This is a genomic window from Burkholderia sp. 10_S31 (assembly GCF_056930375.1).
Genome location: NZ_JBXOWK010000003.1, coordinates 3275660 through 3330808 on the forward strand (window position 1 = coordinate 3275660; position 55149 = coordinate 3330808).

At 68.4% G+C, this 55149-nt stretch carries 54 protein-coding genes and 1 pseudogene (2 of these 55 only partly in view); 22 read left to right on the plus strand and 33 right to left on the minus strand.

Annotation, left to right across the window (positions count from 1 at the left end; all coding sequences use genetic code 11):
• The 11 genes and pseudogenes from flgK to flgB all read right to left on the minus strand — a co-directional run.
• A pseudogene (gene flgK / locus AC1Z3W_RS35425) lies at positions 1 to 592 on the minus strand (flagellar hook-associated protein FlgK) (its annotated part extends 776 nt beyond the left edge of the window); the annotation flags it as partial.
• A gap of 191 nt (positions 593 to 783) precedes the next feature.
• A complete protein-coding gene (locus tag AC1Z3W_RS35430; RefSeq protein WP_057924538.1) occupies positions 784 to 1539 on the minus strand; it encodes a flagellar brake protein in 756 nt (251 codons plus the stop codon).
• 217 nt (positions 1540 to 1756) lie between these two features.
• Positions 1757 to 2740 (minus strand): flagellar assembly peptidoglycan hydrolase FlgJ, encoded by a 984-nt coding sequence (gene flgJ / locus AC1Z3W_RS35435; protein WP_057924539.1) that lies wholly within the window; start codon positions 2738 to 2740, stop codon positions 1757 to 1759.
• Between the two features lie 313 nt (positions 2741 to 3053).
• Complete coding sequence (locus tag AC1Z3W_RS35440; protein ID WP_124833794.1) at positions 3054 to 4244, minus strand: flagellar basal body P-ring protein FlgI; 1191 nt, start codon at positions 4242 to 4244, stop codon at positions 3054 to 3056.
• A 5-nt stretch (positions 4245 to 4249) separates the two neighbouring features.
• Entirely contained in the window at positions 4250 to 4939 is a 690-nt protein-coding gene (gene flgH / locus AC1Z3W_RS35445) for a flagellar basal body L-ring protein FlgH (RefSeq protein ID WP_057924540.1), read from the minus strand.
• 21 nt (positions 4940 to 4960) lie between these two features.
• A complete protein-coding gene (gene flgG / locus AC1Z3W_RS35450) occupies positions 4961 to 5749 on the minus strand; it encodes a flagellar basal-body rod protein FlgG (RefSeq protein ID WP_014895799.1) in 789 nt (262 codons plus the stop codon).
• A gap of 35 nt (positions 5750 to 5784) precedes the next feature.
• Complete coding sequence (gene flgF / locus AC1Z3W_RS35455; protein WP_057924541.1) at positions 5785 to 6543, minus strand: flagellar basal-body rod protein FlgF; 759 nt, start codon at positions 6541 to 6543, stop codon at positions 5785 to 5787.
• Positions 6544 to 6563: 20 nt separating this feature from the next.
• Positions 6564 to 7805, minus strand: a complete 1242-nt coding sequence (flgE, locus tag AC1Z3W_RS35460; protein WP_124833793.1) for a flagellar hook protein FlgE — start codon at positions 7803 to 7805, stop codon at positions 6564 to 6566.
• A gap of 28 nt (positions 7806 to 7833) precedes the next feature.
• Positions 7834 to 8577 (minus strand): flagellar hook assembly protein FlgD, encoded by a 744-nt coding sequence (locus AC1Z3W_RS35465; RefSeq protein WP_057924543.1) that lies wholly within the window; start codon positions 8575 to 8577, stop codon positions 7834 to 7836.
• A gap of 76 nt (positions 8578 to 8653) precedes the next feature.
• Entirely contained in the window at positions 8654 to 9079 is a 426-nt protein-coding gene (flgC, locus tag AC1Z3W_RS35470) for a flagellar basal body rod protein FlgC (protein ID WP_057924544.1), read from the minus strand.
• 36 nt (positions 9080 to 9115) lie between these two features.
• Positions 9116 to 9604 carry a flagellar basal body rod protein FlgB gene (gene flgB, locus AC1Z3W_RS35475; RefSeq protein ID WP_124833792.1) on the minus strand — a complete coding sequence of 163 codons (489 nt, stop codon included), beginning with the start codon at positions 9602 to 9604 and terminating at the stop codon, positions 9116 to 9118.
• Positions 9605 to 9809: 205 nt separating this feature from the next.
• Here flgB and flgA point away from each other — a divergent pair, with 205 nt between their 5' ends.
• From flgA to AC1Z3W_RS35490, 3 genes are all read left to right on the plus strand, one after another.
• Positions 9810 to 11153 carry a flagellar basal body P-ring formation chaperone FlgA gene (flgA, locus tag AC1Z3W_RS35480; protein WP_483509445.1) on the plus strand — a complete coding sequence of 448 codons (1344 nt, stop codon included), beginning with the start codon at positions 9810 to 9812 and terminating at the stop codon, positions 11151 to 11153.
• Positions 11154 to 11271: 118 nt separating this feature from the next.
• A complete protein-coding gene (gene flgM, locus AC1Z3W_RS35485) occupies positions 11272 to 11604 on the plus strand; it encodes a flagellar biosynthesis anti-sigma factor FlgM (protein ID WP_057924547.1) in 333 nt (110 codons plus the stop codon).
• 85 nt (positions 11605 to 11689) lie between these two features.
• Positions 11690 to 12130 (plus strand): flagella synthesis protein FlgN, encoded by a 441-nt coding sequence (locus tag AC1Z3W_RS35490; RefSeq protein WP_057924818.1) that lies wholly within the window; start codon positions 11690 to 11692, stop codon positions 12128 to 12130.
• Positions 12131 to 12216: 86 nt separating this feature from the next.
• On the opposite strand, the gene AC1Z3W_RS35495 is transcribed toward AC1Z3W_RS35490, so the two are convergent.
• On the minus strand, positions 12217 to 14067 hold the full coding sequence (locus AC1Z3W_RS35495) for a M24 family metallopeptidase (RefSeq protein WP_483509446.1): 1851 nt from the start codon (positions 14065 to 14067) through the stop codon (positions 12217 to 12219).
• Positions 14068 to 14511: 444 nt separating this feature from the next.
• Between AC1Z3W_RS35495 and AC1Z3W_RS35500 the strand changes: the two genes are divergently transcribed.
• A complete protein-coding gene (locus AC1Z3W_RS35500; RefSeq protein ID WP_057924549.1) occupies positions 14512 to 15327 on the plus strand; it encodes a helix-turn-helix domain-containing protein in 816 nt (271 codons plus the stop codon).
• Positions 15328 to 15372: 45 nt separating this feature from the next.
• Here AC1Z3W_RS35500 and AC1Z3W_RS35505 read toward each other — a convergent pair whose 3' ends face one another.
• From AC1Z3W_RS35505 to AC1Z3W_RS35520, 4 genes are all read right to left on the minus strand, one after another.
• Entirely contained in the window at positions 15373 to 16614 is a 1242-nt protein-coding gene (locus AC1Z3W_RS35505; protein WP_483509447.1) for a multifunctional CCA addition/repair protein, read from the minus strand.
• A complete protein-coding gene (locus AC1Z3W_RS35510; RefSeq protein ID WP_057924551.1) occupies positions 16611 to 17258 on the minus strand; it encodes a glutathione S-transferase family protein in 648 nt (215 codons plus the stop codon). The genes AC1Z3W_RS35505 and AC1Z3W_RS35510 overlap by 4 nt, the downstream gene beginning before the upstream one ends.
• A gap of 55 nt (positions 17259 to 17313) precedes the next feature.
• On the minus strand, positions 17314 to 18276 hold the full coding sequence (locus AC1Z3W_RS35515; protein WP_057924552.1) for a complex I NDUFA9 subunit family protein: 963 nt from the start codon (positions 18274 to 18276) through the stop codon (positions 17314 to 17316).
• A 370-nt stretch (positions 18277 to 18646) separates the two neighbouring features.
• Positions 18647 to 20599 carry a lytic transglycosylase domain-containing protein gene (locus AC1Z3W_RS35520; RefSeq protein ID WP_057924553.1) on the minus strand — a complete coding sequence of 651 codons (1953 nt, stop codon included), beginning with the start codon at positions 20597 to 20599 and terminating at the stop codon, positions 18647 to 18649.
• 8 nt (positions 20600 to 20607) lie between these two features.
• Between AC1Z3W_RS35520 and AC1Z3W_RS35525 the strand changes: the two genes are divergently transcribed.
• The gene (locus AC1Z3W_RS35525) at positions 20608 to 21219 is read left to right on the plus strand and encodes a 5-formyltetrahydrofolate cyclo-ligase (RefSeq protein ID WP_057924554.1); all 612 of its coding nucleotides are present in this window, start codon (positions 20608 to 20610) and stop codon (positions 21217 to 21219) included.
• Positions 21220 to 21287: 68 nt separating this feature from the next.
• Here the strand turns inward: AC1Z3W_RS35525 and AC1Z3W_RS35530 are convergent, their stop codons facing one another.
• Positions 21288 to 21800, minus strand: coding sequence for a winged helix DNA-binding protein (locus AC1Z3W_RS35530; protein ID WP_057924555.1), 513 nt, complete (start codon positions 21798 to 21800; stop codon positions 21288 to 21290).
• A 148-nt stretch (positions 21801 to 21948) separates the two neighbouring features.
• Here AC1Z3W_RS35530 and pxpB point away from each other — a divergent pair, with 148 nt between their 5' ends.
• The 3 genes from pxpB to pxpA are packed head-to-tail and all read left to right on the plus strand — an operon-like array spanning position 21949 to position 24489.
• Positions 21949 to 22605, plus strand: a complete 657-nt coding sequence (gene pxpB / locus AC1Z3W_RS35535) for a 5-oxoprolinase subunit PxpB (RefSeq protein ID WP_057924556.1) — start codon at positions 21949 to 21951, stop codon at positions 22603 to 22605.
• Positions 22602 to 23669, plus strand: a complete 1068-nt coding sequence (locus AC1Z3W_RS35540) for a 5-oxoprolinase subunit C family protein (protein WP_057924557.1) — start codon at positions 22602 to 22604, stop codon at positions 23667 to 23669. The genes pxpB and AC1Z3W_RS35540 overlap by 4 nt, the downstream gene beginning before the upstream one ends.
• Before the next feature lie 55 nt (positions 23670 to 23724).
• The gene (gene pxpA, locus AC1Z3W_RS35545; protein WP_057924558.1) at positions 23725 to 24489 is read left to right on the plus strand and encodes a 5-oxoprolinase subunit PxpA; all 765 of its coding nucleotides are present in this window, start codon (positions 23725 to 23727) and stop codon (positions 24487 to 24489) included.
• A gap of 557 nt (positions 24490 to 25046) precedes the next feature.
• Here the strand turns inward: pxpA and AC1Z3W_RS35550 are convergent.
• From AC1Z3W_RS35550 to AC1Z3W_RS35595, 10 genes are all read right to left on the minus strand, one after another.
• Complete coding sequence (locus AC1Z3W_RS35550) at positions 25047 to 26192, minus strand: TraB/GumN family protein (RefSeq protein ID WP_057924559.1); 1146 nt, start codon at positions 26190 to 26192, stop codon at positions 25047 to 25049.
• A complete protein-coding gene (locus AC1Z3W_RS35555; RefSeq protein WP_057924560.1) occupies positions 26185 to 27201 on the minus strand; it encodes a peptide ABC transporter ATP-binding protein in 1017 nt (338 codons plus the stop codon). The genes AC1Z3W_RS35550 and AC1Z3W_RS35555 overlap by 8 nt, the downstream gene beginning before the upstream one ends.
• Positions 27198 to 28196, minus strand: coding sequence for an ABC transporter ATP-binding protein (locus tag AC1Z3W_RS35560; protein WP_057924819.1), 999 nt, complete (start codon positions 28194 to 28196; stop codon positions 27198 to 27200). Before AC1Z3W_RS35560 ends, AC1Z3W_RS35555 begins: the two co-directional genes overlap by 4 nt.
• Positions 28197 to 28206: 10 nt before the next feature.
• Positions 28207 to 29124 carry an ABC transporter permease subunit gene (locus AC1Z3W_RS35565; protein WP_483509448.1) on the minus strand — a complete coding sequence of 306 codons (918 nt, stop codon included), beginning with the start codon at positions 29122 to 29124 and terminating at the stop codon, positions 28207 to 28209.
• 4 nt (positions 29125 to 29128) lie between these two features.
• Complete coding sequence (locus tag AC1Z3W_RS35570; RefSeq protein ID WP_057924562.1) at positions 29129 to 30139, minus strand: ABC transporter permease subunit; 1011 nt, start codon at positions 30137 to 30139, stop codon at positions 29129 to 29131.
• A gap of 111 nt (positions 30140 to 30250) precedes the next feature.
• Entirely contained in the window at positions 30251 to 31879 is a 1629-nt protein-coding gene (locus tag AC1Z3W_RS35575) for an ABC transporter substrate-binding protein (RefSeq protein WP_057924563.1), read from the minus strand.
• 328 nt (positions 31880 to 32207) lie between these two features.
• Entirely contained in the window at positions 32208 to 33515 is a 1308-nt protein-coding gene (locus tag AC1Z3W_RS35580) for an MFS transporter (RefSeq protein ID WP_057924564.1), read from the minus strand.
• A 191-nt stretch (positions 33516 to 33706) separates the two neighbouring features.
• Complete coding sequence (locus tag AC1Z3W_RS35585) at positions 33707 to 34018, minus strand: high-potential iron-sulfur protein (RefSeq protein ID WP_124833782.1); 312 nt, start codon at positions 34016 to 34018, stop codon at positions 33707 to 33709.
• A gap of 159 nt (positions 34019 to 34177) precedes the next feature.
• The gene (locus AC1Z3W_RS35590) at positions 34178 to 35287 is read right to left on the minus strand and encodes an NAD(P)/FAD-dependent oxidoreductase (RefSeq protein ID WP_057924565.1); all 1110 of its coding nucleotides are present in this window, start codon (positions 35285 to 35287) and stop codon (positions 34178 to 34180) included.
• A 152-nt stretch (positions 35288 to 35439) separates the two neighbouring features.
• A complete protein-coding gene (locus tag AC1Z3W_RS35595; protein ID WP_057924566.1) occupies positions 35440 to 36420 on the minus strand; it encodes an AAA family ATPase in 981 nt (326 codons plus the stop codon).
• A gap of 230 nt (positions 36421 to 36650) precedes the next feature.
• Between AC1Z3W_RS35595 and AC1Z3W_RS35600 the strand changes: the two genes are divergently transcribed.
• The 9 genes from AC1Z3W_RS35600 to AC1Z3W_RS35640 all read left to right on the plus strand — a co-directional run bounded on the left by AC1Z3W_RS35600 (position 36651) and on the right by AC1Z3W_RS35640 (position 45316).
• A complete protein-coding gene (locus tag AC1Z3W_RS35600) occupies positions 36651 to 37370 on the plus strand; it encodes a nitroreductase (protein ID WP_124833780.1) in 720 nt (239 codons plus the stop codon).
• Between the two features lie 146 nt (positions 37371 to 37516).
• The gene (locus tag AC1Z3W_RS35605) at positions 37517 to 38005 is read left to right on the plus strand and encodes a hypothetical protein (protein ID WP_124833779.1); all 489 of its coding nucleotides are present in this window, start codon (positions 37517 to 37519) and stop codon (positions 38003 to 38005) included.
• A gap of 5 nt (positions 38006 to 38010) precedes the next feature.
• Positions 38011 to 38826, plus strand: a complete 816-nt coding sequence (locus AC1Z3W_RS35610; protein WP_057924568.1) for an endonuclease/exonuclease/phosphatase family protein — start codon at positions 38011 to 38013, stop codon at positions 38824 to 38826.
• Between the two features lie 74 nt (positions 38827 to 38900).
• Complete coding sequence (locus AC1Z3W_RS35615) at positions 38901 to 39548, plus strand: LysE family translocator (protein WP_124833778.1); 648 nt, start codon at positions 38901 to 38903, stop codon at positions 39546 to 39548.
• A gap of 226 nt (positions 39549 to 39774) precedes the next feature.
• A complete protein-coding gene (locus tag AC1Z3W_RS35620) occupies positions 39775 to 40545 on the plus strand; it encodes a ferredoxin--NADP reductase (protein WP_059535031.1) in 771 nt (256 codons plus the stop codon).
• A 413-nt stretch (positions 40546 to 40958) separates the two neighbouring features.
• Complete coding sequence (rqpS, locus tag AC1Z3W_RS35625) at positions 40959 to 41774, plus strand: quorum system sensor histidine kinase RqpS (protein ID WP_124833777.1); 816 nt, start codon at positions 40959 to 40961, stop codon at positions 41772 to 41774.
• Between the two features lie 7 nt (positions 41775 to 41781).
• The gene (gene rqpR, locus AC1Z3W_RS35630) at positions 41782 to 42438 is read left to right on the plus strand and encodes a response regulator transcription factor RqpR (protein WP_057924572.1); all 657 of its coding nucleotides are present in this window, start codon (positions 41782 to 41784) and stop codon (positions 42436 to 42438) included.
• A 216-nt stretch (positions 42439 to 42654) separates the two neighbouring features.
• Positions 42655 to 44055 carry a branched-chain amino acid transporter BcaP gene (gene bcaP, locus AC1Z3W_RS35635; RefSeq protein WP_057924573.1) on the plus strand — a complete coding sequence of 467 codons (1401 nt, stop codon included), beginning with the start codon at positions 42655 to 42657 and terminating at the stop codon, positions 44053 to 44055.
• Between the two features lie 235 nt (positions 44056 to 44290).
• Complete coding sequence (locus AC1Z3W_RS35640; RefSeq protein ID WP_057924574.1) at positions 44291 to 45316, plus strand: XdhC family protein; 1026 nt, start codon at positions 44291 to 44293, stop codon at positions 45314 to 45316.
• Between the two features lie 78 nt (positions 45317 to 45394).
• On the opposite strand, the gene AC1Z3W_RS35645 is transcribed toward AC1Z3W_RS35640, so the two are convergent.
• The 6 genes from AC1Z3W_RS35645 to fliE all read right to left on the minus strand — a co-directional run bounded on the left by AC1Z3W_RS35645 (position 45395) and on the right by fliE (position 49535).
• Positions 45395 to 46129, minus strand: coding sequence for a PepSY-associated TM helix domain-containing protein (locus AC1Z3W_RS35645; RefSeq protein ID WP_057924575.1), 735 nt, complete (start codon positions 46127 to 46129; stop codon positions 45395 to 45397).
• Between the two features lie 267 nt (positions 46130 to 46396).
• Positions 46397 to 46723 carry an EscU/YscU/HrcU family type III secretion system export apparatus switch protein gene (locus tag AC1Z3W_RS35650; protein WP_057924576.1) on the minus strand — a complete coding sequence of 109 codons (327 nt, stop codon included), beginning with the start codon at positions 46721 to 46723 and terminating at the stop codon, positions 46397 to 46399.
• Entirely contained in the window at positions 46720 to 48045 is a 1326-nt protein-coding gene (gene fliK, locus AC1Z3W_RS35655) for a flagellar hook-length control protein FliK (protein WP_483509449.1), read from the minus strand. Before fliK ends, AC1Z3W_RS35650 begins: the two co-directional genes overlap by 4 nt.
• A gap of 75 nt (positions 48046 to 48120) precedes the next feature.
• The gene (locus AC1Z3W_RS35660; protein WP_483509450.1) at positions 48121 to 48453 is read right to left on the minus strand and encodes a flagellar protein FliT; all 333 of its coding nucleotides are present in this window, start codon (positions 48451 to 48453) and stop codon (positions 48121 to 48123) included.
• Positions 48450 to 48884, minus strand: coding sequence for a flagellar export chaperone FliS (gene fliS / locus AC1Z3W_RS35665; protein ID WP_124833775.1), 435 nt, complete (start codon positions 48882 to 48884; stop codon positions 48450 to 48452). The genes AC1Z3W_RS35660 and fliS overlap by 4 nt, the downstream gene beginning before the upstream one ends.
• 306 nt (positions 48885 to 49190) lie before the next feature.
• Entirely contained in the window at positions 49191 to 49535 is a 345-nt protein-coding gene (gene fliE, locus AC1Z3W_RS35670) for a flagellar hook-basal body complex protein FliE (protein WP_057924580.1), read from the minus strand.
• 249 nt (positions 49536 to 49784) lie between these two features.
• On the opposite strand from fliE, the gene fliF reads away from it, so the two are divergent.
• The 5 genes in view from fliF to fliJ are tightly spaced (at most 5 nt apart) and all read left to right on the plus strand, a layout consistent with a single transcriptional unit that may run on beyond the window.
• Positions 49785 to 51548 carry a flagellar basal-body MS-ring/collar protein FliF gene (fliF, locus tag AC1Z3W_RS35675; RefSeq protein WP_483509451.1) on the plus strand — a complete coding sequence of 588 codons (1764 nt, stop codon included), beginning with the start codon at positions 49785 to 49787 and terminating at the stop codon, positions 51546 to 51548.
• Positions 51538 to 52533, plus strand: a complete 996-nt coding sequence (gene fliG / locus AC1Z3W_RS35680; protein ID WP_057924582.1) for a flagellar motor switch protein FliG — start codon at positions 51538 to 51540, stop codon at positions 52531 to 52533. Before fliF ends, fliG begins: the two co-directional genes overlap by 11 nt.
• Positions 52526 to 53209, plus strand: a complete 684-nt coding sequence (gene fliH, locus AC1Z3W_RS35685) for a flagellar assembly protein FliH (RefSeq protein ID WP_057924583.1) — start codon at positions 52526 to 52528, stop codon at positions 53207 to 53209. Before fliG ends, fliH begins: the two co-directional genes overlap by 8 nt.
• Positions 53203 to 54744 carry a flagellar protein export ATPase FliI gene (gene fliI, locus AC1Z3W_RS35690; RefSeq protein WP_057924584.1) on the plus strand — a complete coding sequence of 514 codons (1542 nt, stop codon included), beginning with the start codon at positions 53203 to 53205 and terminating at the stop codon, positions 54742 to 54744. Before fliH ends, fliI begins: the two co-directional genes overlap by 7 nt.
• 5 nt (positions 54745 to 54749) lie before the next feature.
• Positions 54750 to 55149, plus strand: partial view of a flagellar export protein FliJ gene (fliJ, locus tag AC1Z3W_RS35695; protein WP_483509452.1) — the 5' portion only. Its footprint extends 59 nt past the window's final position; the window shows 400 of its 459 coding nt (coding positions 1–400); its start codon is at positions 54750 to 54752; the stop codon falls past the right edge of the window.

Consider the following 55149-nt stretch of genomic DNA (forward strand, 5'->3'; position numbering starts at 1 on the left):
TCATCTGGTTGGGCGGCTGTCCCTGGCTGCTCGCCGCGGAGATCTGCTGGTTCAGCTGCGCGATCTGCACGGTGTACGCGTTGATCTGCGACACGGTGCTGGTGAGCTGCGTGTTGACGCTCTGGCGCAGCGAGTCGTACTGCTGGCCGGCTGCGGTGATCTGGTTCGCGAGCGTCTGCGCGTTGCTCATCGCGGTCTGCCGCACCGACGGGTCGGACGCATTGTTCGCGACGTTCTGCAGCCCGGTGAAATAGCTGGTGACCGCGGTCGAGATGCCGGCCGTCGGGCTGCCGACGTAGTTGTTCAGCTGCGCGACGAGCGAGTACCAGGTCGACAGCGCGCCGCCCTGCGACTGCGCGCTGTTCAACTGGTCGCTCAGGTACTGGCTGTATTGCCGCTGCACCGTGACGGTGTTCACGCCCTGCGGCATGTAGCCGCTCGACGTGTACTGGCCGCTCGCCTCGGCATAAACGGGGCGCTCGACCGAATAGCCGGGCGTCGCTGCGTTGCTGATGTTCTGACCGGTCGTCGTGAGGCCCCAGAGCGCGGCATTGAGGCCGCTGACGCCGAGGTTCATGAGTGTGTTGGACATGCGCGATCCTGATGAGCCGGCCGCGCTGCGGCCGCCGGGTTGCGTGACTCCCGGTATAACGGCCGCGGATCGGAAAAATTGAGGAAAAAATGCACGCGCGACGCGCACGTGCGCGCGCCGTTCGAGGGCCCCGGCGGCCACTGCCGGCGCCGGTGCGAAGGCGGCCCCGAGCGGAGCCGCGAGCGGGTGCGTCAGGCCCGCGCGAGCGAGCGGCGCTTCATCTCGAGCTGGGTGATCAGGCGCTGCAGCGTGTTCTCCGCGCTGCCCGGCAGCGACATGAAGCGAAAGCCGAGCTGGTAGCGCCGCGAGCCGTTCGGCATCTGCGTCGAACGCTGCGACACGAGGCGCAGGTCGAGCGACAGCTTGCCGTGGCCGTTCAGCTCGAGCTCGACGTCCGGCAGCAGCGTGCCGACCTCGAGCGCCTCGGCGCGCTCGTCGGCCGTGCGCAGCCCGACGCCGCCGAGCGACAGGTTATGCACCTCGAACACGAAGCTCTCGCCCTCCGGCAGCTTGCCGCGGCACAGGAACGGATCGACGATCGGCGCATCGACGCGGAAATACTCGCGGCGCTGGATGCACATCAGCACGTCGGGGAAATCGGCGACGAACGCGGGCAGCCCCTCGTAGCGCGTCTCGCGCGGCGTGCTCGTGGTGAATTCGACGCGCACGCCGTCCGGCGCGGCCGAGAACGTGCAGTGCGACGCGGCGAGGATGCCGGCATTCTGCTCGGACAGCGCGCCCCAGTCGAACGTGAACGTGCGCGCGCCGACGTCGACCTCGAGCAGGCGCGTGACGAGCTGGCCGCCCGGGTACTGGACGGTCAGGAAGTCGCCGCGGTTCACGAGGTTGCGCAACTGCACGCCGATTTCCAGCGGATTGCGGCGGGCATAGTCGGGCCCGGAATGGCCCGCATCCAGGCCCTGATCGGTCGACGTTTCGATATTCATGGCTAGCCGGTTTTCTTTTCATGGGCGCCCGGGGCAACCGGGACGCAGTAAAACCGGGCCAGAACACGGGCCCGGTTGCAGGTCTCACACACTTAGCGGCAGTGCTCACCGAAAGTTTAGATCGAATTGCCGCTTTTTTTCGCGCAAACGTTGAAACCGCGCGCGGCGGGTGCCGGGCGCGGTCCGAAAGACGGCAGGCGGGCGACGGGCGGGCCTGTCAGCCGATCTGCCGCATGATCGAGATCAGTTTCTTCGCGTAATTCGGGTCGGTCGCATAACCGGCCTTCTGCAGCCCGTGTGCGAAACCCTCGACGTTGCGGCTCGCGCTGAGCACGCCCGCGTAGCGCGGGTTGTTCTTCAGCAGGTTCGCATAGTCGGTCATCGCGTGCTCGTACGAATCGTACGCGCGGAACTTCGCGACGACGCGGCGCGGCGTGCCGTTCACGTATTCGGTCGTCAGCGCCGACACCGTGCGGCCCGTCCAGCCCTTGTTGGCCTTGATGCCGAACACGTTGTAGCTCGTCGAGCCGTCGCTCGCGCGGATCTCGCGCTTGCCCCAGCCCGATTCGAGCGCGGCCTGGCCGACGATGAAACGCGCCGGGATGCCGGTGGTCGCGCTCGCCGCCTGTGCCGCACCGGCGAGCCGGTCGACGAACGCGTCGGCATCCTGCACGCCGCTCGCGCCCTTCAGCGGCGGCGTGAGCGCGCTGCCGGCCGAGTAGCCGCGTGCGCCGGCAAGCCCGCCGTTGTTCGCCGAGTTCGCATACGCCTTCGCCATCGCGTTCATCGCGGCGAGGCTGCCTTCGTTGCCCGCCGCGCCGAAGCCGGCCGCACCAAGCCCGGCCGCCCCGGCGTCGGCCGCCGTATCGCTGCCGGCGCCCTGCCCCGCGTTGCGCAGCAGCTGCTTCATCAGCGCGTCGGCGACGCCGATCCCGCGCTTGGACATCTGCTGCGCGAGCTGCTGGTCGAGCATCGACGTGTACATCTTCGACGTGTGCGAATCGAGCAGGCCGCCGTCGGGCGTGGCGTCGCGCATGCTCTTGAGCATCATCTGCGTGAACATCGCGTCGAACTGGCCAGCCACCGCCTTCGCGCCGGCCTGCGGCGACTGCTTCGCCTGCGCGCGCAGCGCGTCGAAGCCCTGCACGTCGAGCGCGAAGCGTTGCGTGAGGTCGTTCGCGTTCGGGAGATTAGCTGCCATAAGGGTCTGCCTACTCATGAAACGTGCATGCGTTGCCCCGAGACGGGCCGCTCGCAAGGATCGCGACGCCGCGAATACTGGACGTATTCGCAAGGAGCGTGACGCCGCGAGCGGCCCGTCTCGGGGCAACGCCAAATTTAAATTGCATTCCACGGGAATGCCCGAAATCGGCCGCATGGCGGCGTCCTTCATCTCTTGTTTGGCTCGGCCAAACGGCGCTCCTCACTCCTTGCCCTGCGCCCCGCAAGGAAGTCCCCTTGGGGGACGGCCGATTTCGGGCATTCGCATGTACGTTTCATGAGTAGGCAGACCCTTAGATGACCTCCAGGTCGGCGCGCAGCGCGCCGGCCGCCTTCATCGCCTGCAGGATCGACATCAGGTCCGCCGGCGTCGCGCCGAGCGTGTTCAGCGCCTTCACGACGTCGGCGAGGTTCGCGCCGGCCGTGACCATCTTGAGCGCCCCGTTGTCCTGCTTCAACTGGATCTGCGACTGCTGCGCGACCACCGTCTGCCCGTTCGAGAACGGCCCCGGCTGCGACACCACCGGCTGCGTGTTGACGACCACCGACAGGTTGCCGTGCGCAACCGCGCAGCTTTGCAGCGTGACCATCTGGTTCATCACGATCGAGCCGGTGCGCGCGTTCAGGATCACCTTCGCGGCGGCCTTGTCCGGGCTCACGTCGAGGTTCTGCAGGCGCGCCATGAACGCGACCTGCTGCGCGGAATCCGCCGGCGCGGCGAGCTGGATCGTGCGGCCGTCGAGCGCTGTCGCGGTGCCCGGGCCGAAGCTGGAATTGACCGCGGACACGATCCGCTGCGCGGTGCCGTAGTCCATGTCGTTCAGCTGCAGCTGCAGCACGCCGTTCATCTGCGCGATCGCGTTCGGCACCGAGCGCTCGACGATCGCGCCGCCGACGATCCGGCCGGCCGCGAGCTGGTTCACCTGCACGCGGCTGCCGTTCGCGCTCGCGCCTGCGCCGCCGACCGCCATGTTGCCCTGCGCGAGCGCATACACCTGCCCGTCCGCGCCCTTCAGCGGCGTGAGCAGCAGCGTGCCGCCGCGCAGGCTCTTCGCGTTGCCGAGCGACGACACGGTCACGTCGAGCGCCTCGCCCGGCCGCGCGAACGGCGGCAGCGTGGCGGTCACCATCACGGCCGCGACGTTCTTCAGCTGCATGTTGTTCAGCGACGACGGGCCGCCGTTGGCCGATCCGTTGTTGATCGAGATGCCGAGGTTCGCGAGCATGTTCGCGAGCGTCTGCGTCGTAAACGGCGTCTGCATCGTCTGGTCGCCCGTGCCGTCGAGGCCGACGACGAGGCCATAGCCGATCAGCGGGTTGTCGCGCACGCCCTGGATCTGCGCGAGGTCCTTCAGGCGCTCCGCGTGCGCGGGTGCCGTGCCGAACGCGCACGCCGCCAGCACGCATGCGGCGGCGAGCTGCGCGACGGCATGCGCGCCGAACGCGATGCGGCGGGACAGGCGGTGGAAAAGAGGCTGCTGCATCGTCATCACCACGGTGCGATGTTGAGGAAGAAGCGCTGCAACCAGCCCATCGTCTCGGCTTCGTTGATGTAGCCCTTCGACGAGTATTCGATCTTCGCGTCGGCGACCTGCGTCGAGTACACGGAGTTCGCGCCCGAGATCGTGTTCGGGTTCACGACACCCGAGAAACGCACGAATTCGTTGCCCTGGTTGATCAGCATCTGCTTCTCGCCGCTGACGACGAGATTGCCGTTCGGCAGCACGTTGGTGACGGTCACCGTGATCGTGCCGTTGAACGTGTTCGCCGCGCTCGCGCCGCCCGTCGCCGCGAACTTGTTGTTGCCGGCCGCCGACAGGTTCGCCTTCGCGAACAGCCCGCCGAGGAAGCCGGCCGTCGGCACGTTGAAGTCGGTGGTGCCCTGCCGGTTGGTGTTCGCACCCGACGACTTGGTCGCGTTGATGTTCTCCGCGATCATGATCGTCAGGATGTCGCCGATGTTGCGCGGCCGCTGGTCCTCGAACAGTGGACGGCCCGCGTAGCCCGGGTTGTAGATCGAGCCGGGCGCCTGCATCGACATCGGCATCGGCGGCTGCGCCGTCATCGGCTGCTGGATGATCGGGTCGCGCGGAATCTGCGCGCAACCGGCGAGCGCGGCCACCGCGACCGCGCACGCGGCGCGGACGGGGGCTGACGGGAGGAGGCGAACCTGCTTCATGGCGACGACTGGACTTTCCGGTTAGCTCTTCATCTGCGTGACGGTCTGCAGCATCTGATCGGACGTCGTCACGGCCTTGCTGTTGATCTCGTACGCACGCTGCGTCTGAATCATGTTGACGAGCTCCTGCACGACGTTCACGTTCGACGCCTCGACATAGCCCTGGTTGAGCACGCCCGCGCCGTTCAGGCCCGGCTGCGATACATTCGGCGCGCCCGACGACGTGGTCTCGGCGAACAGGTTCTCGCCCTTCGCCTCGAGGCCGGCCGGGTTGATGAAGGTCGCGATCTGCAGCGAGCCGATCTGCACCGCGTTGCTCGAGCCCGGCTGCGTGACCGACACGACGCCGTCCTTGCCGATCGTCAGCGACTGCGCGTTCTGCGGCACCGTGATCGCCGGCAGGATCTGGTAGCCGCTCGACGTGACGAGCTGGCCCTGCGCGTTGGTCTGGAACGAGCCGTCGCGCGTGTACGCGTTCGTGCCGTCCGGCATCAGCACCTGGAAGAAGCCCGCGCCGTTGATCGCGACGTCCTTCGAGTTGCCGGTCTGCGTGAGGCCGCCCTGCGTGTACAGGCGCTCGGTCGCGACCTGCTGCACGCCGGTGCCGAGCTGCAGGCCCGACGGCAGTTCGGTCTGCTGTGTCGAGTTCGCGCCCGGCTGGCGGATGGTCTGGTACAGCAGATCCTCGAACACCGCGCGCGACGCCTTGAAGCCGTTTGTGCTGGTGTTCGCGAGGTTGTTCGAGATCACGTCCATCTGCGCCTGCTGCGCATTCATGCCGGTGGCGGCAATGTAGAGCGATCGGTTCATGTTGAATCTTCTCCTGGTAGCGAGGGCCGTGCCGCTCAGCTGAAGTTGAGCAGCTGGTTCGCCGACTGCTCGTTCTGGTCGGCCGTCTGGATCAGCTTCGACTGCAGCTGGAACGCCCGGGCGTTGTCGATCATCGCGACCATCGCGGTCACCGGATTCACGTTGCTGCCTTCGAGCGAATTCGGCGTGACGACCACGTTCGGGTCGGCATCGGCCGGATTGCCGTCGGCGGTGCGGAACAGCCCGTCGTTGCCACGCGCGAGCGTGGCCGGGTCGGGGTTCACGAGCTTCATCTGGTCGACGATCGCGACGGCGGTGGGCGGGTCGCCCGGCATCAGCGCGGACACCGTGCCGTCCTTGCCGATCGTCACTTCCGCGTTGGGCGGCACCGAGATCGGGCCGCCGTTGCCGATCACCGGCAGGTTGCTCGCGTTGACGAGCTGGCCGTTTTCATCGACGTGCAGGTTGCCGGCGCGCGTGTACGCCTCGCCGCCGTCGGCCGTCTGCACCGACAGCCAGCCGGCGCCCTGTACGGCGACGTCGAGCGGGTTGCCGGTGCGCGTGATCGGACCCGGCGCGTAATCCGCGCCGGGCGTCGACGCGAGCACGTAGGTGCGCGTCGTCGTCGGGTCGATCGTGCTGCCGTCGCCGAAATTCATCGGCACCGCGCGGTAGGTCGCGAGCTGCGCGCGAAAGCCCGTCGTCGATGCGTTCGCGAGGTTGTTCGCGACGATCGCCTGCTGGTCGAGCGACTGCGACGCGCCCGTCATCGCCGTGTAGATCAGTCGGTCCATGGCTGCCGGTTATCCGCGCATTACAGGTTGATGAGCGTCTGGTCGACGGTCTGCTGCGTCTTGATCGTCTGCGCATTCGCCTGGTAGTTGCGCTGCGCGGTGATCAGGTTGACGAGCTGCGACGTCAGGTCGACGTTCGAGTTCTCGAGCGCGCTGCCCTGCAGCGTGCCGTGGTTCGTGCTGCCCGGCGCGGAGATCTGCGGCACGCCCGACGCGGCCGTCTCGGTGTACTGGTTGCCGCCGATGTTGACGAGGCCGTTCGGGTTGTTGAAGTTCGCGAGCGCGATCTGCCCGAGCACCGCCGTCTGCCCGTTCGAGTAGCTGCCGGTCAGCTTGCCGTCCGAGCCGATCGAGAAGGTCGTCAGCGTGCCGCTCGCGTAGCCGTCCTGCGCGAGGTTGTTCACGCCGTCCTTGCCACCGTACTGCGTGGTGCCGGTCAGGTTGAGCGTGAGCTGCTGCGGCGTCGCCGAGCCGTCGGTGGTCGGCACGGTGAACTGGAACTGGCCGACCGACGTGGTCGGCGCGGGCGGCGTGCCCGTCGTCGTGCTCTGGATCGCGCCCGACGAATCGAACGTGACCGTGCCGAGGTCGGTCGCGGTGCTGCCCTGCACGCCCGCGTAGGCTTCCCACGTGCCGGTCGCCGACTTCACGAAGTACATGTTGACCGCCTGCGAGCCGCCGAGCGAGTCATACACCTGGACCGACGTCGAATAGTTGTACGTCGTGGTGTCGGTCGGGTCGAACGGCGTCTTGGTGGGCACCGTGTCCTGCGAGTTCAGGTTGAACTGGCCGGTGATCCTGGTCGTCGGGGTCGGTGCGATGTTGGTCGTCGGCGCCTGCAGCGACACGGTCTGCGAGGTGTTCAGCACGCCGCTCTTGTCGGCCGCGTAGCCCATCAGGTTCATGCCCTGCGCATTGACGATGTAGCCGTTCTTGTCGCGCTGGAACGTGCCGTCGCGCGTGTAGCTCATCACGCCGTTGTTCGACATCTGGAAGAAGCCGTTGCCGTTGATCGCGACATCCAGCGACGAGTTCGTCGTATTGATCGTGCCCTGGCCGAACTGCTGCTGCACCGATGCGAGCGTCGTACCGATCCCGATCTGCGTGTTGACCGACGTCGCGATCGAGTTCGCATACATGTCGGAGAACTGCGCGGTGCTCGACTTGAAGCCGACCGTGTTCGCGTTCGCGATGTTGTTGCCGATCACGTCGAGCGCGGTCGATGAGCCGGCGAGGCCGCTCAGACCCTGTTGATAACCCATTTCGGTCTCCGTTTTCGAGAAAGCTGGATCAGTTGGTGGTGGTCGTGCCGCCGGACGACGACGCGGCGTTCGGGAAAATCGACGCGACCTGGGTGAGCCCCACCGTCGTGCCGTTCGACAGCACGAGCCCCGCCGTGCCGTCGGCCTGCTTGATCACGCTCTGCACCTGCGCGGCCGCGAGCACGGTCGGCGCGTACGTCTTGCCGTCGCTGCCCGTGTACTGCGCGCTCACGGTGTACTTGCCGTCCGGCAGCGCGTTGCCGGACGCGTCCGTCGGCGTCCAGTTGAACGGCACCGTGCCGGCCGACTGCTGGCCCGCATTGATCGTGTTGACGACGGCGCCCGAGCTGTTCTTCACGGTGATCGTCAGGTTCGACACGTCGCTCGAGAGCGACACGCCGAACGGCGACGCCGCGCCGCCCTTCACCGCGACGGCGTTGCCCGGCGCGAGCACGTTCGTGCCGATCAGGAGCGCGGCCTGCGTCTGCTGGCCGGCCGCGAGCTGCGTCGACAGCGACGTGAGCGACGTGTTCAGCTGCGCGATGCCGCTCACCGTGTTGATCTGCGCGAGCTGCGACGTCATCTGCGAACTGTCGACGGGGCTCGTCGGATCCTGGTTCTGCAGCTGCGTGACGAGCAGCTTCAGGAACGTCGCCTGCAGATCGCTCGCCGACGTGCCGGTCATCGACACGTTGTTGGTGTTCATCGTGTCGGTCGGCAGGGTCGACACGTTGGTGCCGTTGCTGCCGATCGTCGTGCTGGAGGATGTCATCCGGGGTGCCTTGTGTCGGAACTGTCGGAACTGTCTGGTCTGGGGTATCGGTCTGGAGCGTCGCTCGGCGCGCGGCTTACGAGCCGATCGTCAACGTCTTGAGCATCAGCGTCTTCGCAGTGTTCAGCGTCTCGACGTTGGCCTGGTACGAGCGCGATGCCGAGATCATGTTCACCATCTCCTGCACCGGATCGACGTTCGGCATCTGCACGTAGCCGTTCGCGTCGGCGGACGGGTTCGACGGGTCGTAGGTCGACTTCATCGGCGACGGGTCGTCGACCACCTTCGTCACCCGCACGCCGCCCACGCCCTGGCCGGACGCGGTGCGCGCGCCGCCGATCGGGTCGGTCGCGAACACGACCTGTTTGGCCTTGTACGGCTTGCCGTCGGGGCCGGTCGCGCTGTCGGCGTTCGCGAGGTTCGACGCGGTGACGTTCAGGCGCTGCGATTGCGCGGACAGCGCCGAACCGGCGACGCCGAAGATGTTCATCAACGAGGGCATGGAGGCTCCTTGTTCGGGTGCGCAAGCGCCGCGCGCTTACGAGTTCGTCGAGATCGCGGCGATCATCGCCTTGATCTGCTGGGTCATCACGGTCATCCCGGTTTCGTAGTGCAGCGCGTTGTTCGCGAACTGCACGCGCTCGACGTCGAGATCGACCGTGTTGCCGTCGAGCGACGGCTGCAGCGGCATCCGGTACTGCGCGCGACCGTAGTCGTCGGCCGGGCCGCCCGTCGGAATCAGCTTCGCGGTGCCGGCCATGTGGCCCGGCGCCGTCGACACCATCGTCATCCCGCTCGCCACGCCGGCCGGCTGCGCCATCGGCAGCTGCGCGGCGTTGCTCGGCGCGAGACCGCCGCTGGTCTGCTTCAGCGAGCGCGCGAGGGTCGACGCGAAATCGACGTCGCGGGCCTGGTAGCCGGGCGTGTCGGCGTTCGCGATGTTCGACGACAGCAGTTCCTGCCGATAGGCGCGCACGTCGAGCGCCTGTCGGCCGAACGCGAATTCGGCATCGAGTTTGTCCAGCATGTGTGCGTCTCTCCGTATGAAGCGCTGCACGCCCGTTGCGCCGGATGGCGGCCCAAGGGGCTTTTTTCCATGACAGCGATGGTAGGCGTCGGGCGCAACCGGCAATCGGACGAATAACGCGGCAAAGGCCCCCTCTATTCATCGTTTGCGCGACGGCCCGGCTCCCTAGAATGCGAATCGGATCAACGGTTTCGAGGACACGGCGATGACAGGCAGCGCACTTCGCGAAAACGCCGCACGCGGCACACGCGTGCCGCGTGCGTTCGCGCTCGCCGCGGCGCTGTGGCTCGTGGTGTCGGCTGCCCACGCGGACGACGGGATGATCGTGATTCCCGGACGCGGCGAGACGGCCGAAACCGCGCTCGCGCAGGCGAATGCGGCGAGCGGCGGGCAGTTCGGCGGGAAGGCGGGTGTGGCTTCGGGTGTGGCTTCGGGTGCGGCTTCGGCTTCGGCTTCGGCTTCGGCTTCGGCTTCGGGTGCGGGTGCGGGTGCGGGTGCGGGTGCGGGTGCGGGTGCGGGTGCGGGTGCGGGTGCGGGTGCGGGTGCGGGTGCGGGCATGGCGATGGCGGCCGGTGCGAGTGGTGCGACCGGCATGACCGGCACGGCCGCGGCCGGCTCGATGGTCGTGACGAGCGTCGCGCCGCCGGCCGTCGTGCCGACGCCCGCGCCACGCCCCGTCTACGCGGCCGCGCGCGCGAGCGCCGGTTACGGGTACGGTTACCGCACGCCGCACGCCACCGATCCGGGCGCCGTCGCGACCGTCGTCGCCGGTACGGCCGAACCCGCATCGAATCCCGCGCGCCCGGCAATCGCCACGCGCACCGCGGCAGCCCGCCCCGCTGCAGCCGCGCCGGCGCCGCGCGCGCCGATGACTTCCGCCCCCCCGGCCCAGGCGGCCGCCGCGCTCCAGCAGGCGGCGCCACCCGGCCAGCAGGACCCCGACGCGATCCGACGCACGGCCCTCGCATTCCTGCAGCAGCAGATCGCGGGCCTGCCGGGCAAGACCACCGCCACCGTCGCCGCCGCATTCCCGCGCGGGCTCGCCGCGTGCACGACGCTCGAGCCGTTCCTGCCGACCGGCGCGCGCCTGTGGGGCCGCACGACGGTCGGCGTGCGCTGCGCGGGCGAACGGCCGTGGACCGTCTACCTGCAGGCGAAGGTCGCCGTGCAGGCCACCTATTACGTCGCCGCGCGGCAGATCCCGCCCGGCGAGCCGCTCACCGCCGCCGACCTCGTCGCGCGCGACGGCGACCTGACGGTGCTGCCGCTCGCAGTGATCACCGATCCCGCGCAGGCGGTCGGCGCGACCGCGCTGGCCCGGATCTCGGCCGGGCTGCCGCTGCGCCAGGACATGCTGAAGAGCGCCGCGTCGGTGTCGGCCGGCCAGACGGTGCGGGTCGTCGCGGCCGGGCCCGGCTTCACGATCTCGGCCGAGGGCAGCGCGCTCGCGAATGCGGCGCCGGGCCAGTCGGTGCGGGTCAGGATGGCCGCGGGGCAGATCGTCACGGCGATCGTCAAGGACGCCGGGACCGTGGAAATTCCGCTGTAGGGACGGATCCCGCCGCAAGATTGCAAAGAATTGTTTATTCGGAGAATTTCGGGTTCACGATGCTAAAGTTCGGGCCGACCCGGCCGTTATCTGGGTCATACCGTACAGGAAACCCATCGTGAAAATCGATTCCACTCCGAACCCGAGCCCACTCGCGTCGACCGGCAACGGCGCGACCCGCGCGCAATCCGGCGCGGCTTCGTCGTCGCCCGCGCAGGCGGCCGACGCAGGATCGACCGGCGGCGACACGACCGTGAACCTGTCGGGTCTGTCGGGCCAGCTGCGTTCGCTGTCGGCCTCCGGCAGCGCCGACATCGACACGGCCCTCGTCCAGTCGATCAAGGACGCGTTGAACAACGGCACGTTGACGATCGATGTGAACAAGATCGCCGACGGCGTACTGAATACCGCCCGCGACCTGCTGCAACAGCAGCGCCCGCAGGGCAACTGAACCGGCCCGGGGCCCGTCACGCCCTGACCGGCCCCCTGGTTTGCCGGCATGCGCACCCGCGTGCCGGCGCGACGAGCATGACGCGATGAGAGAAGAGCTGCTGGCCACGGTCAACGACGAACACGCGACGGTCGAAGCGTTCGCGTCCCTGCTCGCCTACGAGGAAAAGGCGCTCACGACCCCGGAGCCGCTGGAAATGCTGCCCGGCATCGTCGAGAAGAAGAGCGTGCTGATCGACCGGCTCGCGCAGCTCGAACGCACGCGCGACACGCAGCTGTCCGCGCTCGGCTTTCCGGCCGGCAAGAAAGGCATGGACCAGGCCGCCGAGCGCGATGCGCGCCTTGCCGGCCGCTGGCAGTTGCTGCTGCAGGCCGCCGAACGCGCGCGCCAGGCCAATGCGACCAACGGGATGCTGATCCGGATCCGGATGGACTACAACGAGCGCGCGCTCGCGGTGCTGCGCTCGGCGCCCGCGCCGGCCGGCGTCTACGGGCCCGACGGGCGCGTGTCGGCGCTGATGCGCTGATTGCACTGATGCATTGACCACGCCGGCGTACCGACGCGCCGGCTGCGCACCGCGGCCCTGCCGCGGCCGCGCGCGCCATCCCCGCCTTACAGCAGCGGACACGCAGTGACCTGCGTGCCGCGCTCCACGCAAAGCCGTTCGTAGTCGCGCAGGTACGCGCGCTCGTCGTCGTCCAGCAGCTCGACATCGATCAGGTCCCAGTCGTAGCCGACCGTGACGATGTTCTCGAACGCGACGGTATCCGATTCGTCGTCGTCCGCGCGCACGATCACGATGTTCTCGATCCGCACGCCGCCCTTGCCCGGCACGTAGATACCCGGCTCGACGGAAATCACCGCATTCGGCACCAGCCCGTACTTCGCGCCTGGCGCGAACCGCACGCCGCCTTCGTGCACGTGGATCCCGACGCCGTGCCCGGTGCCGTGGCCGAAATCATAGCCGTGGTCGCGGCACACCTGCCGCACGGCCGCATCGACGTCGCCGCCCGTCGCCGTCTTCGGGAAGCGCGTGACGAGCCCCTTGATGCAGGCCTTCAGCGCGACCGTGTAGATCTCGCGCTGCCACGGCTGCGCGACCGTCTCCGGCTGCGTGCGACGCAACACGACGCGCGTGCAGTCCGTCGCGAAACCGGCGTCGTAGTATGCGCCGCTGTCGAGCAGCACGAGTTCGCCCTCCGTCAGCTCGACCTCGGCGCTCGCCGCCGTGTAGTGCGCGAACGCGCTGTTCGAGCCGTTCGCCGCGATCGACGGAAACGTCAGCGCGACCGCCGAGCGGGCACCGTACGCGTCGTTGATCGTGCGGGCCAGGTCGTATTCGGTATGGCGCTGTCCCGGCTCGCCGGCCTTCGCCCAGCGCATCGTCTCGGCGATCGCCGCCGAGCTGCGTGCGAATGCGTCCCGGAACCGGTCGAGCACCTGCGGCGTCTTGCCGGCCCGCATCGCCTCGACCGGATTGAAATCGGCGTGGCGCGCGTGCGGCCATACGCGGCGCACCGACTCAACGAGCGCGCAATTGACCGATTCGAAGCCGTAGCACACGTGGTCGACCGCGAACCGCGCGAGGAAGCGCTCGAGTTCGGCGAAGTCTCGCCGGATCACGTGCAGCGCCGGATACGACGCCAGCTCGACCGGGCACCGGTCGCAGCCTTCCGGCAGGAACAGCGCGACCTGCTCGCCGACCGCGAACAGGAAGCCCAGGTGCGACGACGCGTTCGGGATGTGATAGCCGCGGCTGTTCAGCAGGTACGCGAGATCGTCCGACGCGCACGTGAAGAACGCGGTCTTGCCGGGTGCCGCGCCGGTGTGCGCGGCGAGCCGGCGGTTCAGCGCGCCGAGGTTCTGCGCGACGCTTGCGCCGGTCATCGTGTCCGGCAGCTCGAAGATCGGCCGCTCGACCACCCAGCCTGGCAGCGCGATCGCGCGGTCGATCTCGCGCTCGGCGAGGCTCGTCCAGTCGAGCGACGCGGCCTGCGTCTGCGCGAACAGCCGGTCGCGCTGCGCGACGCTGATCCGCAGCGCGTCGTAGCCGACCCGCGCGAGCCGGCTCGCATGCGCGACCAGCCAGTCGGCCAGCGCCTGCCAGATCGTCACGTCCATCGCGAGCTTCTCGATCCGCACGCGCGCCGGGTCGCACTGCTGTTCGGCCTGCAGGTGATAGCGGCCGTCGACGAACAGCACGAACGGCGGCACGCCGAGCGCCTGCGCGGTCGCCGCGCTCAGGAAGATCCCGCAGCCGGCCGAGCCGTCGAAGCCCGACACCGCGTAGCGCGGGTTGTTGCGGCGCGGCAGGTATTCGGTGATGTATTCGTCCTGCGACGTGACGACCACGGCGTCGAGCCGCAGCGCGTCGAGCACGCGCGACAGGCCCGCCTGCGCGTCGCCAACGGACGCGTCATACGAGGGAAGGCCGGAGAAACTGTATTTCAGTCGATCGATCATCGGATGCCCGTTATGGATTGTTGTCGGCGGCCGGCGGCGTTGCGCGGCATGGCGCACGCCGGGAGCGGCACGCCACCCGTGCACAGCCGACGCGCGGCGCGGCAGGCAGCCGGGCCGCGGTGCCGTTCCAGCGGCAGGTCTTCGGGAAAATTTTTGTCTCACTTAACTTTGTTTGATGTGCGCGACAGAATCTAGAGCACGCTGAAATTGAGGTCAAGCTAAAATTTTCGTAGGGCTAAAATTCCCGGCATGGTGTTACCGGCACGGTGCACGACGGCCGCGCGCCCCTGCGCGGCGTGGCGCCGTGCGTGCGCCACTGCGCGGTACAATGCGCCGGCATCGCCGTCCCGACGGCCGTGCTTCGTGCGATTCGCGGAAAAGCAACGTCCCGGCGACTGCCCCGCCCTCCGCTCGCCTTCCGACTCGTTGCCACGAAAGAGATTCATGGATTCAGACATCATGCGTATCGGCCAGCGCATTCGGCGCCTGCGCCGGGAGGCGAAGAAGACGCTGCTGGAAGTCGCGACAGAGGCGAACCTGTCGATCGGGTTCCTGTCGCAGGTCGAGCGCCATCTCACCGGCATCTCGCTGTCGTCGCTCGTCAACGTCGCGAAGGCGCTGAACGTGCCGCTCGGCACGCTGATCGACCAGCCGCGCCAGGCGCAGCCCGACTCGCACGCCGGCCGCCGCGAACCGTACGCGGTCGACGCCACGTCGCAGTGGTACGAGCGGCTGTCCACCACCTTCGACGGCAGCCAGATCAACGCGCTCAAGGTCCGGATGATGGAGGGCTACCGTTCGGAATGGGTCGCGCACGGCGGCGACGAGTTCGTGTACGTGCTGACCGGCCACGTCTGCTACACGATCGGCAAGAAGGATTACCCGCTGTCGCCCGGCGACTCGCTGCACTTCGATGCGAGAAAGCGCCATCGCGTCGCGAACGTTGGCGACGGGCCCGCCGAACTCATCGCGGTCGGCACGCTGCCGCTCTTCGACGACCGCTGCGCCGAATTCGGGTCCGCGGAGAGGGAAATCAGGCCGCTTGCGCGCGATGCCGGCGCGGCGCCGGGCGAGCCGCGCGTGAGCCGCCGTGAAGCGGCGCCGAAACGCGAGCGCGACACGGACGCCGCTCAGTCCACCGACACACCGGCCCGCGCAGCGGCAACCAAGCCGGCTGCCGGCAAGCCACGCGCGGCCGCCGGCAAACGTCCGGCCGCCGCCACCCCGGCCCGCCGCCCCCCCGCCCGCACGACGAAATGACGGCTGGCGGCCGGGCGGCGCACCGCGCCACCCGCTTCTTCCGCACTATTCGCCGATCGCCAGCGCCTGCTTGACGGCCTCGACCCGTGCGCGATGCACGGCGTCCTTGATCTGCATCGCATCGTTGCCGATACCGCGCGCGATCGCGCCCGCGTCGACGCTGCGCGCCGCCACCAGCGCCACGCGCAGCCGCTCGGCCTGCGGATACGGTTGCGTGTCGAGCCCGAGCCGGCCGCGCGCGTCCGATTCGCACGCCTGCAGCATCTCGGCGAAGCGCGCCGGCTTGCGCAGCGCGTCGCTGCGCTCGAAGAGCCGCACCAGCGCGGCCGCGCCCATCTCCATCACGCGATGCAGGTTGCCGTGCTCGCGCGCGACCACCAGCGCAAGCTCGCGGCATTCGTTCGGCACGCGCAGCCGCTCGCACAACGGCTTGATGAGGTCGACGCTGCGGCCTTCATGGCCGACGTGGCGCGGCAGCACGTCGGCGGGCGTCGTCGCCTTGCCGAGATCGTGCGCGAGCGCCGCGAAGCGCACCGGCAGCGAATAGCCCTGCTTCGCCGCATAGTCGACGACCATCATCACGTGCACGCCCGTGTCGACTTCCGGGTGGTAATCGGCGCGCTGCGGCACGCCCCACAGCGCGTCGACCTCGGGCAGGATGCGCGCGAGCGCGCCGCACGCGCGCAGCACCGCGAACATCCGCGACGGCTTCACCTCCATCAGCCCGCGCGCGATCTCCTGCCACACGCGCTCGGGCACCAGCGCGTCCGCTTCGCCTGCTTCGACCATGCGCCGCATCAGCGCGAGCGTGTCGTCGGCGACCGTGAAATCCGCGAAGCGCGCGGCAAAGCGCGCGATCCGCAGGATCCGCACCGGATCCTCGACGAACGCGTCGCCCACGTGCCGGAACACGCGTGCGCGCAGGTCGGCCTGCCCGTCGAACGGATCGATCACCGGCCCGATCAGCGCGCCCTCCGGGCTCACTTCGCGCGCCATCGCGTTGATCGTCAGGTCGCGCCGCGCGAGGTCCTCGTCGAGCGTCACGTCCGGCGCGTAATAGAACTGGAAACCGTGATAGCCGGCCGCCGTCTTGCGCTCGGTGCGCGCAAGCGCGTATTCCTCCTGCGTGTCCGGATGCAGGAACACGGGGAAATCCTTGCCGACCGGCCGAAAGCCCTGCGCGGCCATCTGCTCGGGCGTCGCGCCCACCACCACGTAGTCGCGGTCCTGCACCGGCACGCCGAGCAATTCGTCGCGGATCGCTCCACCTACTGCGTAGATGTTCATGGCGCGGGTTCGTATTCGGCAATCACGTTGGTTTCGCGGCGTGCGGCCTCGATCCAGCGCTGCACCGCCGGCAGCGCCGTCACGCGTGCCGCGTAGCCGGCCGCCTCCGGCGACAGCGCCGGCGCATACGTGTTGAAGCGCATCACGACGGGCGCATACATCGCATCGGCGATCCCGAATTCGCCGAACAGGAACGGGCCGCCCGATGCCTCGATGCACGCACCCCACAGCGCGTCGATGCGCGCGACGTCGGCGAGCGCATCCGGTGTCGCGCCGCGCCCCGGCATCGATGCACGCACGTTCATTCCCATCTGCGTGCGCAGCGCGGCAAAGCCCGAGTGCATCTCGGCCGAGATGCAGCGCGCATGCGCGCGATCGAGCGGATCGGCCGGCCACATCGGGAACTGCGGATAGCGCTCGGCGAGCGTCTCGGCGATCGCGAGCGAATCCCAGATCGCGGTGCCGTGATCGTCGATCAGGCACGGCACCTTGCCGGTCGGCGAGTACTCGCTGATGCGCGCGGCCGTGTCGTCGCGACGCAGCTCGATCGCGATCTCGTCGAACGGAATCCCGAAATGCGCGAGCAGCAGCCACGGCCGCATCGACCACGACGAATAATTCTTGTCTCCAATGACGAGTTTCATGGCGGTGTTCCGATAAGCGCGAAAGTGAATGACGGAAAGCGACGGCTCGCGGCAACTAGCGGCGCGAACGGAACCAGTCGAAGCGGGAGCGCCGCGCGGCGTGGCCGAGATATGCGGGCGCGATGCTCTCGAGACTCGCGGGCGACACCCCGAGTTCCGGCGCGAGCGGCCCGGACAGCACGTTCGGCACCGACATCGACGCGAGATTGTCACGCGTGATCACCGGCTCGCCGGGCAGGCATTCGAACACGCGCGCCTGCAGCCTCGCGAGCGCGTCGGGCAGCCGCACGATGCGTGCCTGCCGGCCGACCAGCGTGCCGCAATAGCGCACCAGCTGCTCGAGCGTATAGACGGTCGGGCCGCCGAGCTCGTAGGTCTTGCCGTGCGCGCCCGCGAGATCGAGCGTGTTGACGAAGGCGCGCACGACGTCGCCGACGAACACCGGCTGGAAGCGCGCGTCGGGCATCGCGAGCGGCAGCACGGGCAGCGTGCGCTGCAGGTTCGCGAACGTGTTGAGGAACGCGTCGCCGGGGCCGAACACGACCGACGGGCGGAAGATCGTCAGTGCCAGCGAATCGGTCGCCGCGACCGCATGCAACGCGGCCTCGCCGTCGCCCTTCGAGCGCTGGTACATGCTCGGGCCGTGCGAATCGGCGCCGAGCGCGCTCATATGCAGCACGCGCCGCACGCCGACTTCGACGCATGCGGCGGCGAGCGCGGCCGGCAGCGCGACGTGCGCGCGCTCGAACCCGGGCCCGTACGGCGTGCCGCGGCCGCCGTGCAACACGCCGACGAGATTGACGGCCGCGTGCGCGCCGGCGACGAAGCGGGCCAGCGTGCGCGTATCGAACGCATCGAGTTCGACGATCTCGACCGGCAGCATCTGCAGGTGGCGCGCGTGCTCGCGCCGCCGCGTGCCGATCCGCACCTGCTTGCCGGCGTCGAGCAGCGCGTTGACGAGCCGGCTGCCGATGAAGCCGGTGCCGCCCAATAGCGCGACAGTCTGGCGATCATCCATGTTCGAGACCTCTAAGGGGCTGTTCACGCTAATAACGGGCTTGCGAACGAGCCTTGCCGGCTGCCCCCCAAGGGGACTTCCTTCGGGCGCGTGCAAGAAGCAAGGAGCGCCGTTTGGCCTAGCCAAACAAGCGACGCGCGACGCCGCAATGCGGCCGGCAAGGCTCGTTCCCCTGTTTGGAAAAAATCATTCGCGGGGCTGGCCGCCAGAAGGGCCGATCGCTGCGTCATGCTCCTTGCGAATACGTCGAGTATTCGCTTCGTCGCAATCCTTGCGCTCGGCCCTTCTGGCGGCCAGCGCAAGCCCGTTGTTAGCGTGAACAGCCCCTTAAACACTGCCGCGTCTCGCGCGGCAGTGTGTATGTTGCGGATCAGGGCGAGATCATGCCTAGACGTTTCTTCAACGACTGCGGTTTGCCCTCGAAAAGCGCCGCGTAGTAGACGGTATTCGACAGCACGTTCTTCACGTAGTCGCGCGTCTCGTTGAATGGAATCGTCTCTGCGAAGATCGCGCCTTCAACCGGTTGCGTCAACACCTGGCGCCACTGGCGCGGCCGGCCAGGGCCCGCGTTGTAACCGGCGGTCGCCAGCACCGGCGAGCTGTCGAAGGTGTTGTAGATGTCCGCCAGATACCAGGTGCCGAGCTGGATGTTGGTATTGATGTCGTGCATCTGCGCACGCGTGATCGCGCCCATCCCGAGCTTCTTCGCGACGAGTTGCGCGGTGGCCGGCATCAGCTGCATCAGCCCGCCCGCGCCGACCGACGAACGCGCGTTCGTGATGAAGCGCGACTCCTGGCGGATCAGCCCGTACGCCCATTCGATGTCGAGGCCCGACGACTGCGCGTAGCGCTCGACGATGTCGCGATACGGCGACGGGTAGCGCAGCGTGAAGTCGTGCTCGGCCTTCGTGCGGTCGGCCGTATTGACCGTGCGGTCGAGCAGGTCGATGCGCTTGCCGTATTCGGCGGCCGCGAGCAGCTGGCGATCGGTCATCCCGCGCAGCGGCCAGTTCCATTCGCGGTTGCCTTCGAGACGCAGGTTCAGCCCGTAGAAGCGCTGCGCGAGCGCGAAGCCCGGGATCTTGCTCATCGCGTCGACCTCGGCGTCGCTCACCTTCGTGCGCGGCGGAATCGACGTGCGCTGGCCGAGTTCTTCACCGGCGAGCTGCCCGTAGAAGTTGAACTGGCCCGCGACCTGCTCGAATTCCTGGTTCGCCTGCAGCGTGTCGCCGCTCTGCTTGAGCGCACGCGCATGCCAGTAGATCCATGCCGGATCGTCGCGCAGCGACGGCGGCATCTGTTCGATCGACCAGCGCACCATCGGCCAGTTGCCGACGAGCAGCGCGGCGCGCGTGCGCCATTCGTAGCCCGGGTTCGACAGCGGCGCGTTCGCGGATTTCGCATACCAGACCGACGCGAGCGGCGAGCGCTTGATCGCGCCCTGGTAGCCGATCGCGCCCCACGCGATCGCCTGCTCCTGCTTCGTCAGCGAGCCGGCGACCGACGTCAGCATCCCTGCTGCCGCGTCCGGATCGTTGCGCGCCATGCGGCCGAGCGCGATCAGCGCGAGCTGGTGCGATGCGGCGTCGGGGCCGACGCCGCGCGCGAGATACAGCGGCGGCGCGCTCGTCGCCTGGTCGAAGCCGACCGGGCGCGGGCCGAGCGCGTCGACGATCTTGCCGCCGAGCGTCGTGTAGTTCTGCTCGTACGCGAGGCGCGCCTGCTGCCACACGTCGTCGCTCGTGAACTGCTGGTTGACCGTCAGTGCCGTAATCAGGTCGACACAGGCGTCGCCGTAGTATTTCGGCTCGACGAGCAGCGCGCGCGCCGCCTCGGCGACGTTCTCGCCACGCGCCGCGCGCGATTCGAGCGCGTAGCACTTGACCTGCGTGTCGTCGTCGAGCACGAAGCGCTTGTACTGGTCGTCGAAGTTGCGCCAGTCGTGGCGCGCGCCGAGCACGAGCAGGTAGTCGTTGCGCAGGCGGTCGGCGATCGCCTGGCCGTCGTAGCGCTGCAGGAACGACTGCACGGGGGCGTCGGGCGCGTCGACACGCGCGCGGCCCGTCGAATCGAACAGCTGCGGCTTGATCTGGAAATACTCGACGTAGGACGGGACCGGATAATTCGGGATCGTCGACGCGAGCTGCGCGGCCTTCGCGGCGTCGTTGCGGCGCGCGGCTTCGCGAAGCTGCACGAAGATCTGGTCGTCCCCGGCGAGCGTGTCGTCGTTCGGTGCCGCACACGCGGCCGTGCCCGCGACGAGCGCGGCGGCCGACAGCGCGAGCGCGAGCGCGCGATATACTCGGAAAAGGCTGTTCGACATCGTTTTGAATGGAGCACGAAGTGAGCGAAAGCATAGCATGCAACCCTGTGCCGAACCCGAAGGTTGCGCTGCGCAAAACGCTGTCCGGCGCGCGTCGCGACGCCGCGTCGCAGCCCGATGCAAACGCCGCACTCGACACACGGCTGCGCCTGTTGCTCGCGCAGCTCGCACCGCGCACGGTCGGCTTCTACTGGCCGCTGCCGGGCGAATTCGACGCGCGCGACGCGGTGCTCGCGTGGTCCGCGGCCGGCACGGGCCGCCGTGCCGCGCTGCCGGTGATCGGCGAGCGCCACACCCCGCTCGCGTTCCATGCGTGGGATGCGCACACGCCGATGCGCGAAGGGCATCACCGGATTCCGGAACCGGCGTCGGGAATCGTCGTCGTGCCCGACCTGTTGCTGATTCCGTGTGTGGGATTCGATCTGCAGCGCTACCGGCTCGGCTATGGCGGCGGCTATTACGACCGCACGCTCGCGACGTGGCCGGGCGACACGCTGCCGGTGACGGTCGGCATCGCGTATGAAGCGTGCCGCGTGGATGCGCTGCCGGCCGAAGCACACGATCTCGCGATGCGCTGGATCGTGACCGACGGCGCGCTTTACCCGGCCGCTGCCGGATGACGCGGCGCGCGACACCGCGTCAGCGGCATGCCGCGCGTCACTGCGTTCACCGTCCCGTCCGCAATCGTTTACAGCGAGGCCGCCGCGCGCGCGGCCGTGTCGTAGAGGCCCGATGCGTGGCGCAGCAGCTGCGCCGCGTCGCCGATCTGCGCGTTGGTGAGTCCGCTGTCCTTCAGCGTCTCGATCAGGCAATGCTCGCGCACCTCCCGATACTTCAGGCACAGCTCGCGGCCCGCGTCGGTCGCGAAGAAGAACACTTCCTTGCCGCTCTTCTCGCTCTTCACATAGCCGCGCGCGATCAGTTTTTTCAGCGCATAGGTCGCGACGTGCGTATCCTCGATATTGAGCACGAAGCAGATGTCGGCGAGCTTTTTCTTGCGTTCGCGATGGCTGACGTGATGCAGCAGCGACACCTCGACCGCCGTCATGTCCTTCGCGCCCGCCGCCGACATGCAGCGCACCATCCAGCGGTTGAATGCGTTGCCGGCCATGATGAGCCCGTATTCGAGCTCCGACAGCTCCGCGCTCGAATCGGAAACGAGGTGTTCGGATGACACGATCTTGGTCGCAGGACGCTTCATGGAAAGGCGGCGCAAGCCGGATGTCAGAGTGTGCCGAGTGTACGACAGAAGCCGCCGCATCCGGGCTAGGCGAAAACGCTTATTGGGAAGTTGTCGATATTTTATTGACAATGTGCGCTAACATTGCCGTCCGAACCGTGCCAGTCCGATGACGCAACCCCGCATTTATCCGCTCGGCGATGCCGCCCTCGTCTGCGAGGTGCCGCCGCCCGCCACGCTCGATTGCCAGCGCCGCGTCTGGGCCGTCGCCGAGGTCGCGCGCGCGTGGCCCGACGTGATCGACGTCGTGCCGGGCATGAACAACCTGACGATCGTGTTCGACGCGCTCGCCGCGACGGCCGAGTCGCTCACGCCGGCGCTGCGCGACGCGTGGGAAACCGCCGACGTCGAGCACGCGGACGGCCGCGACATCGAGATCCCGGTCGAATACGGCGGCGCCGCCGGGCCCGACCTGCCGGCCGTCGCCGCGCATACGGGGCTGTCGGCCGATGAAGTCGTCGCGCGCCACGTGGCCGGCGAATACGTCGTGTTCTTCGTCGGTTTCCAGCCGGGCTTCGCGTATCTCGGCGGCCTCGATGCGTCGCTGCACACGCCGCGCCGCGCGGCACCGCGCCTCGAAGTGCCGGCCGGCTCGGTCGGCATCGGCGGTGCGCAGACGGGCATCTATCCGGCCACGTCGCCCGGCGGCTGGCAGCTGATCGGCCGCACGTCGCACGTGCTGTTCGACCCGACGCGGTCGCAGCCGACGCTGCTGCTGCCCGGCGACCGCGTGCGCTTCACCATTGCCGGAGTCGACGCGACATGAGCCAGAACACCGCACCGGGCACGATCGAGGTCGTCCGCGCCGGCCCGCTGTCGACCGTGCAGGATCTCGGCCGCCGCGGCACACGCCATCTCGGCGTCGCGCAAGGCGGCGCGCTCGACGGTCTCGCGCTCGAGGTCGGCAACCGCCTCGTCGGCAATCGCCCCGACGCGGCGGCCGTCGAGATCACGATCGGTCCGGCCGCGTTCCGCTTCACGCGCGCGACGCGCATCGCGATCACCGGCACCGAATTCGGCGCGACGCTCGACGGCAAGCCCGTGTTTTCATGGTGGAGCCTGCCGGTCACGGCCGGGCAGACGCTCGTGCTGCCGGCCGCGAAGCGCGGGATGCGCGGCTATCTGTGCATCGCAGGCGGCATCGACGTGCTGCCGATGCTCGGCTCGCGCAGCACCGATCTCGCGTCGCGCTTCGGCGGCCTCGGCGGCCGCGCGCTGCGCGACGGCGACCGGCTCCCGATCGGTGTGCCGCCGGCCGGCGCCGGCTGCCTCGCGGCCGATGCGCCCGAGTTCGGCGTGAAGGCGCCCGCGTGGTGCGCGTTCGTGCGCGTCGACGAGCCGCCGCGCCGCCACCGTCCCGCGCATGCGCCATGGGCGATGCCCGTGCGCGTGCTGCCGGGCCCCGACTACGCGTCGTTCGCGGCCGATTCGCAGCAGGCGTTCTGGGACGAGGAATGGCTCGTCACCGCGAACAGCAACCGGATGGGCTATCGGCTCGCCGGCGCCGAGCTCGCGCGCGAGCGGCCGGCCGAGCTGCTGTCGCACGCGGTGCTGCCCGGCACGATCCAGGTGCCGCCGAACGGCCAGCCGATCGTGCTGATGCACGACGCGCAGACCACCGGCGGCTATCCGAAGATCGGCACGGTGATCCGCGCGGATCTCTGGAAACTTGCGCAAGCACGGCTCAACCTGCCGATCCGCTTCGTGCGCACGACACCCGACGCCGCGCGCGCCGCCCTGACCGCAGAACGTGCCTATCTGCGGCAGATCGACGTCGCGATCGAGATGCGCGAGGAAGCGCGCCGCCGCGCGCAGTCGCGCGCGGCGTGACAATGGCGGAAGCAACACGGAGGACACGCCACGCCATCAGTGGACGAGGAACATTATGGAAATCGATCTGAATGCCGATCTCGGCGAAGGATGCGGATCGGACGAGGCGCTGCTCGACCTCGTCACGTCGGCGAACATCGCGTGCGGCTGGCATGCAGGCGGCGCCAATGCGATGCGCGACTGCGTGCGCTGGGCCGTGCAGAAAGGCGTGTCGATCGGCGCACACCCGAGCTTTCACGACCCGGAGAATTTCGGCCGCAAGGAAATGCAGCTGCCGGCCGGCGACATCTATGCGGGCGTGCTGTACCAGCTCGGCGCGCTGTCGGCGATCGCGCAGGCCGAAGGCGGCCGCATCGTGCACGTGAAGCCGCACGGCGCGCTGTACAACCAGGCCGCGCGCGACCCGATGATCGCCGACGCGGTGGTCTCCGCGATCCACGACTTCGATCCGTCGCTCGCCGTGTTCGGGCTCGCGAACAGCGTGTTCGTCGCGGCCGCGCGCCACGCGGGGCTCGCCGCGGTGGAGGAAGTGTTCGCCGATCGCGGCTACCGCGCGGACGGCTCGCTCGTGCCGCGCAGCCAGCCCGGCGCGCTGATCGACGATGAGGACGCGGTGCTCGCGCGCACGCTCGACATGGTGCGCGAGCGGCGGGTGCGGGCGGTGAGCGGCGAGTGGGTACCGCTCAATGCGCAGACCGTCTGCCTGCACGGCGACGGCCCGCATGCGCTCGCGTTCGCGAAGCGGATCCGCGCGGCGCTCGAAGCGGCAGGCGTCGACGTCGTCGCGCCCGGCGCGCTGCAGGCCGACGAAGGCGCGTGACGGGTTCGTCCGCCCCGCTGCCGCCTTGCAAAACCTGCCGCGCACAAGAAAAAAGCGCCCTCGTGGCGCTTTTCTGTTGGCGCAATCGCCGCGGACTTCGCCGTCTGTCGATTCGCCCCCCGAAACCGTCTGTCGACGGTGACCGGAAAAATGCTCCGGATTAAAAAACGTCCGCCGCCGCCCGATTGCTGCTTCCCCCGGCCGGACGACGGAGCGTCGCTTATCCGCAAGTCTGTCGCATGCATTTGTTGTGCCGACGATGTTTGGCCCCGCCGTGCATGCAGACACTCCGCGGCCGGCACGATCATCACGTGCCGGCTACGCTAACCCCGCGCTTTGTTTTCTGCTACCCCGTAGAACTTTTCTATTCTTTTCATTTTTTCAACTTGTGGGATGAAGAATAGATATTGGCAGAACGGGATGTCAATCGTTTTAAACGCTATTTCCTGAGGATTCGAGGGTTTTCCTTATCGAACCGCGCGGCCGCGCAGGCGCTTCACGCCGCGCGCGCAGCGTCGATCAAACAGGGGAGGATCGGTGCGCGGCACCCGGCGCGATCAGTTCGCGTCGACTTGGTATCCTTGCTGGCGCAACAATTCGAGCACGCCGCGCGGGCCGCCCAGATGCAGCGCGCCGATCGCGACGAATACCGGCCGGTTCGGTGCGGCGATTGCCGTCATCCGTGCAACGAAGCGCCGGTTGCGCTCGTACAGGATCTTGTTGTCGATCGACGCCGACAGCGCCTTCGAACGGGCCAGCCGCTCGCTCTTCGCGACCGCCCATGCCGAGATCGCATCGGCGTCGCCAATTTGCCACAGCCGGTGCAGCGACTTGATGTCGTCGGCGTTCTGCGCCGGCGTCTGCACCATGTCCTGCGCGAGCATTTCGCGCTGTTCGGCGAGCGTCAGCCCGGTGAACGCGCGCATCTGCTCGGCGAGCGTCTCGAGCCCGATCACGCGGCCGCCCTTCTTCTTCAGGAACACGTTCTGCAGTTGCGCCTCGGTGCCGTACTCGGTCTGCAGGCCGGCGGACAACGAGTCGTAGGTCTCGACGACCAGCGCCGCGAGCCACGGCCGCATCCGGCGGATCTCCACGAGCGCGGCCGGGTTGCCGCGCAGGCGCGCCGCGAGGCGCTGCCACAGCGGCTCGGGCAGCAGGCGCTGCAGGCACGGATAGCGGCACACGCCGTACTTCGACACGTCGTCCTGCGATTCGAGCAGATCGTCCGGCGACAGCTCGAGCGCAAGCGTCGGCGACGCGGCGAGCGCCGCGAGGATGCGCGGCCGGAACGGCTGCGCGCCCGGATAGTCGGACGGGTCGCCCGTGTGCAGCGTGCCGAGCAGGTACAGCGTGACCCTGCCTTTGGTGGCGACATAGAACGGCATGCGTGCGGGCTGCACGCGCACCGTGCCGCGCGCGACCGTGCCGTTCGACACGGACGGCGCGTGGAAGCCCGGCAGGCTCATGCCGGGCGGCGGAACCTGCGATGGATGGATCGGCGAACTCGCCGGCGCGCGCCCTTCGGCACGCGCGGCATCGACCGGCACCAGCATGCTGGCGGCCACGCATGCGCCGGCCAGCGCCGCGCCCGTGACCGTGCGCACGCTCCAGCGCCGTGCGTTGCGGCACGCGCGCATCATGCGCGCGCTGCCGGCCCCCGAACGGCGCACGCCAGGCGCGCGCGCCGCCAAACCATCAGGCATTCGCCTCCCCCACCTCCTCGGCGCGATGGCAGGCCACGCGGCGTCCGTCGACGTCGCGCAGCTGCGGTTCCTCGACGCGGCACCGCTCGACCGCGTACGGGCAGCGCTGGTGAAACGCGCAGCCCGACGGCGGATTGAGCGGCGACGGCAGCTCGCCCTGCAGCTTGATCTGCACGCGGCGGTCTTCCTCGAAGATCGCCGGCGTCGCCGACATCAGCGCGCGCGTGTACGGATGGCGCGGCCGAGCGTAGATCGTCGCCTTGTCGCCGAGCTCGGCGACGCTGCCGAAATACATCACCATCACGTCGTCCGCGACGTGCTCGACCACCGACAGGTTGTGCGAGATGAACACGTAGCTCGTCTTGAACTGCTCCTGCAGATCCATGAACAGGTTCAGGATCTGCGCCTGGATCGACACGTCGAGCGCGGACACCGGCTCGTCGGCGACGACGATCCTCGGATCGAGGATCATCGCGCGCGCGATCGCGACCCGCTGGCGCTGGCCGCCCGAGAACATGTGCGGATAACGCTTCGCGTGCTCGGGCCGCAGGCCGACCGTGCGCATGATCTGTGCGATGCGCGCGGCGCGCTCGGCGGCCGTCAGGTTCGCGTTGATCTCGAGCGGCTCGGAAAGCGTCTGCTCGACGGTCTTGCGCGGATTGAGCGACGCGAACGGGTTCTGGAACACCATCTGCACGCGGCGGCGCAGGTCGGCGACCGTCTCGCGGCTTGCGCCGGCGACGTTCTTGCCGTCGATCGTCAGGCTGCCCGCCGTCGGCGTCTCGATCATCGTGAGCTGGCGCGCGAGCGTCGACTTCCCGCAGCCCGATTCGCCGACGACGGCGAGCGTCTTGCCGCGCTTCAGCGAGAACGACACGCCGTTCAGCGCCTTCACCGTGCCCTGCCCGAACATCCCGCGCTTCACCGAATAGTGTTTCGCGAGGCCGTCGGCCACCAGCACGGCTTCCTCGTCGTGCGGCGTGGCACGCGTTTGATTGACTGCATTCATCGTGCGCCTCCCGTCAGGTCGAGGTTGGAAACATTGAGCGGCTTGATGCAGCGTGCGCGCATCGCATCGTTGCCGGACACCAGCGTATCGAGCGCCGGCCGCGCCTTGCGGCAGTCGTCGACGACGTACTTGCAGCGCGGCGCGAACAGGCACCCGGACGGGCGATCATCGCGGCCCGGCACCATGCCGGGCAATGCGGCAAGGCGACGCGCCCCCTTATTGTGCTCGGGAATCGCCGCGAGCAGCGCTTCGGTGTATGGATGATGCGGCGCACGGAAGATGTCCGGCACGCGATTGGTCTCGATCACCTCGCCCGCATACATCACCGCGACGCGCTGCGCGACCTCCGACACCACGGCCAGGTCGTGCGAGATCAGCACGAGCGCCATCCCGCGCTCCTTCTGCAGCTTCACGAGCAGGTCCATGATCTGCGCCTGGATCGTCACGTCGAGCGCGGTGGTCGGCTCGTCGGCGATCAGCAGCTTCGGGTTGCACGCAACCGCCATCGCGATCATCACGCGCTGGTTCATCCCGCCCGACATCTGGTGCGGAAACGACGTGATGCGGTTCTTCGCGTCGGGAATACCGACCTGGTCGAGCAGCTCGAGCGCGCGCCGGTGCAGCGCATCGCCGCGCAGGCCCTCGTGCAGCTTCAGCACCTCCTTGATCTGGTAGCCGACCGTGTAGCTCGGGTTCAGGCTCGTCAGCGCGTCCTGGAACACCATCGCGATGTCCTTGCCGACGATCTTGCGGCGCGCCTTCGGCGACGCCTTCAGCAGGTCCACGCCGTTGAACGTGACCTCGTCGGCCGTCACCTTGCCCGGCGCGTCGATCAGGCCCATCAGCGCCATCATCGTCACGCTCTTGCCCGAGCCCGATTCGCCGACGACGCCCACCACCTCGCCCGGTGCGATCGACAGGTTGATCCGGTCGACCGCGGGCAGGCCGTTGAAGTTCACCGCGAGATTGCGGATGGTCAGAAGATCTTGTGTCATTTGTGTCATGTCACGCCATCCGTTTCAGCTTGGGATCGAGCGCGTCGCGCAGCCCGTCGCCGAGCAGGTTGATCGCGAGCACCGAAATCAGGATCGACAGGCCGGGCATCGTCACGATCCACCATGCGTTGTCGATGTAGTCGCGCGCGGAGGCCAGCATCGCGCCCCACTCGGCGGTCGGCGGCTGCACGCCGAGGCCGAGGAAGCCGAGGGCGGCCGCGTCGAGGATGGCCGACGAGAAGCCGAGCGTCGCCTGCACGATCAGCGGCGCCGTGCAGTTCGGCAGCACTTGCGAGAACATCAGGCGCAGCGTGCCGGCACCGGCCACGCGCGACGCCGTCACGTACTCCTTCTGCAGCTCGCCGAGCGCCGACGCGCGCGTGAGACGCACATAGGCCGGCAGCGCGACGATCGCGATCGCGAACATCGTGTTGGTGAGGCCCGGGCCGATGATCGCGACGACCGCGACCGCGAGCAGCAGCGACGGCAGCGCGAGCAGCACGTCCATGATGCGCATCACGGGCGTGTCGGCCCACTTCTGGAAGAACGCGGCGACCAGCCCGAGCACGATGCCCGGGATCAGTGCGAGCACGACCGACACGAAGCCGATCCAGAACGACATCCGCGCGCCGAACATCAGGCGCGAAAGAATGTCGCGGCCCGCTTCGTCGGTGCCGAGGATGAATTTCCAGTTGCCGCCGTCAAGCCACGCGGGCGGGATCTTCACGAAGTCGCGGTATTGCTCGACCGGGCTGTGCGGCGCGATCAGCGGCGCGAAGATCGCGATCAGGATCAGCGTCAGCACGACGACGCCGGCGCCCACGGCGCCGCGGTTGCGCGAGAAGTTGGCCCAGAACTCGCGCAGCGCGAGCGCACGGCCGCCGGCCGGCGCGGATTCGGTCGGCAGGGTGTTTTGCAGATTGCTCATGGAATTACCTCGTGTGGCGGATGCGCGGATTCAGCACGCCGTACAGCAGGTCGACGACCAGGTTCACGACGATCACGAGCGTCGCGATCAGCAGGATGCCGCCCTGGACGACCGGATAGTCGCGGCGGCCGATCGCATCGATCAGCCACTTGCCGACACCGGGCCACGAAAAGAGCGTCTCGGTCAGCACGGCGCCCGCGAGCAGCGTGCCGATCTGCAGGCCGATCACGGTGACGACCGGGATCAGCGCGTTGCGCAGCGCATGCACGACGACCACGCGCACGGGCGACAGCCCTTTCGCGCGTGCGGTGCGGATGTAGTCCTCGCGCAGCACTTCGAGCATCGACGAGCGCGTCATCCGCGCGATCACCGCGAGCGGGATCGTGCCGAGCACGATCGACGGCAGGATCAGGTGGCTCACCGCCGACTTGAACGAGCCTTCGTCCGGCGCGAGCAGCGCGTCGATCAGCATGAAGCCCGTCGGATGCGGGAAGTCGTATTCGACCGCGATACGGCCCGACACGGGCGTCCAGCCGAGATACGACGAAAACACCATGATGAGGATCAGCCCCCACCAGAAGATCGGCATCGAGTAGCCGGTGAGCGCGGTGCCCATCACGCCGTGATCGACGACCGAGCCGCGCCGCAGCGCGGCAATCACGCCGGCGGGCAGGCCGACCGCGAGCGCGAACACGAGCGCGCACAGCGACAGCTCGACGGTCGCCGGGAAGCGCGCGAAGAACTCGCCCGCGACGCTGGTGTTGGTGATGATCGACGTGCCGAGGTCGCCGTGCAGTGCACGGCCGATGTAGTGGATGTACTGCACGGGCAGCGGCTGGTCGAGCCCGAGCCGTTTCATTGCCTCCGCATGCATCGCGGGATCGACGCCGCGCTCGCCCATCATCACTTCGATGGGGTCGCCCGGTATCAGGTGAATCAGCGCAAACGCCAGGATGGTGATGCCGATGAAGGTCGGGATCACCATGCCCACGCGGCGCAACACGAATCTGAACATGATGCGTCTCGTATTTTCTTGTGGGAAATGTGCGACCGGCGACGGGAAGCTTTTGGCCTCCCGCCGCCGGATGAGTTAGCCAGTCTTCGTAGACAGCTTATACGGGCCGTATTACTTCACGCCGACACCATCGAAGCGGGCATAGCCGAGCGGCTCGATGCGCATGTCGACCACGGTCTTGCGTACCGGCTGGTAGACCGTCGAGTTCGCGATCGGCGAGAACGGCAGCTGCTGCGCGAAGATCTGCTGGGCTTGCGTGTAGATCTTCGTGCGCGCATCCTGGCCCGTCGTCGTGCGCCCCTTCTGGACCAGGTCGTCGAACGGCTTGTAGCACCAGTGCGAGAAGTTGTTGCCCTTGATCGCTTCGCAGCCGAGCAGCGTGCCGAGCCAGTTGTCGGGGTCGCCGTTGTCGCCCGTCCAGCCGATCAGCATCGTGTCCTGCTCGCCGCCGTGCGCGCGCTTGATGTACTCGCCCCACTCGTACGTGACGATCTTCGCCTTCACGCCGATCTTCGCCCAGTCGGCCTGGATCATCTCGGCCATCAGGCGGGCGTTCGGGTTGTACGCGCGCTGCACCGGCATCGCCCACAGCGTGATGTCGAAACCGTTCGGGAAGCCTGCCTTCGCGAGCAGCGCCTTCGCCTTCGCGGTGTCGTACGCGGGCATCTTCAGGTTCTTGTCGTACGACCATTGGGTCGGCGGCATCGGCGCGCTCGCGGCCTGGCCCGCACCCTGATAGACGGATTCCAGAATCGCCTTCTTGTTGATCGCCATGTCGAGTGCCTGACGCACTTCGAGCTTGTCGACCGGCTTGTGCTCGACGTTGTATGCGAGGTAGCCGAGGTTGAAGCCCGGCTGCGACGGCATGTCGATGCCCGAGTCGGCCTTCAGCGTCGCGATGTCGGCCGGACGCGGATAGCTCATCACCTGGCATTCGTTGCGCTTGATCTTCTGCACGCGCACGCCCGGATCGGGCGTGATCGAGAAGATCAGCTTCGAGATCTTCACCGCGCCCTTCTTCCAGTAATCGGGATTGCCGTCGAAACGGATCGTCGCGTCCTTCGTGTAGCTGCGGAAGATGAACGGGCCCGTGCCGATCGGCTTCTGGTTGATGTCGGCGGCCTTGCCGGCCTTCATCAGCTGGTCGCCGTATTCGGCCGACAGGATCGACGCGAATTCCATCGCCATGTTCTGGATGAACGGCGCGTTCGGCTCGGCCAGCGTGAACTTCACGGTGTACGGATCGACCTTCTCGACCTTCGTGATCAGCTTGTCGAGGCCCATGTCGGTGAAGTACGGGAACGACACCGGATAGGCCTTGCGGAACGGCTGGTTCGGATCGAGCATGCGCTCGAACGTGAACACGACGTCGTCCGCGTTGAATTCGCGCGTCGGCTTGAAGAAGTCGGTCGTGTGGAACTTCACGCCATGACGCAGGTGGAACGTGTACACCTTGCCGTCGGACGAGACGTCCCACTTCTCGGCGAGGCCCGGCTCGACCTTGGTGCCGCCGCGCTCGAATTCGACGAGCCGGTTGTAGACGGTGAACGTGGCGGCGGTGAAATCGACGCCGGTCGTGAATTGCGCGGAATCAAAACCCGCCGGGCTGCCTTCTGAGCAGTAGACGAGCGTTTTGTTCGGGATCTGTGCGAATGCAGAACCCGCGACGCCGAGCGATGCCGCTGCCACGCCTGCAATGGCGGTAACACGCAGGGTGTGCAACAGACGGTTGTATTCCATGTTTCCTCCAGGTCTCCAGATCGGAACCGGTCCCCCAGGGGGCCGGGTACGCGGATATTACTTGAGCTAGCGATTCTGCAACAAGCCGGAGAAAAAACTCTTCTAGACGCATCCACGCGGGTTTTTGCCGATGTCTTGGACACGCGAAAAGTGCGTCTGCACGCGCGAGCGGCCATTTCGCCGATCCGGCGCGTGTTTCCTTCGATAACTAAACAATTCGTGCGTGCATGCGAACGTGCGTCACGCGGTATGTCCGCGTGATTTCCGGGCTTCGCCGCGCATCGTTGCGTTTTCGGAAACGATGAGATGCCTGTCCTGGCACGTACCGTCAGGCCGGCGCGTCGAGATCGGCGCTGCGCGCGGGCACGAACGCGACCGCGACGATCGACAGCGCGAGCCCCGCCATCACGTAATAGGTTGGCGCGAGCGGCGTGCCCGTCGCCTTGATCAGCCACGTGACGATGAACTGCCCGAACCCGCCGAACAGCATCACCGCGACGTTGTACGCGATCGACAGCCCGGTCGAGCGCACGTTGGCCGGGAACAGCTCGGCGATCATCGCGCCGAAGGGCCCGTAGTAGCCGGCGAGCGTCACCGACAGCACGGCCTGCACCGTGATCAGCCGCCCGATGCTCGGCGCGGCGTCGAGCCACGCGAACAACGGGTATATCAGCGCGAGCGTCAGCACGAGCGACCACAGCGACAGCCCCTTGCGGCCGATGCGGTCCGACCACGCGCCGGCGATCGGCGACAGCACCATCAGCAGCAGGTTGCCGACGATCACCGCGTAGAACGATTCCGCATACGGCAGCTTCAGTTGCTTCACCGCGAAGGTCGGCAGATAGCTGATCAGTACGTAGATCGTCACCGTCAGCGCGATCACCGAGCCGAGCCCGCACAGCACCTCGCGCGGGTGGCGCGTGAATACTTCGCCGAGCGTCGCACGGCGCGCGCTTTGCTGCGCATGCAGGAACGCTTCGGAATCGGCGAGATGACGGCGGATATAAAAGCCGATCGGCCCGATCACGAGGCCGAGGATGAACGGCACGCGCCAGCCCCAGCTGTGCAGCGCGTCGTGCGACAGCCCGCGCGTGACGGCCGCGCCGACCAGTGCGCCGATCAGCAGCGCGGCCGCCTGGCTCGCCATCTGCCAGCTGCCGTAGAAGCCGCGTTTCGAGAACGGCGCGGCTTCGATCAAGAGCGCGGTCGCGCTGCCGAATTCGCCGCCCGCCGAGAAACCCTGCAGCAGGCGGCCGAGCACGATCAGGATCGGGCCGCCGATGCCGATCGCCGCATAGGGCGGCGCGATCGCGAGCAGGAAGATGCCGGCCGTCATCAGCAGGATCACGAGCGACAGCGCGGCCTTGCGGCCCGCTCGGTCCGCATAGAGCCCGAACACGATGCCGCCGATCGGGCGCATGAAGAACGCGACGCCGAACGTCGCGGTGGTCAGGAGCAGCGACGAGTATTCACTGGTCGTCGGGAAGAACAGCTCGGCGATCACGACCGTCATGAAGCCGAACACCGTGAAGTCGTACCACTCGAGCGCGTTGCCGATCACGGCCGCCGCGACCGCGCGCCGGTTCAGCGCACGCTCGGGCCGGATCGTTTTGGTTGAATTCGCAATCGTCGCCATGCGAGCCTCGTTCTCGTGAATTCGCCGTATCGGGCGGCGCGGCGCGCGGGGATGCCGCGGCACGCTGGTTTGCAGCGAGTGTAGAAAGCGACGGAACCGTTTTCAAGCAATAAAAACGCCCGCCGTCGTCCGACAGCGGGCGTTTTGCGGTTTTCGCCACATTGCGGCATCGCACGATGCCGCAGCGGACGTCAACCCATCTTCGAGAATGCGCTGCACCAGCCCTTCGACGACACCTGCTTGCCGGGGAACGCGCCGCACGGGCCCGAAGCCGAGCCCTTCTTGCCCTGGTACAGCATGCAGGCCGCGCAATCCTGGCCCGCTGCGTATTTCGGATACTTCGTCTTGTCGACCTTCGTGGCATCGGCCTTGTAGCCGAGCGCCACGGCGGTCGGATCCGTTTCCGACAGCATCGGCGCATCGGCCAGCGCTTCGCGCGACAGTGCCAGCGCGGACACGGCGCCAATGCTCGTAATCAGGAAACTCCGACGGGTTGTTTTCATGGGGGACTCGCTCCACGTTATTGGTTTGAAAGCTGCTCTGCCGACAGCCGTTCGACAGAATAACGCTCAAGCGGATGAATGTGCGCGCCGAAATGCCGGAGATAAGGGATTTCACACGGGTTTCGCACGGCCGGTCCGTCCCCGCGCGTGCCGCATGGGTCACGCATGCGACGTCATGTCGCCGACGCGCTGCGCGAGCGCGAGCGACGCGGTCAGCCCCGGCGACTCGATGCCGAACAGGTTCACGAGCCCGCGCACGCCGTGCTGCGCGGCGCCCTGCACAATGAAGTCCGCCGGCGACTCGCCGGGCCCCGCGAGCTTCGGCCGGATGCCCGCGTACGCCGGCTGCAGCGCGTCGTCGGGCAAGCCCGGCCAGAATGCGCGGATCGACGCGTAGAACGCGCCCGCGCGCGCCGGATCGACTTCATAGCGCAGCGAGTCGCACCATTCGACGTCCGGGCCGAAGCGCGCCTGCCCGCCGAGATCGAGCGTCAGGTGCACGCCGAGCCCCGCGCGATCGGGCATCGGGTAGATCAGGTGCGAGAACGGCGCGCGGCCCGACAGGTTGAAGTAATTGCCGCGCGCGAGATAGAGCGGCGGCACCCAGCGCGGATCGAGGCCGCGCGTGCGGCGCGCGAGCGCCTGCGCACCGAGGCCCGCGCTGTTGATCACGCAGGCGGCCTCGATCTCGGTCGGCGCGTCGCCGCCGGTGCACACGACGAAGCGGCCGCCGCGCAGCACCTCGATCGATTCGACGGGAGACTTCAGCGCGCACATCGCGCCGTCGCGCTCGGCATCGCCGAGCAGTGCGAGCATCAGCTGGTGGCTGTCGACGATGCCGGTGCTCGGCGAGAACAGCGCCTCCGTGCATTCGAGCGCGGGCTCGAGCGTCTGCGCCTCGGCGCGCGTGAGCGGCATCAGGTCGAGCACGCCGTTTTCCACTGCACGCGCGGCGATCGCCTTCAACTGCTTCACCTGCGCGGCACTCGTCGCGACGAGCAGCTTGCCCACGCGCCGGTGCGGCACGTGGTGCGTTTCGCAGAATTCGTACAACAGGTCGCGCCCGTGCACGCACGACATCGCCTTCAGCGAACCGCGCGGGTAGTAGAGCCCCGCGTGAATCACTTCGCTGTTGCGCGAGCTCGTGCCCGTGCCGATCGCGTCGGCGGCCTCGAGCACGATCGTTTCGCGCCCGCGCGCGGCGAGCTCGCGCGCAATCGCAAGACCGACGACACCTGCGCCGATCACCACACAATCCATCTGCTCCATGGCGTTTCGCTTCACTCACGCGTCGAGGGGAGAGAAAGGAATTGTACGTCCCGGTTCGCCCGCTTGCCGAACGTATGTGTATCGGCACGTACGCACGCGCCGCGACGCGCGGCGCGACGTGCGCAGGCCTCGGCGATACGCGCGCCGCCGGCTCAGAATCCGATCGGCCTGCGCTTCGCCGCGCCTTCGTCGGCGCGGATGTCGGACGGTGCGATCACGTCGCGGCCGTCGAGCCGCGCCGCACCGAACGCATGCAGCAGCGCGCGGCGCATCGTGCGCGGCGGCGTCGCGGCCAGCACGTCGAGCGCGTCGTCGTCGAGCGTGTCCGGGAAGCGCCGCCCCCACGCGTGCGACGTGCGGATCTCGTCGTAGATCGTCTGCGCGATCCGCCGCGCACCGGCCGCATCGGGCGGTGCGATCTCGTACACGTTCATCCGGTTCAGCAGCGGCTCCGGAATCGCCTGCGCGTCGTTCGCGGTCGCGACCCAGATCACGTTGCCCGCATCGATCGGCACTTCGGCGAATTCGTCGACGAACGCGCGCGCGGTATCGTGCTCGAGCAATGCGTACAGCGCGCCGAGCGGATCGTATTGCGCGTCGCTGCCGGCCTTGTCGATCTCGTCGACCGCGATCACCGGGTTCGCGTAGCTGCCGTTGACGAGTGCATCGAAGACCTTGCCGGGCTTCGCGTTCTTCCATTGCGACGAGGCGCCCGACAGGATCCAGCCGGCCGTCAGCGAACTCATCGGCACGTAGTGGTACGCGGTGCCGAGCAACTGCGCAAGCGCCTTCGCGAAATGCGTCTTGCCGATGCCGGGCGGCCCGAGCAGCAGGATCGGCATCAGTTCGAGCCGATCATCGGTCTCGAGGCACAGCGCGACCTGCTTGCGCACGTCGTCGAGCGGCTCGGTGAAATTGGGCAGCGCGTCGCCGAGCTCGTCGAACGACGGCATCCGGTTCGGCTTCACGCAAAAGCGCAGATTGCCGGTCTTGAGCATCCGCTCGTAGGTAGCGCGCAGTGCGTCGCTCGCGCTCTCGTTCAGGTCGTTCAGCGCGGTCTCGACCTGCTCGAGGTCGTACACCGTGCTGAAGGACGCCACCGCCAGTTCCTGTTTCACCATCGCCGTCGTCATACCAACCTCGCTACCGCTGCCGTCACACAACCATCAGACCCTTACGATTTCAGTGTAGCGATCCCGCATCGGCGCGCAAGCAAGCAGCCGCGCGAGTCTGCTGCTAACACCGCGCGCGCACTGCAGCATCGCGCCGCGCGGCGTATGATCGAAGGTTCACCGGCCGCCGCGCCGGCCTCGCCGACGGCGCCCGCGCGGCGCCGCGCGCGCTTCGTTTCGAAGGTATGCCGATGTCCGTCCCCGCTGCTGCCCCGCGCGTCGACCGCGACGCGATCCATGCCGTCGACGCCGCGCTCAAGTCGCGCCGCGCGATTCGCGCCTTCCTGCCGACACCCGTGCCGCGCGACACGCTCGAGGCGATCCTCGAAGCCGCGAGCCGCGCGCCGTCGGGCACCAACATCCAGCCATGGCACGTGTACGTCGCGACCGGCGCGGCGCGTGACGCGCTCGCCGCGGCCCTCACGGCGGCATACGACGATCCGGCGCGCGACGAGAAATATGTCGCCGAGTACGACTACTATCCGCGCGAATGGGTGTCGCCGTATATCGACCGGCGCCGCAAGGTCGGCTGGGACCTGTACGGCCTGTTGAACATCGGACGCGACGAAAAAGCCCGGATGCACGCGCAGCACGCGCGCAACTTCCGCTTCTTCGATGCGCCGGTCGCGCTGTTCTTCACGCTCGATCGCCTGATGACGCACGGCGCCTGGCTCGACTGCGGGATGTTCCTGCAGGGCGTGATGACGGCCGCACGCGCACGCGGCCTCGACACGTGCCCGCAGGCCGCGTTCGTGCCGTTCCACCGGGTCGTCGCCGAGCATCTCGGGATACCGGCGAACGAGCAGCTCGTCTGCGGGATGTCGCTCGGCCACGCGGATCCGGACGCGATCGAGAACCGCCTCGTCACCGAGCGCGCGAGCGTCGCCGAGTTCGCGCGCTTTTTCGCTTGAAAACGCGTGACGCGAACCTACCTTTCGATCAGGACCGGATCGTGCTGCGAACCCGCGGCGACGCGTCCTGTCAGACCACCGTCCAAATCGATCGGGCGTAAGATGTGCGTCCGTTCCCCGCTACCCCGCGTTTCCGGAGAAGTTCCATGCTGAAACACGGCCTGGCCGTCCTGCTCGCGAGCATCGCGCTCGCGGCCCATGCGCAGAGCCCCGCACCGGCCGTCGTCGCGTGGGAGATCCAGGTGGTGCGCGACAGTCAGACGATCGACACGTTCCAGCAACGCACCACCGTGGGTCAGACCCGCACCGACACCCATCGCTATCCGTCCGCCGTGCCCGTCGGCTGCGGCAATGCCGCGCGCGTCGTGCCGACCGAGCGCTCGCGCTCGGTGACGGTCGCGCCGCTCGCCGTCGACGACGCCGCGCACACGGTGTCGCTCGCGCTCGACGTGCAGGAAACCCTCGACGACGAAAACGCGACGCGCAGCGATCCATGCCTGCCCGCGTCGCCGCGGCAGATCGTCGCGAGCCATCCGGGGCTGGCGGTCGGCGGCGACGCGTGGACCGACTGGACGATCGTCGAGCAGCACCCGCATCTCGTCTACCGCGTGCGTGCGCACGCCGCAAAGGACTGAGCGCCATGTCCGCCGACGCCCTGTCCCTGCCGTTCGCCGAACCGCACGCCGCGCCCGACGAAATCACCGCGGTCAGCTGGAACCTGCACAAGGGCCGCTCGCCGCTCGGCTTCACCGCGTGGAACGCGATGCGCAACTGGATGCAGTCGACGCACGCCGACGTGTATTTTCTGCAGGAAGCGATGGCGCGCCGCATGCCGCGCCCGATGCTCGCCCCCGGCTTCGGTGCGCCGATGGACGACGCGGTCGACGACGTGTGGCACTGCCAGGCCACCGAGATCGCGCAGGCGCTCGACTGGCAGATCGCGCTCGGGCCGAACGTGTTCAAGCCGTCGTGGCGGCACGGCAACGCGATCCTGTCGCCGCATCCGCTCGATCTCGGCGGCCGCTGGGACATCTCCGCGCACCGCTTCGAGCGGCGCGGGCTGCTCGTCGCGCGTGCGACGCTCGCCGGCGCGCGCCCCGTCACGCTGCTGTGCGCGCACCTCGCGCTCACGCGTGCGGCGCGACTGCGCCAGATGCACTGGATCGCGCACTGGATCGTGCGCAACGCGGGCGACGATCCGCTCGTGCTCGCCGGCGACTTCAACGACTGGCGCAACGATTCGGTCGCGCTGTTCGGCGAGATCGGGTTGTCCGAGGTCGCGACGCTGCTCGGCCAGTCGGGCCGCACGTTCCCCGCGTTCTCGCCGGCGCTCGCGCTCGACAAGATGTTCGTGCGCGGGCTCACGCCGCTCGAATGGCAGGCACCGTCCGGCGAAACCGCGTGGCTGTCCGACCACCTGCCGTATATCGCGCGGCTGCGCCTCGATCAGCCGTGATGCAGCAGCGCCGCAAGTGCGGCCGCGCTGCGCGCGCTACAGTAGCGCTTTGCCCGCCCCGCCGTCGCGCCGCCATGAGCTACCTCCCGATCCTGCTGCAAATCGCCGTCGTCTATCTCGTCGCGGCGATCACGCCCGGCCCGAACTTCTTCATGATTTCGCAGTTGTCGCTCGCGGGGCGACGCAGCCTCGGCGCCGCGTCGGCACTTGGCGTGGGCACCGCGTCGGTCGCCTGGGCGACGCTCGCGATGCTCGGCCTCGCAGCCGTGCTGCACCAGGTCGAATGGCTGTACGAGACGATCCGGATCGGCGGCGCCGTCTATCTGGTGTATTTCGGCATCAAGCTGCTGCGCTCGGGCGTGCGCCGCGACGCGGCGCCGGCCGACACCGCGAATGCGAGCACGCCGCTGGCCGCGCCGCACGCTCGCGACTACCTGCGCGCCTATCGCGGCGGCCTGTTCACCTGCCTGACCAACCCGAAGTCGTGCGCGTTCTGGACCAGCGTGTTCGCGGCGATGCTGCCCGCGCACGTGCCGCTGTGGTTCAACGGCGCGGTGCTGGTGACGATCGGCGTGCTGTCGGCCGGCTGGTATTCGTGCGTCGCGTACCTGTTCGCGAGCCCGCGCGCGCAGCGCGGCTACCGGCGCGTGCGGCGCCCGCTCGACGCGCTGTGCGGCGCCGCGCTCGTCGGTCTCGGCGCGAAGCTCGCGGCCGACCGCTGAAAGCTCGTTGAAATGATTCGTTGCGCCAAATCCGCGCAGCCGCGCGGGTCAAGCCCGCATCTGCCCCAAGCAGGGTAAAATAGCGAGTTCCTCAATCGTCTGTCATCGAGAAGGCGCGTGTCCGACGCGCCGGCCGGCCGATCCGCGATCGGGCCGACGCACTCGGTTTTTTGCCCGTTTTTGGGCCCGTTACACGCGTTCGCTACGCGCGTCCGTTTTCAAAGCCATGAGCAAATACGACACCGCCACCGTCCAATCCGTCCATCACTGGACCGACACGCTTTTCAGCTTCACCTGCACCCGTGAGCCGAGCCTGCGCTTCAACAACGGCGAATTCACGATGGTCGGCCTCGAGGTCGACGGCAAGCCGCTCGCGCGCGCCTACTCGATCGTCAGCCCGAACTACGAAGAGCACCTCGAATTCTTCAGCATCAAGGTCCAGAACGGCCCGCTGACGTCGCGCCTGCAGCACCTGAAGGTGGGCGACTCGGTGCTGATCGGCAAGAAGCCGACCGGCACGCTCGTCGCCGACAACCTGCTGCCCGGCAAGACGCTGTGGATGCTGTCGACCGGCACGGGCCTCGCGCCGTTCATGTCGATCATCCGCGACCCGGACATCTACGAACGCTTCGACAAGGTCATCCTGACGCATACCTGCCGCCTGAAGGGCGAGCTGGCGTACATGGACTACATCAAGCACGACCTGCCGGGCCACGAATATCTCGGCGACATCATCAAGGAAAAGCTCGTCTATTACCCGACGGTCACGCGCGAAGCGTTCGACAACGAGGGCCGGATCACCGACCTGATCGCGACGGGCAAGCTGTTCACGGACCTCGGCGTGCCGGCGTTCTCGCCGGAAAACGACCGCGTGATGCTGTGCGGCAGCACCGCGATGCTGAAGGACACGACCGACCTGCTGAAGCAGGCCGGCCTCGTCGAAGGCAAGAACAGCGCGCCGGGCCACTACGTGATCGAGCGCGCATTCGTGGACTGATCGCCCCCGAATTTGTGCCGCATCAAGAACCGGAGCAAAAGCTCCGGTTTTTTTTCGTCCCGACTTGGCGAATTCGTAACAAACCGGGACCATCCCATCTCAAATAGTTACATTTTGATACGGGCTCGCCGGACGCTTTCGTGTCGGTATTTTTCCTACAACGGCTTCGTTCCGATTATTCACATTTACCCTTAAATGTCCGTCCAGCATGACGTTTTCCAATTTTTTGAGATATTATTCGCCCCGCGCGGTCGCCGATCGGGCGACCATTGAAGGGTCGGACTCAAACGTTACAAGATGTAACTTTTGTTACCTCTGCATGAGGCGATTCTCTGGCGGCAGCCGTCATCGAAACGGCAGCCGGTCCACGCAGCCAGCCGGTGTCTGAACCGCTTTCTGACAGCAGGGAGAGTATGGATACGTCGCTCAACGCGCCCCCGGGCGCCCACGCCCCGTTCCCGTCGCGGCCGCTCGCGCACAGCTGCGCCGAGGCCGCACCCGTGGCCGAAACCCTGCCCAAACGCGACGCCTGCGCTGCCCGGATCGCGGCGCTGTCCACCCAGTTGATGGTCGCCGACGAAGCGGCCCGCCGCTATCTGGCCGGCGAACTGCATGACGGGCTCGGCGCCGAACTCACCGCCGCACGTTTCGCGCTCGCAAACGTTCAAACGTGGCTGCCGGCCGATGCGCCGGACGGCTGCCTGCGCGCGCTCGAACTCGCGCAGCGGGCGCTCGACGCCGCAACCGACGCAAACCGCCGGCTGATCGATGAGCGCGACACACCGGCACTCGACGGCGGCCTCATCGGCGCACTGTCGGCGTGGGTCGACAGCCACGCGGCCCGCACCGGCCTGCGCACGAGCTTCGTCTGCGCGGCCGACGCGCGGCTCCCGCAGCTCGCCGGCGCCAGCGCGCTCGCGATCTTCCGCGTCGCGCAGGAAGCGCTGTCGAACGTCGCGAAGCATGCGCGCGCGGCGTCCGTCGACGTGCAGATCGACACGGACGGCTCGCATCTGTCGCTGATCGTCACGGACGATGGGACCGGTTTTGCCCGTAGCCGGCGCGCCGGCTACGGCCTCGCCGGCATGCGCGCCCGCTGCGAGGCGTTCGGCGGCAGCTTCGACGCGAGCGCACCGGAATCGGGGCGCGGCACGCGCGTCACCGCGCGCTTCGCGTGGGACTCGCTGTTCTCGGTGCCGGCCGCCGTGCGCCGCGCATCGCGTTCGTGAGGTCGTCATGAGCCTGAACATCCTGCTCGTTGACGATCACGCGATCGTCCGGCAAGGGATCCGCCACCTGTTGATCGACCGCGGCGTCGCGCGCGAAGTGACCGAAGCCGAGACCGGCAGCGATGCGGTGGCCGCCATCGACCGCCAAAGCTTCGACGTGATCCTGCTCGACATCTCGCTGCCGGACACGAACGGCATCGAGTTGCTCAAGCGCATCAAGCGCAAGCTGCCGGGCACGCCGGTGCTGATGTTCTCGATGTACCGCGAGGACCAGTACGCGGTGCGCGCGCTGAAGGCCGGCGCGTCCGGCTACCTGTCGAAGACGGTGAATGCCGCGCAGATGATCGGCGCGATCCAGCAGGTCGCGGCCGGCCGCAAGTACGTGAGCCCGGCGATGGCCGAGGCGCTCGCCGAATACGTGTCGTTCGAGAACGAACCGCTGCCGCACGAGAAGCTGTCGGATCGCGAATACCAGACGCTCTGCATGCTCGCGTCGGGCAAGCGCCTCACCGACATCGCGAACACGCTGTCGCTGTCGGTGAAGACGGTCAGCGTGTACCGGTCGCGGCTGCTCGAGAAGATGCGGCTGTCGAACAACGCGGAACTGACGTTCTACGTGATGAGCAATCGGCTCGTCGACATGGCGCCCGCGTCGGGCGCCTGATCCATCGCATTCACCGGCATCGCGCGATTCACCGCGCCGGCCTGCGCGAGGCCGGCCACGGCCGCCGCACATTGCATGCAAGCGCTTGTTTTATCGGACGATTCCGGAGCACACCGCTGCGCCGCAGCGGGTCTTCCGCGCCAAATCGGCTAAAATTCCGGGTTTTCACTCACTCGGCGCCGCCGCGCTTTCGCGCGCGCTGGAGACTCATCCGCAATGTCCCTCTTCCGCAAGAAAAACGTCGATCGCATGATCGCCGGTGCGCACGGCGCCGGGCTCAAGAAAGCGCTCGGCGCAATCGACCTCACCTTCCTCGGCATCGGCGCGATCATCGGCACCGGGATCTTCGTGCTGACCGGCACGGGCGCCGTGCAGGCCGGCCCCGCGTTGATGCTGTCGTTCGTGATCGCCGCGATCGCGTGCGGCCTCGCGGCGCTGTCGTATGCCGAATTCGCGTCGACGATTCCGGTCGCGGGCTCGATCTACACGTATTCGTACGCGACGCTCGGCGAGCTCGTCGCATGGATCATCGGCTGGGACCTGATGCTCGAGTACGGTCTCGCGGCGTCGGCCGTGTCGGTCGGCTGGTCGGGCTACCTGCAGTCGCTGCTGCAAGGCTTCGGGCTCTCGCTGCCGACCGTGCTGAGCGCCGCGCCCGGCGCGATCCCGGGCGTCGTCACGTGGTTCAACCTGCCCGCGTTCCTCGTGATGCTGGTGATCACGACGCTGCTGTCGATCGGCATCCGCGAGTCGACCCGCATCAACAACATCATGGTGTTCATCAAGGTGTCGGTGGTGCTGCTCGTGATTGCGGTCGGCCTGTTCCACGTGACGCCCGCGAACTGGAAGCCGTTCATGCCGCACGGCTGGAACGGCGTGTTCGGCGCGGCGGCCGTGATGTTCTTCGCGTTCATCGGCTTCGACGCGGTGTCGTCGGCCGCCGAGGAAGTGAAAAATCCGAAGCGCGACCTGCCGATCGGCATCATCGCGTCGCTCGCGGTGTGCGCGGTGCTGTACGTGACGGTCGCGGCGGTCGCGACCGGCATCGTGCCGGCGGCCCAGTACGCGAACGTGTCGCACCCGATCTCGTATGCGCTGCAGATCGCCGGCGAGAAGTGGGTTGCGGGCTTCATCGATCTCGGCGCGGTGCTCGGCATGCTGACCGTGATCCTCGTGATGAGCTACGGCCAGACGCGGATCATCTTCGCGATGTCGCGCGACGGGCTACTGCCGGCGACGCTGTCGCGCGTGCATCCGCGCTACGCGACGCCGTTCCTGACGACCTGGCTCGTCGGCCTGTTCTTCGGGCTGATCGCCGCGCTCGTGCCGCTCAACGTGCTCGCCGAGCTGATCAACATCGGCACGCTCGCCGCGTTCTCGATGGTGTCGATCGCGGTACTGGTGCTGCGCCGCACGCACCCGGAACTGCCGCGCGCGTTCCGCTGCCCGGGCGTGCCGGTCGTGCCGATCCTCGCGGTCGGCGCATGCCTGTTCCTGATGCTGAACCTGCAGCCCATCACGTGGGCCGCGTTCGGCATCTGGCTCGTGATCGGCCTCGTGATCTACTTCCTGTATTCGCGGCACAACTCGAAGCTCGCCCGCGGCCACGCGGACTGACGCCCGGCGGCGACGCGCTGCGTCACCCCGTTTCAACGGCGCGCCCGCCTCGCGGGCGCGCCGTTTGCTTTTGCGGCGCGGCGGGCAGCCTGAACGGGGGCGCCGAACCGGCAACTCGAACCCGCATCTCGAACCGGCCCTCCCGATCCCGCCACCGATCGGCCGCACGCCGGCGCTCGGCAAGCAAGGCCGCAGCGGGCGGTTCATAATGCGCGTCAATCAATGAGGTAACGACATGGAAAGTGTGGATCTCGACGTGTTGAAGTCGAGCGCGCGCTGGCTCGACGAAGGGCGCCGCGTGCTGCTCGTGACGGTCGTGAAGACGTGGGGCTCGTCGCCCCGCCCCGAGGGCGCGATGCTCGCGGTGCGCGAGGACGGGCTCGTGGTCGGCTCCGTGTCCGGCGGGTGCATCGAGGACGACCTGATCGCCCGCGTGCATGCAAGCGGCATCGCGGCCGATGCGCGCCCGGAAGCCGTCAAGTACGGCGTGACGGCCGAGGAAGCATACCGCTTCGGGCTGCCCTGCGGCGGCACGATCCAGCTCGTGCTGGAACCGCTCACGCGCGACAGCGGGATCGCCGCGTTGTGCGCCGAAGTGGAAGCCGGCCGCCTCATCACGCGCACGATGACGCTTGCGACCGGCCGCGCGTCGCTATCGCCCGCGCAGGCGACCGACGGGCTCGCGTTCGACGGCGAACGGCTCGTGACGATCCACGGGCCGCGCTACCGGATGCTCGTGATCGGCGCGGGGCAGTTGTCGCGCTATCTGTGCCAGATCGCGGTCGGGCTCGACTACCAGGTAACGATCTGCGATCCGCGCGAGGAGTACACGGATGCGTGGGACGTGCCGGGCACGCGCGTCGTGCGCACGATGCCCGACGACACGGTGCTCGACATGAAGCTCGACGCGCGTTCGGCCGTGATCGCGCTCACACACGACCCGAAGCTCGACGATCTCGCGCTGATGGAAGCGCTGAAGACGCCCGCGTTCTACGTGGGCGCGCTCGGCTCGCGGCGCAACAACGCGGCGCGGCGCGAGCGGCTGCTCGAATTCGACCTGACCGACGCGGAACTCGCGCGGCTGCACGGGCCGGCCGGCATCTATATCGGCAGCCGCACGCCGCCGGAAATCGCGATCTCGATCCTGGCCGAGGTCACGGCCGCGAAGAACAACGTGTCGCTGCCGACGATTCTTCAGGTCGAGGGGGCGAAAGCCGCCCGCGAGATCGCGGCAAACAACGGCGCGACCTGCGGCCTCTGAGGCCCGCCGGCACCGACACCGGCGCACGGCCGTCGCGCGCCGGCGGCTAGCCGGCGCGTTTCGACTGCTGCGCCTGGGTCAAGCAAGGCCCGCGGCGAGCGCCGCGGCGACCGAGCCGGCCACCAGCACGACGCCGACCGTGCGGCGCTTGTTCAGCTCCGTCCACAGCAGCACGCCCGTCAGCGACAACAGGATCAGCGACCCCGCGATCGTGTCCATCAGCAGCACCCAGCCGAGATTCATGCCGACGCCGCGATGCAGGTTGTTCAGCGTCGTCAGGAACGTGTTGCCGGTGCGCTTCACCGACACGTAGCCGTTGCCGACCCAGTATTCGGCCTGCAGGTTCTGGTGCGGCCCGAACAGCCCCATCTGCCAGTGCTCGGGCTGCATCACGCGCTTGTCGCCCCAGGCGACCGGCTGCGCAGGCTCCTTGCGCATGCGGCCCGGCCGGCCGTCGAAATGCAGCTCGTGCTGCAGCCACTTCGTCATCGCGGCAGGCGACTTCGGCACCGGGTCCGGCAACGCGATCTGCATCTGCTCGACCTGCGGTTCGCCGGTCGAGATCTTCAGCGGCGGCGCGCGGTGATTGAGCAGCACGCCCGTCACGCCGAACAGCAGCCCGAGCACCGCGCCCCATAGCCCGACCCAGCCGTGCACCTTGCGCAGCCATTTGATGAAGGTCGCGCGGCGCGAACGCTGGCGGCGCGCCGCCAGTTCGGCGTCGCTCAGGGGACGTGCGGCCGGATGCGGCACGGTGACGCCCGCGGGGGGCCTGCCCGCCTGCGGCGGGGCGATCGTTTCGGGCGCGTTCACGCGAGAGTGTCCATTCGTTCAAAGCAACGGGCGGCGCACGGAAAACGTGTGCCGCCCGGAGAGCATGAAAATGAGAATGGATATCATTACACAAATGGCGCAGCCGCTCAATCCGCGGGCGCACGGCGCGCCAGCGCGAAACGCCCGCCGATGGCCGATGAAGCGCGCGGATTGCACGCCGATACCGGTCAATAGAAGAAAAATGCCGGCTGAATGATGACGAAAGACAGAGACAGCCTTTCGCAAGAAACCGCGGCCGCCGTGTACTCAGCGGCGCAGCGGCGGCAGCGGAAAGCGCGGCGCGGCGTCGCCCGGCTCGGGCTCTGGCTCGGTGCGATCGAGCGCATACAGCCACGCGAGCAGATCCGCGACGGCCTGGTAAAGCTGCGGCGGAATCCGGTCATCGAGGTCGACCTGCATCAGCAGCGACACCATCTCCGGCGCGGTATGCACGTACAGCCCCGCATCGCGCGCACGGGCGACGATCATCTCGGCGAGCAGGCCGTACCCCTTCGCGACCACGCGCGGCGCGGTATCGCCGCCTTTCGGATCGTAGACGAGCGCGGCCGCGCGCTTGCGCGACGTCATGCTCATCGCTGCACCTCGTCGTCGGCGCCCGGCGTGCCGCCAGCCGCGCCGCGCGCATACGCGGCGGCGGCCGCCTGCGCGACGCGCGGGTCGAAGCCGTCCGGTTCGTCGCCGACCGCGCGAATCGACAGCCCGCCGAGTTGCAGACCGGATCCCTCGAACCGCTGCCGCAGCGCGGCCTCGTTCCGCGTGAGCCGGTCGGCGCCGGCCGAATTCGCGCGCAGCCGTGCGACGAGCTGCTTGCCGTTCAACACCAGTTCCGCGTCGACCGTCCCGAGCGACGGCAGCGTCAGCGTCAGCCGCGTGCGCCATGCGAAACCGTCACCGGCATCGTCGCCGCTGCGCGACGCGTGGCCGCCCGGATCGTCGGGTTCGATCGTCCAGTCGAGCCGCGCGCCGGGCCATGCCTCGCCCGTCCAGCGGAACTGGTCGGTCGCGAGGGCATCGAGTTGCTGCCGGACGATCGGTACGGCCGCCGGATGCACGGACGCCGCTGCCTGCGCCTGCGGATCGGCCGATGCGGCGGCCAGTTCGGCGCGCGCGGGCGTCCAGCGCGTGTCGAGGCCGAGCGGGTCGTCCATTCCGGCCATACCCGACGCCGCGCCTTGCCGGGCGGCCGCCTGCGCGTTCTGCGCGAGCTCGTGCGGGGCTGCGCCCAGCTGCGTGGCGGGTCGCGGCGCGGCCGTCGGCAACGACAGACGCTGCGCGAGCAGTTCGTCGAGCACATCGGGCGCATCGTGCTGCGCGGCATCCGGAGCCGGCTGCACCGGCGCGGTCGTGAGACGCGCCTGCGGTTCGCGCATCAGCGCGGCGAGCGGCCGCTGGCCGGCCAGCCACTGCGCGAGATGGGATTCGTAAAAGAGCCCGCTTTCGCTCACGGCTTGCGCAAGCGCCGCGCGCAGCGCCGCGGCGGGCGACACGTCCGACGCAGCGCGCGCAGCCGCGACGTCGGACGCGGACAAAGGAGCGGAAGAAGCGGCGGCAGACGCGGCCGGACCGGCTGCCGGTTGTCCGTCCGGCGGCGCGGCCGCGCTCAGCAGCACGGAAGGATCGGCCAGCAGCGGCGTGCGTCCGGCAATCACCGGCGTCGCGACGCCGCCCGCGCGGGAGATCGCGTCGAGCGCAAGTGCCACGTCGGACAGCGCGGTCTGCGCGGACGCCGGCGGCGCGGCCGGCGGTGCGCCCGTCGAGGGCGGCGATGACGCGCTGGCGCCCGGCGTGCCGACCTGCGCGGTCGCGCCGCCGGCGGACGCCGTCACGGTGCCGGTCAGCAGGCTGTCGAGGCGGCTCGCCAGCAGGGCGGCCGCAACGGAGTCGATACCGGTCATGATCGAAGCCTGCTCACCTCAGCCACATCGTTGCAAAGCCGGGGACGCGACAATCGCGGCCCCGGCAAACGGGCACTATCCGCGAGCGCGGTAGAGATCGGCCAATGCCTTGGTCGGGCACCGCGCCTCGAACAGCGCGGAAAGCCGCGCGACTTCGGGGCTCGCGAGATCGCGGATCGCGGCGTCGTCGGCGAGGATGCGGCGGATCAGCGCGAGCTTGCGGCCAAGATCCGCTTCGTCGAGTGCGACGCCCGGATCGGCCTCCTTCAATCCGTCGACGAGCTGCAGGAATTCGGCCTGCAACGCCGGCAGCGCGCTCCAGTCGGCACCACGAGCCGCGCTCAGCATGCGGCCCGACACGGCCGCGAGCGCCTCGTAGCGAGCGAAGTATTCGGCCTTGCGATTCATCGCGCCACGTCCGCTGCCTGCTGCGCGGCCATCCGCGCGACTTCGGGGGCAATGCCCGTCCACGCTTCCTCGAGCGTGGCGAGCAGCCCGTCGACCTCGACCAGCATCGTGTCGCTCGCCTGCGCATTGGCCTGCAGCAGGCGCCGGCCGATATACGAATACAGCGCGTCGAGGCGCCCGGCGATCTCGCCGCCCGCGTTGCGGTTCAGCGCCGCCTGCAGGCCGCTTTCGACGATCCCGATCGCCTTGCCGATCGCTTCGCCGCGCGCGGGCACGTTGCCCTGCTGCAGATGCATGCGCGCAAGCGCGATGGCCTGCCGCGCGCCCTGGTACAGCATCGCGATCAGCCGGTGCGGGGAGGCGCCCATCACCCCTGTCTCGACGCCGACACGCGCGTACGCACTGGCTCCAGCGTGTCCTGGGGAAAACATGCGCTTCTCCTTGTGATGCGTTGGCTATGCGGAAGCCGCCGCCCTGCATTGCACGACGCGGCCTTGTACCGGAGTTATCGGAAGGGAATTGAAAAGCTTTAGGCTCGCGGGCGGCCGGCTCCGTCGTGCCGGCCGCCCCGGGGGGCGCCGTCCAGGTAGCTGCCCCCCGGATGGGCGTCGCCGGATGGGCGTCGCCGGATGGGCGTCGCCGGGTGTGCGTCGCCGGGTGGCCGTCGCCGGGTGGCCGTCCCCGGATGCCCGTCGCCGGTAGCCGTCCCCGGATGCCCGTCGCCGGTAGCCGTCCTGTCACACCGACATCTGCATGATGTCGTTGTACGCGCTCACGAGCTTGTTGCGGACCTGGAGCCCGAACTGGAAGCCGATGTTGGCCTTCTGCATGTCGACCATCACGTCGTTCAGCGACACGTTCGCCGCGCCGACCTCGAACGCCTGCGCCTCGCCGAGCGCATGCTGCTGGTCGCCGCTGATCTTGTCGAGCGACGCCTTCATCGCGCTCGCGAACGTGCCGGCCGTCGCGGCGCCCGAGCCGGCGAGCGCCGCCGCCGGGCTCGCGGCGCCGCCGCTCGCCTGCGCGGCCATCGCCTGCATCTGTTGCAACACCGAACCGATTCCGCTGACGTTGGCAGCCATGCTGTCCCCAGACATAAGAGAAGAGACCCGGACGCACCGGGCGTTTCCGCCGGCGCCGCACCACGCGCACCATGCCGGATCGCGAAAAAGAATAGCAGCGCCGTGCGCGCCAAAGCCGCGAAAGTACGGGGGAAACCCCGCTCTTTTCGGTCGATCGGAGTCGCTCCCGGGTCCCGATAATCGCATCGTGTCATTGTCCGTCCGCTCGTCCGAGCGGCTCAGTCGTTCCGCTCCGGAGAAACTCCTCGCATGGATTCGCAGGCCAACTCGCTGATCAACCCCGACGCCCGCACGGGCCTCGCCAGCCCGGTGCCAGGCGCCACCGCGGCCGCCGCGTTGCCGGGAGCGGGCGGCGCCGGCGCGGACTTCGGGTTCGGCGGCTTCGCGGAACGCATCCCCGGCATCTCGCGGATGAAGGGCAATCCGAAGCTGCCGTTCGTGATCGCCGTCGCATTCGCGATTGCCGCGATCACCGCGCTCGTGCTGTGGAGCCGCGCGCCCGACTATCGCGTGCTGTACAGCAACCTGTCGGACCGCGACGGCGGCGCGATCATCGCCGCACTCCAGCAGGCAAACGTTCCCTACAAGTTCGCCGACGCCGGCGGCGCGATCCTCGTGCCGTCGAACCAGGTGCACGAAACGCGCCTGAAGCTCGCCGCGATGGGGCTGCCCAAGGGCGGCTCGGTCGGCTTCGAGCTGATGGACAACCAGAAATTCGGCATCAGCCAGTTCGCCGAGCAGGTGAACTACCAGCGCGCGCTCGAAGGCGAGCTGCAGCGCACGATCGAATCGATCAACGCGGTGCGCGGCGCGCGCGTGCATCTCGCGATCCCGAAGCCGTCGGTGTTCGTGCGCGACAAGGAGGCGCCGAGCGCGTCGGTGTTCGTCGACCTCTACCCGGGCCGCGTGCTCGACGAGGGCCAGGTGCAGGCGATCACGCGGATGGTGTCGTCCGGCGTGCCCGACATGCCGGCGAAGAACGTGACGATCGTCGACCAGGACGGCAACCTGCTGACGCAGACCGCATCGGCATCCGGCCTCGACGCGAGCCAGCTCAAGTATGTGCAGCAGGTCGAGCGCAATACGCAAAAGCGCATCGACGCGATCCTCGCGCCGATCTTCGGCGCCGGCAACGCACGCTCGCAGGTCAGCGCGGACGTCGATTTCTCGAAGCTCGAGCAGACCTCGGAAAGCTACGGCCCGAACGGCGCGCCGCAGCAGGCCGCGATCCGCAGCCAGCAGACCAGCAGCGCGACCGAACTCGCGCAGGGCGGCGCATCGGGCGTGCCGGGCGCGCTGTCGAACACACCGCCGCAGCCGGCCTCCGCGCCGGTCGTCGCCGGCAACGGCCAGAACGGGCCGCAGTCGACGCCCGTCAGCGACCGCAAGGACCAGACGACCAACTACGAGCTCGACAAGACGATCCGCCATGTCGAGCAGCCGATGGGCAACGTGAAGCGGCTGTCGGTCGCCGTCGTCGTCAACTACCAGCCCGTCGCCGACGCGAAGGGCCACGTGACGATGCAGCCGCTGCCGCCCGCCAAGCTCGCGCAGATCGAGCAGCTCGTGAAGGACGCGATGGGCTACGACGAGAAGCGCGGCGACTCGGTGAACGTCGTGAACAGCGCGTTCTCGACCGTCAGCGACCCGTACGCCGACCTGCCGTGGTGGCGCCAGCCGGACATGATCGCGATGGCGAAGGAAGCCGCGAAGTGGCTCGGCATCGCGGCGGCCGCGGCGGCGCTCTATTTCATGTTCGTGCGCCCGGCGATGCGCCGCGCGTTCCCGCCGCCCGCACCGGTCGCCCCGGCGCTCGTGGGGCCGGACGATCCGGTCGCGCTCGACGGCCTGCCCGCACCGGACAAATCCGACGAGTCCGATCCGCTGCTGCTCGGCTTCGAGAACGAAAGGAGCCGCTACGAACGCAACCTCGACTACGCGCGCACGATCGCCCGCCAGGATCCGAAGATCGTCGCCACCGTCGTGAAGAACTGGGTGTCCGATGAACGCTGAAGGCTTGACCAAGAGTGCGCTGCTGCTGATGTCGATCGGCGAGGAAGAGGCCGCGCAGGTATTCAAGTTCCTCGCGCCGCGCGAGGTGCAGAAGATCGGCGCCGCGATGGCCGCGCTGAAGAACGTCACGCGCGAGCAGGTCGAGGACGTGCTGCAGGAATTCGCGAAGGAAGCCGAGCAGCACACCGCGCTGTCGCTCGATTCGAGCGAGTACATCCGCTCGGTGCTGACCAAGGCGCTCGGCGAGGACAAGGCCAGCGTGCTGATCGACCGGATCCTGCAGGGCAGCGACACGAGCGGCATCGAGGGCCTGAAGTGGATGGACTCGGGCGCGGTGGCCGAACTGATCAAGAACGAGCATCCGCAGATCATCGCGACGATCCTCGTGCACCTCGACCGCGACCAGGCGTCCGAAATCGCGTCGTGCTTCACCGATCGGCTGCGCAACGACGTGATGCTGCGGATCGCAACGCTCGACGGCATCCAGCCGGCCGCGCTGCGCGAGCTCGACGACGTGCTGACCGGCCTGCTGTCCGGCAGCGACAACCTGAAGCGCAGCCCGATGGGCGGCATCCGCACCGCAGCCGAGATCCTCAACTTCATGACGAGCAATCATGAAGAAGGCGTGCTCGAAAGCGTGCGCCAGTACGACGCCGACCTCGCGCAGAAGATCGTCGACCAGATGTTCGTGTTCGAGAACCTGCTCGACCTCGAGGATCGCGCGATCCAGATGGTGCTGAAGGAAGTCGAATCGGAAACGCTGATCATCGCGCTGAAGGGCGCGCCGCCCGCGCTGCGCCAGAAGTTCCTCGCGAACATGTCGCAACGCGCGGCCGAACTGCTCGCCGAGGATCTCGACGCGCGCGGCCCGGTGCGCGTGTCCGAAGTCGAGACGCAGCAGCGCCGCATCCTGCAGATCGTGCGCAACCTTGCCGAAAGCGGTCAGATCGCGATCGGCGGCAAGGCGGAAGACGCGTATGTCTGATTCCGCGCGCGACCGCGCCGGCACCCTCACCGCGTACCAGCGGTGGGAGATGGCGTCATTCGATCCGCCTCCGCCCCCGCCACCGCCCGACGATGCGGCAGCGGCTGCCGCCGCGCTCGCCGAGGAACTGCAGCGCGTGCGCGACGCCGCGCATGCCGAAGGCCATGCGGCCGGCCACGTCGAAGGTCAGGCCCTGGGTTACCAGGCCGGTTTCGACCAGGGCCGCGCGCAGGGTTTCGAGGCCGGCCAGGCCGAAGCCCGCGAACAGGCCGCGCAGCTCGCGGCGCTCGCCGCATCGTTCCGCGAAGCCGTGTCGAGCGTCGAGCACGATCTCGCGTCCGACCTTGCGCAGCTCGCGCTCGACATCGCGCAGCAGGTCGTGCGCCAGCACGTGAAGCATGACCCGGCCGCGCTGGTTGCCGCCGTGCGCGACGTGCTCGCAGCCGAACCCGCGCTGTCCGGCGCGCCGCATCTCGCGGTGAATCCGGCCGACCTGCCCGTCGTCGAAGCGTACCTGCAGGACGATCTCGATACGCTCGGCTGGAACGTGCGCACCGACGCGTCGATCGAGCGCGGCGGCTGCCGCGCGCACGCCGCGACGGGCGAGGTCGACGCGACGCTGCCCACCCGCTGGCAGCGTGTCGCCGCCGCGATCGGCAAGGTGAGCGCATGGTGACGCCCACGCCCGAATCGATCCTGCACGACGGGATGACGCCGCTCGAGCGCGAACTCGCGCTCGCGTCGTTCGGCCCAGACAGCGCGCCTGACACCGCACACGGCGCCGATCCGCACGCGGCACCCGCATCGGACGATGCGCCGCGCGCACCGCACAATCCGCATCTCGCGCACTGGCGCACGCACCTGAACGGGCTCGCGACGCGCAGCCACCGCGCGCTGCCGCTGCGCCCGAGCGGGCGCCTCACGCGTGCCGCGGGCCTCGTGCTCGAGGCGATCGGGCTGCGCCTGTCGGTCGGCGCCGAATGCATGATCGAACTGCCGCCCGGCAGCACGCTGCCGCATGCGGAAGCGGAAGTCGTCGGCTTCTCCGGTGATCGCCTGTTCCTGATGCCGACCACCGACGTCGCCGGCGTCTTGCCCGGCGCCCGGGTATGGCCGCTCGAAAGCGCACCGGTCGCCGACCCGCTCGCGGGCGCGAAGCGGCTGCCGGTCGGCTGGGAAATGCTCGGACGCGTCGTCGACGCGTCGGGCCGCCCGCTCGACGGCCTGGGCCCGCTCGCGTCGAAGGTCGACGCGCCGCTGTCGGCCCCGTCGATCAACCCGCTCGATCGCGAGCCGATCCACCACGTGCTCGACGTCGGCGTGCGCGCGATCAACGCGCTGCTCACCGTCGGCCGCGGGCAGCGCATGGGCCTCTTTGCCGGTTCCGGCGTCGGCAAGTCGGTGCTGCTCGGCACGATGGCGCGCTACACGAGTGCGGAAGTGATCGTGATCGGGCTGATCGGCGAACGCGGCCGCGAAGTGAAGGAATTCATCGAACAGATCCTCGGCAAGGACGGGCTCGCGCGCTCGGTCGTCGTCGCGGCGCCGGCGGACGTGTCGCCGCTGCTGCGAATGCAGGGCGCCGCCTACGCGACGTCGCTCGCCGAGTATTTCCGCGACCAGGGCAAGCACGTGCTGCTGCTGATGGATTCGCTGACGCGCTACGCGATGGCGCAGCGCGAGATCGCGCTCGCGATCGGCGAGCCGCCCGCGACCAAGGGCTATCCGCCGTCGGTGTTCGCGAAGCTGCCGGCGCTCGTCGAGCGCACCGGCAACGGGCCCGAAGGCGGCGGCTCGATCACTGCGTTCTACACGGTGCTGACCGAAGGCGACGACCAGCAGGACCCGATCGCCGATTCGGCGCGCGCGATCCTCGACGGCCACGTCGTGCTGTCGCGCGCGCTCGCCGAGGCCGGCCACTATCCGGCGATCGACATCGAGGCATCGATCAGCCGCGCGATGACCGCGCTGATCGATGAAACGCATCTCGACCGCGTGCGGCAGTTCAAGCAGATGCTGTCGCGCTACCAGCGCAACCGCGACCTGATCGCGGTCGGCGCGTATGCACCCGGCCGCGACGCGCAGCTCGACCGCGCGATCGCGCTCTATCCGCGCATCGAATCGTTCCTGCAGCAGGGCTTTCGCGAACGCGCGCCGTTCGCGTCGAGCCTCACCGCACTCGATGCGCTGTTCGACGTACACGGAGGCTGATCCCGATGGCACACGGCTTTCCCCTTCAACTGCTGCTCGATCGCGCGCAGGAAGATCTCGACACCGCCGCGAAGCAGCTCGGCACCGCGCAGCGCGACCGCACCGCGGCCGCCGAACAGCTCGATGCGCTGCTGCGCTATCGCGACGAATACCACGCGCGCTTCACGCAGTCCGCGCAGCACGGGATGCCCGCCGGCAACCTGCGCAATTTCCAGTCGTTCATCGACACGCTCGACGCGGCAATCGCGCAGCAGCGCAACGTGCTGGCCGCAGCGGAGCTCCGCATCGACGAAGCGCGCCCGAACTGGCAACAGAAGAAGCGCACCGTCGGCTCATACGAAACCCTGCAGGCGCGCGGCGTCGCGCAGGAAGCGCAGCGTGCCGCGAAGCGCGAACAGCGCGACG

What these genes read in the sequence shown, in the direction of transcription:
- AC1Z3W_RS35605 (WP_124833779.1), top strand. Translation starts at nt 37,517, where the DNA reads ATGCTGAAACACGGCCTGGCCGTCCTGCTCGCGAGCATCGCGCTCGCG.
- fliS (WP_124833775.1), bottom strand. Translation starts at nt 48,884, where the DNA reads ATGTTTTCCCCAGGACACGCTGGAGCCAGTGCGTACGCGCGTGTCGGC.
- flgE (WP_124833793.1), bottom strand. Translation starts at nt 7,805, where the DNA reads ATGGGTTATCAACAGGGTCTGAGCGGCCTCGCCGGCTCATCGACCGCG.
- bcaP (WP_057924573.1), top strand. Translation starts at nt 42,655, where the DNA reads ATGTCCCTCTTCCGCAAGAAAAACGTCGATCGCATGATCGCCGGTGCG.
- AC1Z3W_RS35510 (WP_057924551.1), bottom strand. Translation starts at nt 17,258, where the DNA reads ATGAAACTCGTCATTGGAGACAAGAATTATTCGTCGTGGTCGATGCGG.
- AC1Z3W_RS35565 (WP_483509448.1), bottom strand. Translation starts at nt 29,124, where the DNA reads ATGAGCAATCTGCAAAACACCCTGCCGACCGAATCCGCGCCGGCCGGC.
- flgB (WP_124833792.1), bottom strand. Translation starts at nt 9,604, where the DNA reads ATGCTGGACAAACTCGATGCCGAATTCGCGTTCGGCCGACAGGCGCTC.
- fliF (WP_483509451.1), top strand. Translation starts at nt 49,785, where the DNA reads ATGGATTCGCAGGCCAACTCGCTGATCAACCCCGACGCCCGCACGGGC.
- AC1Z3W_RS35440 (WP_124833794.1), bottom strand. Translation starts at nt 4,244, where the DNA reads ATGCAGCAGCCTCTTTTCCACCGCCTGTCCCGCCGCATCGCGTTCGGC.
- AC1Z3W_RS35570 (WP_057924562.1), bottom strand. Translation starts at nt 30,139, where the DNA reads ATGTTCAGATTCGTGTTGCGCCGCGTGGGCATGGTGATCCCGACCTTC.
- fliK (WP_483509449.1), bottom strand. Translation starts at nt 48,045, where the DNA reads ATGACCGGTATCGACTCCGTTGCGGCCGCCCTGCTGGCGAGCCGCCTC.
- AC1Z3W_RS35585 (WP_124833782.1), bottom strand. Translation starts at nt 34,018, where the DNA reads ATGAAAACAACCCGTCGGAGTTTCCTGATTACGAGCATTGGCGCCGTG.
- AC1Z3W_RS35650 (WP_057924576.1), bottom strand. Translation starts at nt 46,723, where the DNA reads ATGAGCATGACGTCGCGCAAGCGCGCGGCCGCGCTCGTCTACGATCCG.
- pxpB (WP_057924556.1), top strand. Translation starts at nt 21,949, where the DNA reads ATGACGCAACCCCGCATTTATCCGCTCGGCGATGCCGCCCTCGTCTGC.
- fliI (WP_057924584.1), top strand. Translation starts at nt 53,203, where the DNA reads ATGGTGACGCCCACGCCCGAATCGATCCTGCACGACGGGATGACGCCG.
- flgF (WP_057924541.1), bottom strand. Translation starts at nt 6,543, where the DNA reads ATGGACCGACTGATCTACACGGCGATGACGGGCGCGTCGCAGTCGCTC.
- AC1Z3W_RS35550 (WP_057924559.1), bottom strand. Translation starts at nt 26,192, where the DNA reads ATGCCTGATGGTTTGGCGGCGCGCGCGCCTGGCGTGCGCCGTTCGGGG.
- AC1Z3W_RS35515 (WP_057924552.1), bottom strand. Translation starts at nt 18,276, where the DNA reads ATGGATGATCGCCAGACTGTCGCGCTATTGGGCGGCACCGGCTTCATC.
- AC1Z3W_RS35430 (WP_057924538.1), bottom strand. Translation starts at nt 1,539, where the DNA reads ATGAATATCGAAACGTCGACCGATCAGGGCCTGGATGCGGGCCATTCC.
- flgJ (WP_057924539.1), bottom strand. Translation starts at nt 2,740, where the DNA reads ATGGCAGCTAATCTCCCGAACGCGAACGACCTCACGCAACGCTTCGCG.
- rqpS (WP_124833777.1), top strand. Translation starts at nt 40,959, where the DNA reads ATGGATACGTCGCTCAACGCGCCCCCGGGCGCCCACGCCCCGTTCCCG.
- AC1Z3W_RS35615 (WP_124833778.1), top strand. Translation starts at nt 38,901, where the DNA reads ATGAGCTACCTCCCGATCCTGCTGCAAATCGCCGTCGTCTATCTCGTC.
- AC1Z3W_RS35660 (WP_483509450.1), bottom strand. Translation starts at nt 48,453, where the DNA reads ATGAATCGCAAGGCCGAATACTTCGCTCGCTACGAGGCGCTCGCGGCC.
- AC1Z3W_RS35525 (WP_057924554.1), top strand. Translation starts at nt 20,608, where the DNA reads ATGGAGCACGAAGTGAGCGAAAGCATAGCATGCAACCCTGTGCCGAAC.
- flgH (WP_057924540.1), bottom strand. Translation starts at nt 4,939, where the DNA reads ATGAAGCAGGTTCGCCTCCTCCCGTCAGCCCCCGTCCGCGCCGCGTGC.
- AC1Z3W_RS35495 (WP_483509446.1), bottom strand. Translation starts at nt 14,067, where the DNA reads ATGATCGATCGACTGAAATACAGTTTCTCCGGCCTTCCCTCGTATGAC.
- AC1Z3W_RS35560 (WP_057924819.1), bottom strand. Translation starts at nt 28,196, where the DNA reads ATGACACAAGATCTTCTGACCATCCGCAATCTCGCGGTGAACTTCAAC.
- flgG (WP_014895799.1), bottom strand. Translation starts at nt 5,749, where the DNA reads ATGAACCGATCGCTCTACATTGCCGCCACCGGCATGAATGCGCAGCAG.
- AC1Z3W_RS35610 (WP_057924568.1), top strand. Translation starts at nt 38,011, where the DNA reads ATGTCCGCCGACGCCCTGTCCCTGCCGTTCGCCGAACCGCACGCCGCG.
- fliE (WP_057924580.1), bottom strand. Translation starts at nt 49,535, where the DNA reads ATGGCTGCCAACGTCAGCGGAATCGGTTCGGTGTTGCAACAGATGCAG.
- flgC (WP_057924544.1), bottom strand. Translation starts at nt 9,079, where the DNA reads ATGCCCTCGTTGATGAACATCTTCGGCGTCGCCGGTTCGGCGCTGTCC.
- AC1Z3W_RS35640 (WP_057924574.1), top strand. Translation starts at nt 44,291, where the DNA reads ATGGAAAGTGTGGATCTCGACGTGTTGAAGTCGAGCGCGCGCTGGCTC.
- AC1Z3W_RS35580 (WP_057924564.1), bottom strand. Translation starts at nt 33,515, where the DNA reads ATGGCGACGATTGCGAATTCAACCAAAACGATCCGGCCCGAGCGTGCG.
- AC1Z3W_RS35500 (WP_057924549.1), top strand. Translation starts at nt 14,512, where the DNA reads ATGGATTCAGACATCATGCGTATCGGCCAGCGCATTCGGCGCCTGCGC.
- AC1Z3W_RS35575 (WP_057924563.1), bottom strand. Translation starts at nt 31,879, where the DNA reads ATGGAATACAACCGTCTGTTGCACACCCTGCGTGTTACCGCCATTGCA.
- AC1Z3W_RS35490 (WP_057924818.1), top strand. Translation starts at nt 11,690, where the DNA reads ATGAGAGAAGAGCTGCTGGCCACGGTCAACGACGAACACGCGACGGTC.
- AC1Z3W_RS35590 (WP_057924565.1), bottom strand. Translation starts at nt 35,287, where the DNA reads ATGGAGCAGATGGATTGTGTGGTGATCGGCGCAGGTGTCGTCGGTCTT.
- flgA (WP_483509445.1), top strand. Translation starts at nt 9,810, where the DNA reads ATGACAGGCAGCGCACTTCGCGAAAACGCCGCACGCGGCACACGCGTG.
- rqpR (WP_057924572.1), top strand. Translation starts at nt 41,782, where the DNA reads ATGAGCCTGAACATCCTGCTCGTTGACGATCACGCGATCGTCCGGCAA.
- AC1Z3W_RS35555 (WP_057924560.1), bottom strand. Translation starts at nt 27,201, where the DNA reads ATGAATGCAGTCAATCAAACGCGTGCCACGCCGCACGACGAGGAAGCC.
- AC1Z3W_RS35620 (WP_059535031.1), top strand. Translation starts at nt 39,775, where the DNA reads ATGAGCAAATACGACACCGCCACCGTCCAATCCGTCCATCACTGGACC.
- AC1Z3W_RS35505 (WP_483509447.1), bottom strand. Translation starts at nt 16,614, where the DNA reads ATGAACATCTACGCAGTAGGTGGAGCGATCCGCGACGAATTGCTCGGC.
- AC1Z3W_RS35540 (WP_057924557.1), top strand. Translation starts at nt 22,602, where the DNA reads ATGAGCCAGAACACCGCACCGGGCACGATCGAGGTCGTCCGCGCCGGC.
- fliG (WP_057924582.1), top strand. Translation starts at nt 51,538, where the DNA reads ATGAACGCTGAAGGCTTGACCAAGAGTGCGCTGCTGCTGATGTCGATC.
- AC1Z3W_RS35465 (WP_057924543.1), bottom strand. Translation starts at nt 8,577, where the DNA reads ATGACATCCTCCAGCACGACGATCGGCAGCAACGGCACCAACGTGTCG.
- AC1Z3W_RS35530 (WP_057924555.1), bottom strand. Translation starts at nt 21,800, where the DNA reads ATGAAGCGTCCTGCGACCAAGATCGTGTCATCCGAACACCTCGTTTCC.
- fliH (WP_057924583.1), top strand. Translation starts at nt 52,526, where the DNA reads ATGTCTGATTCCGCGCGCGACCGCGCCGGCACCCTCACCGCGTACCAG.
- pxpA (WP_057924558.1), top strand. Translation starts at nt 23,725, where the DNA reads ATGGAAATCGATCTGAATGCCGATCTCGGCGAAGGATGCGGATCGGAC.
- AC1Z3W_RS35600 (WP_124833780.1), top strand. Translation starts at nt 36,651, where the DNA reads ATGTCCGTCCCCGCTGCTGCCCCGCGCGTCGACCGCGACGCGATCCAT.
- AC1Z3W_RS35520 (WP_057924553.1), bottom strand. Translation starts at nt 20,599, where the DNA reads ATGTCGAACAGCCTTTTCCGAGTATATCGCGCGCTCGCGCTCGCGCTG.
- AC1Z3W_RS35595 (WP_057924566.1), bottom strand. Translation starts at nt 36,420, where the DNA reads ATGACGACGGCGATGGTGAAACAGGAACTGGCGGTGGCGTCCTTCAGC.